This is a genomic window from Acidimicrobiales bacterium (assembly GCA_035536915.1).
Classification (GTDB): Bacteria; Actinomycetota; Acidimicrobiia; order Acidimicrobiales; family JAHWLA01; genus JAHWLA01.
The window spans coordinates 113,230-160,107 of record DATLNE010000010.1 but is presented as its reverse complement, the minus strand read 5'-3'; the positions used below and the strand labels follow the sequence as shown (position 1 = coordinate 160,107).

The window sequence follows — 46,878 nt, the reverse complement described above, 5'->3', positions numbered from 1 at the left end:
CGTCCGGGTGCTCGACGAGGACGGGGAGCTCCTGCGCCACCTCACACTCGACCCCACACGGGACTACCAGCGGCAGGACTCGGGCTGAGTGTCTACGGTGTCTCGCGACATCTGTCTCCGATGTCCCGCGACATCACACGGTGGGCGTAACAGGACTCGAACCTGTGACCTCAGCCGTGTGAAGACCGCCGGACGGCGGCAGACGAACGCCGACGAACTGAAAGTGCTGGTCAGCGGGGCAGCGGCCTCAGCCGAATCCATACGGACGGCGGCGGCTGTGGGATGAATGTGGGATGCGTGCGCCTGCATCCGCCGACGTGCAGATCGCCGAATGCCCACTGAGCCAGCGGCAAGCCCCGACCTGTCGGGCTGGCTTGCGAGCGATCTTGGCCGGGCGACTCGGCAGGGTCAAGGGACGCCGGACAGGCGAGCGAGAACCGGAGCATGCGGAGGCTCGCAGCGACCCTTGACGCAGCCGAGGCGGTCGGCCATCAAGGTGCTGCGGATACCGGCCCTGGCCTGGCCTTGAACGTGACGAGCTTCCACACATCGCCGTCCCGTTCCAGCCAGACGTGCCAAGGCGCCTTGCCTTCGTCGGACCAGCCGTTCTTGCGCGGCGTCAGGTAACTCTCGAACCCGAGAAAGCCGGCGAACGCTTTGTTCCCGTCCACGATGACGCCGTACCACTCCTCGATGGTGAGGCGGTAGTCGCTAAATCCCTTGTAGTTGGGGTCGGCTTGCACCTGCCGCAACGTATTCTCCATCGACCTGACCGTTTCGGCTGCCACCGAATCGGTGAACACGTCCAGTAGTTCGGCCGTGCGGCGTGCTCGCTTGGCTCCGTCGTTCAATACCGAGGCCCGTTCCGCCGGAGTGGACGGCATGGCGAGGGCGAGATTGGCTCGTCGAATCAGGTCGGGCACCGCGGACCGGACGGCAGCAACCTGAGTGGCGTCACCTCTGTCTCCGAACCCCCAGAGCTGCGCGAGCGGCTTGGGGTCGTCGGTCGAGGGAGGGCTGTTCGGGTCGGGGAGCGTCGTAGAGGTGGTAGAGGTGGCTGCGACCGGCGCGGCGGTGTCCTCGCCGCCCGCGAGGCGGGCTACGCCCCAACCTGCAAGACCGATTAGGGCCACAGAGCCAATCGCCAACACGGTCGTCGTTTTGATCTTCATTTGCTCCTAGGCGATGAGGTTTGACGGGAGTTCCAACGACAGCGGCCAGGCTCCTGGGGGGAGGGAGCCTGGCCGCTTGCGGGTGGACTGGACTTACTACGGTGCCGCGTCGAGCTTTGTCTTGATATCGACCAGCTTCCACACGTCGCCGTCACGTTCCAGCCAAACGTGCCACTGGCCTTCCTGGGTGTTGGGTGGGCGCGCCGCCATATCGGGAACGACCACGCTCTCCTTTCCGTGGAACCCGGCGAAGGCTTTGTGACCGTCGACTGTCACTCCGTACCACTTGTCGATTGTCACCTGATGGTCGGTGAAAGGCCGGAAGGTGGGGTCATCGACCGCCTGAGCTATCGCGTCCTCAATTGCCTTGATCTTTGTGTCCGCAACGGAGGCTGCAAATACGCTTCGGAACTCCCCGGCACGTTTCTCCTTCTTGGCCAGCGACCGGATCTCGCTCGCACGCTCATCGGCCGCGCCTGGCAGCATGAGCTGCACCTTGTAGCGGTGGATGAGGTCGGGAACCGCTGCTTTCACCGCGGTCACGTCGACCGGGTTTCCTGTGTCACCGAAGTCGTTGAGTACCGGAAGGCGCGGCGGGTCTTTGGGGTTGACGATCTTTGTCGCGTTGTCGATGGCCCGTTGCTTCTCGGTGTCGTTATCGGAAGCGGTGACGCTGGCGATGCTCAACCCGCCAACCGCCACTGCTACGACCAAGGAAACAACCGCCGCCTTCTTGCCCTTGTTGGTGAATGTCATTCTCATCCCCCTCAGATCCCGACGATCCGGGCGCGCATGTTGGCCTTGATGAATGTGTCCCATTGGTTCAGGTAACCCCAGTTCCAAGGAGCGTGCTGACGGTCCCTGGTGTGTTGGTTCATGTAGTCGCCTGTGAATGTTCCACGCGGCCCGATCTGTGGATAGTCGTAGGAACTGGTCCAACCGATCGCGACAGAGAGATGGCTCCAGCCGTCGCCAGTCCCGTGGTCGTATTCGTACAGCTCACCGGGAAGGGCCGGGGTGTACTGCTGTGTCATGTTCATGGCCGTGAAGTCCGCGCCCCAACCACCGACTTGGGAGGTGACGAAGGCGGTGTTCTCGCGCCACGACAGACTCGACTGCCCGCTGTGGGTGAGGAAGTAGAGCGAGTCGCCGTTGTAGTACCACCACTCGTAGGCAGCCTGACTGGCGTTGAAACGCATCGCTACGCCAGCGGCAAGCCAAACCTGGCTGGCATAATTCGTGCAGTCGTTGCTGTAGCTCTTGAAGTCGGGATTGCGGACCTTACCGTCCAAGGTAGGATCGTATTGCGAGTCGACCACCCATCGCTCCGCGTACTGCGCGGCCTTGTTTGTGTCGAACGCATGTGCGGGCGGCGCTGGCAGTATCACGCTAGCGGCGACCATCAGGAGGACAAGGCCGAATGCGGCTGGCCGTCCGGTTCGTATCGCGTTGCCGTTCACGATTGTGTGACGCTCCCTTCAGGGTTCGGTGGAGAAGGAAGCGCCCTGCGAGTGCCCCCCCCATTTCCCCTAGTCGCTGACGATGACTGTACGAGGTAACCCTCGTCGGCACAATGCTCCCCTGTGGATAGTCACCCCCTCCGGCGTCACCCTCCGAAACCCGCTGAGGGGCAACTTTAGAGGAGTACACTGTGGTGTTAGAGTTATAGCTGCTGTGGAGTCGGGGCGCAATGCCCGATCCCCGACGTCAACGAGTGGCGCAGACAGTTGGCGCCCGCGTGAGGCAACGCCGCCTGGAGCGGGGTTGGTCGCTCGAACAGTTGGGCGAGCAGGCTGACATGCACTTCACCTACGTCGGGGTCGTGGAACGGGGCGAGTCCAATATCACCGTGTACAGCGCCGTCAAGCTGGCAGCGGCCTTGAACGTCAACCCTTCCGAGCTGGTCGACGGCCTGACGCCGTAGCGAGACGGCGCGATCGCTCGTCCGATGGCGGCCCCGCAGCCCAACCGAGCCGCGCATCCCATCAGCCGGGCCGAGGACGGCCCCCCAGGGCCGCCCGCAGGCCCGGCGGCGGCGAAGCCGCCCTCTTGATCCCGTAGAGGAAGTCCTCACACTTTCTTCTCCCTCCCTCACCACGGGCTGACGAGAGAGCGCCCTCCAGCGGCCAAGCCGACGAGCTGGCGACGGCGCGAGCCGAGGGGAACCGGACGGCGGCGGGCCGGTGCGGAGCGCGTGCGACGGGCGGGCGAGCAGGCCGACGACGGCGAGGCGGGCGCGTCCGTCGAGAACGGGTGCGCGTTTCGGCGGTCGCGAGGGGCTTTATAGGGGTGTGAGGCGATACGTGTGTCCGAAACGGCCCCCAGAAGTGGCGCTATGCCGGTGTGGGACTGATGGGCCTTCCTGTTGTCCGCGATCCGGCCCCGGCCGCACATTTCCCTCCCGGCGGGGCGTGCAAGAGGCGGCGTCGACGCGCATTCCGTTCGGAACCGCGAATTGCCCCGTACCGAAACGGGGCCGAAAACGGGCTTCCGTCAGCAGAGGAGGGTGTCGCGAACCGGGCCGCGAAGGCGCATCCCCTGGACAGAGGAGGGATTCCCGTACCGATGGGCCGGAACGGCCGCTTCACCGAATGGAGGGGGATTTCTTCGGAAGGGCTGTCCCGAACGGGACGGCCGGAACGCATGGAAGGTGGCGACGGCCGTGTTCGAGCGCCGGTGACGGACGACGAGGAGGACCGCAGAGGAAACGAGCCGGCACGAGAAACCTTCGTGCAAAACCGGCCGGAAACGCTGCTTTCGGAAGTGAGGGATTGGCGATTCGAGGCAATCCGTTGGACGGATTCCGTACCGATCGGGGGTCCGCGAAGGGTTTCGACAACGAGAGGCAGTGCGAAGCGGCCCGGACGGAGCGGTCCCAAGAAGCGTGACGGGGCGCCCGGCCGGTTCGAGCGCCATTCATCGGACGAAGGGAGGAGGACGCATGACGACAGCGACGGGAGGTTCCGGCCCGAGAGGCCGCTACCGGATTCGAGTTGCGCTGCGGGGGCCGCCGACGCGCATTCCAAGAGAGACAGCGGATTTCCGGATCGGCCCCGTCCGGCGTCCGAACAACAGGCACGGAGGAACAGCGATGCACACGCAGGACACCCGGCGCAGGCCGGGAGCAGTCGAGGAGCAGGCAAACGACGGGCCGAGAGGCCCCCACGAAAGGAGCAGGACCGAATGATGAAGCTGAGGATCGACACCGCCGGCATGGAGTTCATGGCCGCAGGGCCGCCCGAGCCGGTGGTCGACTTCGACACCAAGCAGCCCAAGACCGACGAGTCCGGGGCGGCGCTGCACTCGTTGCAGCTCGTCGTGCTGGGCGAGGACGGGGCCGACGTGATCAACGTCAAGTTCCCCGGTTCGCCCAAGGGCGTCGGCAAGGGCAGCCCGGTCAGGGTCACGGGACTGGTGGCCGTGCCCTGGTCGATGAACGACCGCTCCGGCGTCGCCTTCCGGGCCGCGTCGGTGGAGGCCCTGCCCGCGGCGGCGAGCGGCCGGGCGGCGTCGTGACGGCGACAACGGCGACCCACAACAACCACCCGGCGGGAACGGGCGCGCACGGCGGCGCGCCCACCCGCCCCATTCGAGAGGACGAATCGTGAGCTACACGAAGGAGCAGATGGAGAAGTACCGCAAGCAGGACGACGCGGTGATGGCGGTCCTCGACGGCATCCTGCGCTTCCTGTGGGCCGGACGCGTCGAGCTGGCCCTGCTGGCACCCTCGGCGGCGTTCTTCGCCTGGGCGACGCTCTACGTCGGGGTGCCGCCCGGCCTGGCCGCGGCGGAGACGGCGGTGACATGGCTGCCGTGGCTCCTGTGGGGCCGTGCCCGGCGGTGGCTGTTCCGCACGCTGCGGCGGGCGAGCGTCCGGCGCAACCTGCTCGCGGCCATCCGCACGGCCGAGACGTTCAAGGGGTTCCAGCCCCGCGTCGTGAAGGTGCGGGAGCTGGCCGGCGGCGACGAGGCGACGTTGGAGCTGCCCCGCGGGGGCACGGCTGCCGACCTGGAGAAAGCGGCCGAGTCCGTCGCCTCGTCGTTGCAGGTCCGCGAGGTCCGGGTCGCACGCGAGGTGTCCAACGCCCGGCGGGTGCGCGTCGTGATCGTGCGCCGGGACTTCCTGAGCGCACGAGTCCTGCCCTGGCCCTGGGCCGAGGCCCGGCAGACGACGCTCTGGCAGCCGTTCCCGGTGGGCGTGGACGACGAGGGCCGAGAGGTGCTGATGACCCTGGTGGAGCGCAACCTGCTCGTCGGCGGCGAGCCGGGCGGCGGGAAGTCCGGTGCGGTGAACCTGATCTGCGCCGCGGCGAGCCTCGACCCCGAGGTCGACCTGTACCTGCTCGACGGCAAGCTGGTCGAGCTGGCCGCGTGGCGGGACTGCGCCAAGGCCCATGCGGGCGTGTCGGTGGTCGAGGCCAACGCGCTGCTGCGCGAGCTGCGGACCGAGATGGAGGCCCGCTACGCCTGGCTGCTGGAGATCGGCAAGCGCAAGGTGGAGCGGGGTGACGGTCCCGGCCTGGCCGTGGTGGTGGTGGACGAGCTGGCCCACTACCTCACCAACGGCACCAAGGAGGAACGGGCCGAGTTCGCGGACCTGCTGCGGGATCTCGTCTCCCGCGGACGGGCGGCGGGCGTCGTCGTCGTGGCCGCCACGCAGAAGCCCTCCAGCGACACGATCCCCACGGCGCTGAGGGACCTGTTCGGCTACCGCTGGGCCTTCCGCTGCACGACCCCGCAGGCGTCCGACACCATCCTCGGTGCCGGGTGGGCGTCGTTGGGCTTCTCGGCCACCGAGGTCGACCCCGGTGCCCGAGGCGTCGGCTTCCTGCTCCACGAGGGCGGCATGCCGGTCCGGCTGCGGTCCTACTGGCTGGACGACGACACCATCGCCGCCATCGCACGGCGGGCGGCCGAACTGCGTGGGAAGGGAGGGAACGTCGCGTGACGGCTGAGCCGACAGCCCCGGCCCTGTCCCCTTCGGTGCGCGACGTGCTGCGGCGGGCGTCCGATGCCGAGGGCTACGAACGGTGGCAGGCGCAGTGAGGGCCGCCCGCTTCTGCTCGTCGCCCGTACGGCTCACCGGGCGCACGGAGCGCGTCGACACCGAAACGGGCGAGCTGTCCGTCCGGTTCTCCACCGAGGGCGAACCGGACGGCATCCTGCTCAAAGCCTGCGGGTGTCGGCGCGAGTCGGTGTGTCCGAGCTGCGCCGCGGTCTACCGGGCCGACGCCTACCAGCTCGTCGTCGCCGGCCTGCGGGGCGGCAAGGGCGCCCCCGAGTCGGTGAGCGGGCATCCGGCCGTGTTCGTGACGCTCACCGCGCCGGGCTTCGGTCCGGTCCACTCCCGGCGCGAGCGAGACGGCCGGGCGCTGGTGTGCCGTCGCCCTCGACGGGGCGAGTCCTGCCCGCACGGTCGGCGGCTGTCGTGTTCGGTACGTCACGCCGAGGACGACGAACGCCTGGGTGAGCCGATCTGCGTGGCCTGCTACGACTACGAGGCCGCGGTGCTGTGGAACGCGTCGGCCCCGGAGCTGTGGCGGCGCACAACGATCTACCTGCGCCGGTCCCTGGCCCGGGGGGCGGGACTGAGCGCCGCCGAACTCGCGGAGCGGGCCCGGCCCAGCTACACCAAGGTCGTCGAGTACCAGCGCCGGGGCGTCGTCCACGTCCATGCCGTCATCCGCCTCGACGCGCCGGGGGCCGTGGTCGAGCCACCGGGCGACGGCCTGGGCCTGGACGCGCTGGTATCCGCGATGTCGGCTGCGGTGCCGCTTGTGACCGTGCGCCTGCCCTTCGAGCGCGACGGCGAGGCCATGGTCGCCCGGTGGGGCGAGCAGGTCGACGTGCGGCCCATCCTCGTGCGTCCCGGTGCGATCCCGGCCGGGGCGGTGGCGGCGTATGTCGCCAAGTACGCCACCAAGTCCACCGAGGGGGACGGCAACCTCGACCATCGCCTCGACGCCGAGGAGTTGCCGTACCTGCGGCTGCGGCCCCACCTGCGGAAGCTGGTCGACACGGCCTGGACACTCGGCGGGCGACCGGACCTGGAACACCTGCGCCTGCGGGCCTGGGCGCACACGCTTGGATTCCGCGGCCACTGGCTGACCAAGAGCAGGCACTACTCGACCACCTTCACCGCGCTGCGCCGTGCACGCGCCGAATGGCACGACGACGAGAACCCCGAAACGGTCGAGCACAAGTCGTGGCGCTACGTGGGCCGCGGGTACACGACGCCGGGCGACGCGTGGCTGGTGGAGTCGGCGGCCAGGGAGCGCGACGAGCTGCGGCGCATCGCACGCGCCGAGGCACGCGCCGTCGCCCGGCTCGAGGAGGCGGTGTAGATGGACAGGCTGCTCCTCAAGCCGGAAGAGGCGGCGCTGCTGTTGGGCATCGGGCGCACGAAGCTCTACGAGCTGCTCGCCATCGGTGTGATCCGATCCGTCCAGATCGGCGCGTGCCGTCGCGTGTCGAGGCAGGCATTGGAGGAGTACGTCAACCGACTGCAAGCGGAGGCGGACGAGGATGCAGTCTCCTAGCATTCTCTTGTCATCAGACAATAGAACTAGTACGATGGGCAGATGCCACCCGAGGTCGTAGGGGTCGCGGAGATTGCCGAGATGCTCGGCGGGGTGAGTCGGCAGCGCGTCGACCAGCTCGCCCGCGACTACGCCGATTTCCCCGCTCCCATCGGCAACCTCGCCAGAGGTCGCGTGTGGGACCGCGCCGACGTTGCTGCGTGGATGGCACGCCATCCCGACCGCCGAGGCGGCAGACCGAAGAATGCCACCCGAGGAACAAGAAAGGAGGGCAAGTGAGCATCCACAAACGGCAGACGGCCAAGGGCGTTCGGTACGACGTGAAGCTGCGCGATCCGAACGGCCGCATGTACCAGCAGACGTTCCGGACCAAGAAGGAAGCGGAGACGTACCAGGCCAAGGAACTGTCCGACCGTGCAAGCGGACGGTGGGTCGATCCCCGCGGGGGCGACACGCTGTTCGGTGCGTTCGCTACGGATTGGTTGGCATCCGATCCCGGCAAGCGACCGAGTTCGCTGGCGCGCGACGAAACCATCGTCCGAGTCCACCTGAAGCCGAAGTTCGGCAAGCGTCCCCTCGGCTCCATCACGCCCAAGGACGTGCAGAGCATGATCAACGAGTGGTGCAAGACGCAGAAGCCGCACACGGTCCACCGCCAGCACAGCGCGCTCTCCGCGATCTTCAACGCGGCCGTCGAAGCCGACTTGATCGGCCGTTCGCCTTGCCGAGGCATCAAGCTTCCCGCCATCCCGAAGAAGAAGGCGCACATCGTTGATGCCGACGAGCTGGTGACGTTGGCACACGCCAGTCGGGAAGGCACGCGCCCCATGCCCTACGTCGGCGCGGTGCTCGGTCCTCGTTGGGGCGAGTGCGCCGGCTTGAAGGTGGGTCGTCTCGACTTCCTGCGAGGACTCATGACGATCGACTGGCAACGCACCCGCGGGCCTGGCGGCGTGATGGTCGAAGGACCGCCGAAGTCGGCGGCAGGCGAACGCACGATCGCGGTTCCCAAGCTGCTCATGGACATGCTGGCCGAGCATCTGGCCCGGCGTGGACTGACGGCGGCGGACGCGGACGCCTATGTGTTCGTCGGCCCTGACGGCGGGCCGCTCGACTACAGCGATTGGTACCACCGGGATTGGGTGCCGGCTTGCAAGGCGGCAGGTGTTCCCGGCTTGAAGTTCCACAACCTGCGGGACGCCAACATCACCGGCATGGTGGCCGAGGGTGTCGACATGAAGACCGCACAGACCAGGGCCGGGCACGCCGACGTTCGGGTGCTGCTCGGCATCTACGCACAGGCAACCACCGAAGCCGACCGCCAAGCCGCCGAACGGCTGGCCGACCGCTTCATGCGGCCCATCTCCACGGAGTCTGACAAGGACGTGGGATAGCACCGACGCACCTGGAACCTCGCCCTCGGCCGGGCACTCGGCGTGACTTGTCGTCAAGCCGGGATTGAGTGATCCGCGATTTCGCAATTCTCGACGGCGATACTGGAATATGGCCGACAGCACGGTCGTTCTCGGTGTCACCGGCATCGTCGTATCCGGCGTTGTGGGTCCGACTGTCGCGGCCTGGATGGCTCGACGGACGCGGTCGCGAGAATTTCACCGTGAGCAAGCTGCGCAACGCCGCGACGAGTTGCGGGGACTTCTCAACGAGGCGGCGGGTCTGCTGGCTAGCGGCCCGACGAACCTGCGGATATTGCAGGCGTCCCAGCCCGATGCGGAGGACGTGGAACGGGCGCGGAGTTGGCTGTCGCAGGTGTTCCCGATCGGGCAACGACTACAGCTTTGGCTACCAGGTGACCATCAGGTGGTCCGCGCCTATGAGCGCGTACGCGAACAGCTTGTGAACACGGCCGAGGCGGGAGCCGCGGCGTCGCGCGAGACATTGCTGGAGCGTTTCGAGCAGGACCGACGTGGGTTCCTCGATGTGTCCCGCCAGACGCTACTGAGCCCGATTCCTGAAACCGGTGACGCTCTATGAACTTGGACTCCTACTCCGTCGATGCCGTGATGGTACATGACGTGCCACGGGGCAACGATGATGACGAAGAACTCATTCTCACTGATGCACCGATAGAACTTGACAGCGACCTGCGCCGGTATTTCCGAAGAAAGATTCTGACCAGTCTCAAGGAGCGTGGCGTCGAGGTTGTTGCAGACGAGAACGAGGACGACAGTGTTCGCACGGCGGTCGCTCAGCTCATCAAGCAACCTTCCGATCTGGTGATGGCATCGCGCACCATCGCGGAACGTCTCGATGCCGTGCAGACCGGCCGCAACCCCGCGGGGTTGCTAGCAGTGATCACGGGCACCGTCGACGGCGGCCCATGCGCATCGGTGCTGAAATTGGAGCGTGAGCAGGGCCTGCGTTTCCGCATCACAACCGTCGACGGCCGCCGGATCGTTGACCTCCAGTACCTTCGCGACCTCACCCTCACCGATAAGACGAAGGTATTCAAGACCTCGCTTCTCGTCGCCGACGGAAAGGGCAAGGCGAGCGCTGCTGGAATCGTGGGCCGGGTTTCGGACGACCAGCGTGGGAGCGAGACCAGCGCGGGTGTCGCCAGCTTCTTCCTGAGCACCTTTCTCGGCTGTCGTCTCCGAGACAGCCCCGAGAAGTCGACCTTGGAGTTCGTCCAGGCGGTCGACGGCTTCATCAATGAGCAAGTCGAAAGCGCTGAGCGCAGAGGTCGGTACCAGGTCGCGTTGCTCGCGACGATGCAGGATCAGACCGGCGAGGTAAAGCCCCGTTCCTTTGCCAACACACACTTCGACCCGGTCGACCGTCCGACGTTCTTGGATCGGGTACGCGAGGCGGGTCTCGATCCAGACACGCCGTTTGCCAAGGACACCAGCCTCGTCAAGGTCAGCGGCTTCAGGATGACCTTTCGCTCGGGAATGGTGTTGGTTGGCAGCCAGGACGACTTGCAACAGCGTGTCGAGATTCGTCCCGATGATGCGCCTACACCTGGGGTGGACGTCAACGATGCGATCAAGAAACTGCGGGGACGATGAACCGCGCCTCGGTTTCGTCAGCGGGGTCCACGTCGGCCCATGTGGGATGGATGTGGGATGACTCCCCGGTCCACCTGACCGGAGTCTGGTAGCGCAACCGGTTGACCAGCACTTTTCCGCAGTGGGCGTAACAGGACTCGAACCTGTGACCTCAGCCGTGTGAAGGCTGCGCTCTAACCAACTGAGCCATACGCCCGGGGTCGTTCACTGTAGCGCCTCCGCCGCGGCCTCTGGCCGGTACGAGAGCCGCGGCTCGGGTGCCTGGAGGGGCGCTCGAAACGACGAGAGCATGCCGGAGGGGTGCCGAGCCGGGCGGAGCAGCATCCTGGCCGACGACAGCACCGCCCCTCGGTGCTCCCCCGCCAGCCACGCCCACCCGGCGGCGCTTGCACTCGCCTCGGTCACCGACACCGACACCGGGCCGAAGCGCATCAGTGCCGCCAGCCGGCGCGGCACCAGTACCGGCCCGTCGCCTCGCGCCTGCACCGCTCGCATGGGCAGCACGGCGGGCACGGCAACCCGTCCGCACGCCGCCCGCACCTCGACACCGCCGTCGACCCACCGCAGCACCCGCACGTCCCCGTCCGCCGACCACTCCAACGACCCGAGCGTCGCGGGCAGCCCCCAGTTCAACAGGCTCCCCACTTTGGCGGCCGCTTCCGACACCACCATCGACGTCACGCACAGCCCGGGCCGCAGCCCCAACCGGGCAGGCTCGGCCACCGACAGCTCCACGTACGGCCCCACCGGCGACTCCGTGTACCGGCACCCGACCAACACCGCAGGGCCCGGCAACGCCCGCACGCCGGCAGGCAACCGACGACCCCGGCCACCACCACGACCACCACCGCCGGCCCCCGACCGCACCAACGCCACGATCACCTCGCCACGCAATGCCCATGGAGCATGCGGCGCCTCGGCCATGCCGATCACCGTAACCCGCCGACCCGCACCCGACCCGCGGTGGTTGACTTACACCCATGCGGATCGCACTCATCGCACCGCCGTGGACGCCCGTCCCACCCACCCTCTACGGCGGCACCGAGCTCGTCGTCGACCACCTCGCCACCGGCTTCCAAGCCGCGGGCCACGAGGTCCTCCTCTTCACCACCGGCGACTCCACCTGCCCCGTCCCCAAAGCCCACGTCCTGGCCAAGAGCGAGGGCCACCGCATCGGCAACGCCACGCCCGAGCTCATCCACGTCCATGCCGCCTACGACGCCGTCCAGGGCTACGACATCGTCCACGACCACACCGTGCTCGGCCCGCAACTCCTCCACCGCCACGGCGACCTCAACGTCGTCACCACCGTGCACGGCGCCCTCGACGGCGAGCTCGGCCCGGTCTACGAACGCATCGCCCCCACGGTCCCCCTCATCGCCATCTCCCACGCCCAGCGCCGCCCCGCGCCCCACCTGCCCGTCGCCAAGGTCATCCACCACGGCGTCGACCCCGCCGACTTCCCGATGGGCAACGGCGACGGCGGCTACTTCGTCTTCCTCGGCCGCATGTCGCCCGACAAGGGCGCCCACCGCGCCATGGAGGCTGCCTACAAAGCAGGCGCCAAGCTCGTCATGGCCGCCAAGATGCGCGAGCCCGCCGAGCGGGAGTACTTCGAGCGCTTCGTCCAGCCCTACCTCAACGACGACCTCGTCTACCTCGGCGAGATCCCCCACGAGGACAAACTCGCCCTCCTGGCGGGCGCCACCGCCCTCCTCTTCCCCATCCGCTGGAACGAGCCCTTCGGCATGGTGATGATCGAAGCCATGGCCTGCGGCACGCCCGTGCTCGCCTTCCCCGAGGGCGCCGCCCCCGAAGTCGTCGAACACGGCAAGACCGGCTTCCTCTGCCACGGCGAAACCGACATGGCCGAAGCCATCACCCGCGCCCACACCCTCGACCGCCAGGCCTGTCGAGCCGCCGTGGAGGGCTACTTCTCCACCGAGCGCATGGTGGCCGAGCACCTCGCCCTCTTCGAACAGCTCCTCGGCTGACGCGACCGCGAGCCGCTACGACAACGGGAACGCCGCAGGCACAGGATCGAGCCCCAGCGCCGTCTCCAGTGCCGCCATGGTCCGCAGTACCACCAAGTCGCCGTGCTGGGGACCGACCAACTGCAGCCCCACCGGCATGCCGTCGGCCGTGTACCCGGCGCACACCGTCCCCGCCGGCGACCGCGTCAGGTTGAACGGATAGGTGAACCGCACCCAGTTCGCCTCGTCCGCCCCGTTGACCCTGCCGAACCCGCCGCTCACCGGCGTCTGCCCCGCCACCACCGGCGTCACCAGCACCCGCACCTCGTGGAACAGCCGCACCAACCGCACGTTCAACTCGTGGCACACGTCCTCGGCCCGCACGAGGTCGACGGCCGACAACCCCGTCGCCAACTCCAACGTCCGCACCAGCCCGGGGTCGATGCGCTCCCACGCGTCGGTGCCCTCGTACGCCGCCAACGTGCGCAGGTTGTAGGTCGACGTGAGTTGCAGCCACGGCCACACCGGGTCGTCGGGGAACACCGAGCCCACCTCGACGACATCGGCGCCCAGCGACGACAGCACCCCCACCGCCGACTCGCAGACCCGCCGCACCTCGTCGTCGACGGTGGCGTAACCCAGCGTCGGCGACCACGCCACCTTCATGGGGACGTGGGCCGCCTCCAGCGCGGCCGACCACGCGGGCTCCGGCATGGGCAGCGAACGCAGGTCGCACGGGTCGGGCCCGATCACCGCGTCGAGGGCCAGGACGGTGTCGGACAGCCGCCGCGCCATCACGCCCCGCGTCGACAGGTGGTGCCAGTCGGGCGCCCGCTCGCCGCCCGTCGGCACCCGGCCCAACGACGGCTTGTAGCCGGGCATGCCGCACAGCGCGGCGGGGATGCGGATGCTGCCGCCGCCGTCGGACCCCGTCGCCAACGGCACCATGCCCGCGGCCAACGCCGCCGCACTGCCGCCCGACGATCCACCGGGCGAACGCGACAACGAGAACGGGTTGCGGGTGGCGCCGAACACGCTGTTGGTGGTGTCGGCCTTCCAGCCCAACTCGGGCGTGTTCGTCTTGCCCACCACGACACAGCCCGCCGCCTTCAAGCGCGCCACCAACACGGAGTCGGCAACCGCCGCCGGACCGTCGGCAAAAGCAGCCGAACCCTTCGACGTCACGAACCCCGCGGCGTCCTCCAAGTCCTTCACCGCCAACGGGATGCCCGCCAGCTCGCCCACGTCTTCGCCCCGCGCCACCCGCTCGTCGATCGCACCGGCCGCGGCCATGGCGGCATCGGCATCGACGGCGGTGAAGGCGTTGACCTGTTCGTCGAGCGCCTCGATGCGGTCGAGCGCGTGCTGCACCAGCTCCCGCGACGACACCCGTCCGCTGCGCACGTCGTCGGCCCACGCGGCCACGCTCTGGCGGCGGAAGTCCGTCATTCGACCCCGTAGTGCCGCAGCTCCACGACGTTGCCGTCGGGGTCGAGCACGTAGAGCGACGTGGCCACCCCGCGGGCGCCCCACCGGGGGGCAGGCCCGTCGACCACGGTGAAGCGGCCCGACGCCTTCAACGCCTCCATGTCGGTGGGCGCCACCACCAGGCACAGGTGGTCCATGTTGCGCCCGTCGCGCTCCCCCGCCAGCAAGTCGACGACCGTCGTGTCGTCGATGCGCACCGAGGGGAACGGCACCTCGCCGCGCCGCCATTCGTCGACCCGCTCCGGCGCCAACCCCAACTCGTCGCAGTACCACGCAAGCGAACGCTCGACGTCGGCGACCCGCAGCACCAGGTGGTCGAAACCCGAAATTTGCAGCACACACGCAACCTTAGGCAAGCATCGTCGCATGATCACCGGCGCCACACTCGACCACGTAGCCGTCGCCGCCGAGCGCTGGGAGGACGCCTGGCCCCGCTACGCCCACGAGCTCGGGGGGCGGTGGGTCTCCGGCGGGGAGGCGCCCGGCTTTGCCGCCCACCAGTTGCGATTCGCCAACGGCGGCAAGCTCGAGATCATCCGCCCGCACGCCGTCGAGCAGAACGACTTCCTGCGCCGGTTCATCGACCGCAACGGCCTCGGCCCCCACCACCTCACCTTCAAGGTGCCCGACATCGCCGCCGCCCTCGACGAGGCCGAGCGGTCGGGCTACCGGCCGGTCAACGTGAACCTCGACGACCCCGACTGGAAGGAGGCGTTCCTGCACCCCAAGGAAGCGCCCGGCGTCGTCGTGCAACTGGCGGAGTCGGCGGGCGACTGGTCGAGCGCGCCGCCGCTCGGCTTCCCGCCGGCCGCCCACGACGCCGCGGCCACCCTGGACCGTGTCGTGCACGCAGTGGCCGACCTCGACGACGGGCTGGCGTTGTTCGCCACCCTGCTCGGCGGCGAGGAGGTCGACCGCGGCGACGGGTGGGTCGAACTGCGGTGGGCGACGCCCATCCGCGTCCGTCTCGTCACCAGCGAGACGGCGTGGGTCGGCGAGCGCCACGGACGGGTCCACCACGTCGCCTTCACCTGCCCGTGGCTCGAGGGGGAGGCCCGCACGGTGGAGCCCGACGACAACCTGGGCACCCGCTTGGTGATGTTTCCGAGTTGACCTCCCGGGTACGAACGCGGCATGGGAATCGACGACATGAAGGGCCGAGTCAAGGAAGCCGCAGGCGACCTGACTGACAACAAAGACCTCGAGCGCGAAGGCAAGGTCGACCAAGCCACCGGGACCGTCAAGGACAAGGTGGGCGACGTGGCCGACAAGGTGAAGGACACCATCAACCGCGACTGAGAACTGACGCCGCTCTCCCCCCAGCGGCGTCGATTGAAAGGCGACCCGGTCCCCCGGGTCGCCTTTCACGCGTCCGGGGGCTGTTTCGCCACGGCGCTGTAAGCGAACGCCGCCGTGGCCGCGGCGATCAGGCCGAGGCCCACCATGCCTGCGCCCTGGGTGGGCGACACAGTGCTGTCGGGCAGGAACGACAAGGCGTAGCCGATCAGCTCGGCCACCGCGAACGCCGCACCCAATGCCGTTGCGCCCCACAGGATGCCGGTTGCCCAGCGGCGTTCCCGGGCCGCTTCCGGGAGCCCGAGCAGGCGCGGCACCCCGACGAGCACGGGACAGAGCACGAGCCAAGCCACCGAGCCGGAGACGAAGCGGCCGAACCACACCACTCGTCCGGGCGCCGACAGCCCGCCATCGGTGAAACGGCCGAGCTCGGCGAACGCAGAGACGACGCCGAGCGCGGAGGCCGCCAACAGGCTTCCCGCCAGGACCACCAGCCCCTGATGGAGCCGGACGAGCTCGTTTGCCCTCACCGGCTCCATGGCCGCGAATAGTCCCATGACCTGGGGGTCCGCGTCACTGTCACACCCTCTGGTTACCCTCCGGTCGTGTGAAGTTGCTGCACACCTCCGACTGGCACCTGGGGCGCACGTTCCACAGCGCGCCCCTGCTCGAGCACCAGGTGGCAGCCGTCGACGCCCTCGTCGAGGTGGTGCGGGCCGAGGCCGTCGACGTCGTCGTGGTGGCGGGCGACATCTACGACCGACAGCTACCGGCGGGCGAGGCGGTGGAGGCGCTGTCGTACGCGTTGTGCGAGCTGCGGGGGGCAGGCGCACGAGTGGTGGGCATCGCCGGCAACCACGACTCCTCGGTGCGGGTGGGCTTCGCCGAGCCGGTGCTGGCCGCGGGCGGCGTCAGCATCCGAGGCGACCTGTCGACCATCGGCACGCCGGTGCTCGTCGAGGCGAGCGACGACGGCCCGCCGCTCGCCGTCTACCCCATCCCGTACCTCGAACCGGAAGTAGCCCGGCACCGGTTGGGGGCCACCGACGTGCGCACGCACGACGGCTTGCTGCGCACCGCCCTCGACCGCGCCCGCCTCGACTTGGCGGGCCGAGGCCACGTTCGTTCTGTCGCCGTCGTGCACGCCTTCGTGGCGGGCGGGCGCGAGTGCGACAGCGAGCGGCCCTTGTCGGTGGGGGGCACGGCCGAAGTGGGCCTCGACTGCTTCACCGGCTTCGACTACGCCGCCCTCGGCCACTTGCACGGGCGCCAGGTGCTGGGCGACGGACGAGTGCGTTACTCCGGCTCCCCGTTGGCCTATTCGTTCTCGGAACGGACGCACGTCAAGGGCGCCTGGCTGGTGTCGCTCGACGTCGACGGGCGCGCCGAGGTCGAGGGCGTCGACCTCCCCGTCCCTCGACGCCTGGCCGTAGTGGAAGGCCGCCTCGACGACCTGCTCGCGTCGGCCGCGTACACCGACGCCGAGCCGTGCTGGGTGCATGCCGTGCTCACCGACGCCGTCCTCCCACCCGAGGCCATGGCTCGGCTTCGTGCCCGCTTCCCCCATGCGTTGACGCTCGTCCATCGACCACCCACGCAGGTGGGCGCCACCACGGGCTACACCGAACGCATCCAGGGCAAGTCCGACTTCGACCTCACCGTCGACTTCGTCGAACACGTCACCGGCGAGCCCCCCGGCGCCGAGGAACGCGCCGACTTGGTGGCCGCCCTCGACGCCACCCGACCGGAGGTCGGGCCATGAGGCCGCGGCGGCTGCAGGCCACGGCGTTCGGGCCCTTCGCCACCCGGGTGGAGGTCGACTTCGACCGGCTGGCCGAGGCGGGGCTGTTCCTCATCCACGGCGAGACGGGGGCAGGCAAGACCTCGCTGCTCGACGCCATGTGCTTCGCCCTCTACGGCTCGGTGCCGGGCGTGCGCACCACCGACGACCTGCGCAGCGACCACGCGGCACGAGCGCCGACGGAGACGAGCGTCAGCCTGGAGTTCTCATTGCGGGGTGACGACTGGCGGGTGACCCGCACGCCACCGCACGAACGTCCCAAGCGCCGGGGCACGGGCACCACGCTGCAGAAGCCCAAGGCCACCGCGTCGCGGCGCCGAGGCGACGAATGGGTGCCGGTGGCCGACGGCGTCGAAGAGGTCGGCCTGCTCGTCAACGACCTCTTGGGGCTGACTGCGGCCCAGTTCCAGCAAGTCGTGGTGCTGCCCCAGGGCGAGTTCCAGCGGGCGTTGCGGGCCAATCCCAAGGAACGGGGCGAGCTGCTGTCCACCCTGTTCCGCACCGGGCGCTTCGGCGACGTGACTATCGCCCTGGTCGAGCGGGCCAAGCGCCTGGAAGGCGACGTGGCCGCTCGGCGCGACCAAGTGGGCGCGTTACGCCGCCAGGCCTCGGAACGGTGGGCCGAGGTGGCACCCGACGACGACGTAGCCGACGCCGACCTCGAGGCGCTCATCGTGCGAGCGTCGGTGACCGAAGCCGACGCCGCCGTGCGGCGGGCGGCAGCCGCCGACGCCGCCGACCGGGCGCATGCCGTGCACCGACGCGCCGAGCAGGTGGCGGAGCGACGAGCGCGCCGGGCCCGAGCCGAAGCAGAGCTGGCCGCGTGCGTGGCCGCAGCCGACGAGATGGAGGCGTTGTCGTCGCGGCTGGCCGGCGCCGAGCGGGCCGAACCCATGCGCCACCTGTTCACCATGCTGCGCGGTGCCGAGTCCGCCTACGAAGACGCGCTCGACCGCCGCCTCCTGCTCCAACACCCGCTGGCCGAACTGGCTGCTGCCGTGCCCGCGCCGTTGGCCGACATCGGCGCCGAGGTTTGCTCGTGGCCGTTGGGGCCGGGCCTGCTCTCGGGCGACGTGGCCGAGGTGACCGATCGGTTGCATGCAGCAGTGCCCGCGCTTCAGGGGCTGGCCGAACGACGCAGCGCGGCGGCCAAGGCACGCGAGTCGGCAGCACGAGAACGGGCCGCCGCCGACCTCGCGGCCCGGCAGGCCAGCCGCGCCGACGCCGAGGCCGCCGCCTTGGCGGCCCAAGCCGACGCGTCGCGACGCCAGGTCGACGATGCCGCAGTGGCCCGCAAGTCGCTCGACGCCTTGCGCACCGAGGCGGCACGACGGGCGACCGAAGCCGAGGCGGCCCGACTGTTGCCCGAGGTGGAGCGGGAGCTCGCGCACGTCGCCCCGCTGGCGCTGGAAGCCAACAGCACCGCGGTCGAATGGACGCAGAAGCACCTGCGGCTCTTGGAGCAACGCCTGACCGACATGGCGGGCGAGCTGGCCAGTCGCCTCGTGCCCGGCGAGCCGTGTGCGGTGTGCGGCTCGGCGGAGCATCCCCGCCCCGCCGCCGCTCCCTCCGCACTGGTCACCGAAGCTGGCCTCGAACGCATCGCAGAAGAGACCGGCTTCGCCAAGGAACAGGCCGACACACTGGCCGAACGCCTCGACCAGTTGAAGGAGCGCGCCGCCGAACTGCGAGCACGGGCCGGCGCCGCTGCGGGCGACCCTGCGGGAGCGGCCGAGATCGCCGCCCAACTGGCGGCCCGGGTGGCCGAGGCCGAGGCGCTGGCCGAGGCCCACGCAGGCGCCGAGTCTCGCCTGGCCACGCTCACCGAGGAGTTGCACTCGGCGAAGGACGCCGCCGAGCGGAGCCGCCTCCAAGCCGCCACGCGAGCGGCCACCGCCGAGGCCCTCACCGCCGAGGCCGACGTGGCCGAGGGGGAGGTGGCGGCCGAGCTCGGCCCCGACCTCGACCCCGACCTCGTGGTGCGCATGGCCGAGTTGTTGCTGCAGAGCCTCGACGAGCTCACCGTGGCCGTGGCCGAGGAAGCCACGTCACTGGTCAAGCAGGAGACCGCGGCGCTGCACCTGTCGGGCCAGGCACAAGCGCTCGGGTTCGCCTCCGTGTCGGCGGCGGAGGCCGCCATGCTCCCGGCCGACGAACGCCAGGCGATGGCCGCCGAGGTGACGGCGTGGAAGCAGGCTCGGGTGGCGGCCGAAGCGGTGCTGGCCGAAGCCGACGCCGACATCGACGCCGGGCACAGCGACCACGACGAGCCGGAGCTCGACCTGGGCGAGGCGGCGGCTCGGGTGGCTGCGGCGGCCGAGGCGCTCGACGTCGCCGTGGCTCGGCACACCCAGGTGGCGGCCGCCGCCGCCGAGCTTCGTCGCCTGGTCGACCGCCATCGCCAGGCGGCGGCAGCACTGGCGCCGCTGGAGGCCGAAGCGCGTCGGGTGCGGCGACTGGCCGATGTGTGCAACGGCACCGGCAACGAGCGCAAGATGTCGCTCGAGCGCTACGTGCTGGCCGCTCGCATGGAGGAGATCACGGCGGCGGCGAGCATCCGCTTCCAGTCGATGAGCGAGGGCCGCTACACGCTTCGCCACAGCGACGAGCGGGTGAAGGGCGGCGGTGCGTCCGGCCTGTCGATCGTGGTGGCCGACGCCTGGACGGGCATGGAGCGCGACGTGCGCACCCTGTCGGGCGGCGAGACGTTCCAGGCGTCGCTGGCCTTGGCGCTGGCCGTGGTCGACGTGGTGCAGCAGCACAGCGGCGGCGTGCACATCGACGCCCTGTTCGTCGACGAGGGGTTCGGCACCCTCGACGCCGACGCCCTCGACCAGGCCATCGCCGAGTTGGAGCGCCTGCGGGCGGGTGGTCGGTTGGTCGGCATCATCAGCCACGTGGCCGCCCTGCACGGCCGCATCCCCGCGGGCATCGAGGTCATCAAAGCGGCCGACGGCTCGACGGTGCGCCTGGGTTCGATCGCCGCTGCCTGAACCCTGCGCGAGAATGGCTTCGACGGTGAGTCGGCCGGGTGGTCGCGGCACCGAGGCGCTTTCGGGCGTCGACGGTGTCGAGGAAGGTCGGGGCTCCACAGGGCAGGGTGCCGGTTAGCGGCCGGTCGGGGCGACCCGCAGGACAGTGCCACAGAGAACAGACCGCCGATGGCCGGGCAACCGGCACAGGCAAGGGTGAAACGGTGCGGTAAGAGCGCACCAGCGTCCCGGGTAACCGGGGCGGCTCGGTAAACCCCACCCGGAGCAAGGCCGAACGTGGGACGGGTGGTCCGCCCGATGTCCCCAGGTAGGCCGCACAGATGGATGGCCACCCCTCCCGGTCCGTCAGGGCCGAGAGGACAGAACCCCGCCTACAGGCCGACTCACCGTCACCAGCACCACACCGCTCAGCCCTTGTCGTGCGGGGGTGGCGTCTGCGCCGACGCCTGGAAGAGAAACGGCACGATGTCCATGGCCAGCCCCACGGGGTCGCGCTCCCACGGCGGCGGGAGGTTGCCGTCGCGCCACAGGATGGCGATGCCGTGCACATACGCCCATGCCGCGATGCCGGCCCGGAGCTGGTCGCCATCCGCCGCATCGAGCACCTGCTGGGCCGACTCGAACAGCACCCGCCCGGCGCCCGCCTTGGCCTCGACCAACGCAGGGTCGTCGACGTGGTGCAGCTCGGGCCGGAACATCACCTCGAAATGGGCCGGCCAGCGGGTGGCGAAGCGCACGTAGGCGATCCCCACCTTCTCGAACCGCCCGGATGTGCTCCACGCCAGTTCGAGCTCCCCTCGCAGCAGGTCGAACCCGCCCGCCGCCAGCGCCGTGAACAGGCCGGTCTTGTCGCCGAAGTGGTGGGAGACGGCACCGTGGGTCACCCCCACGCGGCGGGCCAGGTCGCGAAAGCTCACCCCGGTCGCCCCCCGTTCGGTGATGGCTTCGACGGCGGCGGTGAGCACCTTGGATCGCACGTTCCCGTGGTGGTACGGCACGCCTCGCAGCGTAGTAGTGACATTTGACCACTGGTCAAATAGCCTGGACCACGGTATCTATCCAGTGGTCAGATACAACTGGAGGTGGAAGAACGATGATCCCGCTGTACGTGCTCGCCACTGTCACCGGCATCGGGCTGCTGGCAGGCGCCGAGTGGCCGACGGCCGTCCGCTACGGGCTCGCCGCCATGCTGGCCCTCACCGCCAGTGCCCACTTCGGCAGTCGGCGCCGCGACCTCATCGCCATGGTGCCGCCGCGCCTTCCTCGCCCCGACCTGTTGGTCACCATCACCGGCGTGGCCGAACTGGCCATTGCCGCCGGGCTGCTGTTCGAGCGCAGCGCACCCGTCGCCGCCGCCGCTCTCGTGGTACTGCTGGTGGCCATGTTCCCGGCCAACGTGCACGCGGTCCGCGCCAACGTGGGCATCGGTGGCCGCCCGCCCACCCCGCTGCGCACCCGCAGCGTCATCCAAGCGGCGTTCGTCGCCGCGGCGATCGGAGCGCTGTGACGGCAAGCCCCTTCCTGCTCGACAACTTCGCTCCCGTCCCCGACGAGGCCGGCGTCTCGGCGCTGCCCGTCGAGGGCGTGCTGCCGGCCGCCCTCGACGGGCTCTACGTCCGCACCGGCCCCAACCCGCTGGGCGCGCCGCCCGAGCCCTACCACTGGTTCACAGGCACCGGCATGGTGCACGGCGTGCGCCTGCGCGGCGGACGGGCCGAGTGGTACCGCAATCGCTGGGTACGCACCGACCCGGTGGCCGACACCCTCGGCGAACCGCGCCGCCCGGGACCGGCACAGCCGCTCTACGACATCTCCAACACCAACGTCGTGCCCTTCGCCGGTCGTCTGCTGTCGCTCACCGAGGGCTGCTACCCCTACGTGCTCACCGACGACCTCGACACCACGGCCCGGTGGGCCGTCGACGGCACCCTGCCTCACGGCCTCACCGCCCACCCCAAGGTCGACCCGGTGACCGGCGACCTGCACGGGTTCGCCTACTGGTGGGACCAGCCGTACCTGCTCTACCACATGATCGACCCCGCGGGCCGGGTGACGGTGAGCGAGCCGATCGAGCTGCCGGCGCCCGTGTCGATGCACGACTTCGCCATCACCGAACGCTTCGTCGTGTTCTTCGACCAGCCCGCGGTGTTCGACCTCGAAGCGCTGGCCATCACCGGCTTCCCCTTCGCCTGGAAGCCCGACAACGGCGCCCGCATCGGCCTCCTCCCTCGCGACGGCAGCGGGCCGATCGAGTGGTACGACACCGACCTCTGTTACTGCTTCCACCCGCTCAACGCCTACGACGAGGCCGACGGATCGGTGGTGGTCGACGTGCCCCGCATGCCGAGCGTGTTCACCACGCCCTCGCCGCTCGGCGCTGACCTGCGGTTGGAGCGCTGGGTGGTCGACCGCACCGCAGGCAAGGTCGGCTCCGACGTCGTCGACGACACGCCCCAGGAGTTCTGCCGGGTCGACGCCCGCGTGCTGGGGCGCCGCCACCGCTTCGGCTACACCATCGGCTCGGCGGGCGAACGGCCCTACGACGACACCCGGGTCGTCAAGCACGACTTCGTCGCCGGAGCGCGCCACGTCCACGATTTCGGGACGGGCCGCCATCCAGGCGAGTTCCTCTTCGTGCCCGATCCCGACCGAGCGGCAGACGAAGACGGCGGCTGGCTACTGGGCTTCGTACACGACGGCGCCACCACGCTCAGTGTTCTCGACGCCCAAGACGTCGAGGGACCGCCGGTGGCCGAGGTGCGCATCCCCCGCCGCGTGCCCTACGGCTTCCACGGCGCCTGGTCAGGCAGCTAACAGGTCGGTGTACTCGGGATGGTTCTCGACGAACTCGGCCACGTACCAACAGCGGGGCACCACCCGGCGACCCTCTGTGCGCACGTCGTCGAGAGCGGCCTGCACCAGTTGCGCACCGAAGCCACGACCCTGCATGTCGTGCCGCACCTCGGTGTGCGGGAAGACGACCAGGTCGCCGTCGATGCGGTAGTCGGCGATGCCCACGAGGTCGTCGTCGACGTAGAGCTCGTACCGGCTGCGCTCGACGTTGTTGCGGACGGCCATCAGCCCTGCACGTCGCGGGCGTTGGCGTTCGGCGTCACATGGAGAACGTGTCGCATGCCCTGAGGGGTACCCATCGAGCAGCGCCCGCATGCCGCAGCGAAAGCGGGCAGACTCGGTCCATGTCCCTCTACGACATCCCGCTCAAGACCCTGCACGGCGAGCCCACCTCGCTGGCCGAGCACAAGGGCAAGGCCCTCCTCCTCGTCAACGTGGCCTCCAAGTGCGGGCTCACCCCGCAGTACACCGGCCTCGAACGGCTGCACGAGACCTACGCCGACAAAGGCTTCAGCGTCCTCGGCTTCCCCTGCAACCAGTTCGGCGAACAGGAGCCCGGCAGCCCCGAGGAGATCGAGACGTTCTGCTCGACGACCTACGGCGTGACGTTCCCCATGTTCGAGAAGGTCGAGGTCAACGGCGAGAACCGGCACCCGCTCTACGACGAGCTGACAACCGTGCCCGACGCCGAGGGCAAGGCCGACGACGTCACCTGGAACTTCGAGAAGTTCCTCCTCTCCCCCGACGGCGAGGTCGTCGCCCGCTTCCGCCCCCTGACCGAGCCCGAGGCCCCCGAGGTCGTCAGCGCCGTCGAGGCCAACCTGCCCAACGCCTAGTTACTGGGCAGGTGGGTGGTGTCGTTGTAGGTGCGCAGCACGGGCCCGCCGGCGCCGATGCCCACCCGTGACACCGAGGCCACGTCGAGGAACAACCGCCACGCCACTTCGTCGCCCACGCCGAGGGCCCACGCCACCGCCGCCTTGATGGGCGACACGTGGCTCACCACCACAACCGTGCGCTCGGCCGCCTCGGCGGCCAGTGCCTCGCACGCCTCGCGCACGCGCACGCCCACGGCGGCCAGCGACTCACCGTTGGGCGGCGTGAACGAGGCGTCGGTGCGCCATCGGTGCCACAACTCGGCGGGCACGTCGGCCAGCGGCCGGCCGTCGTAGTCGCCGTAGTCGATCTCCACCCAACGTTCGTCGACCTCGACGGCAGCACCGAACACCGCGGCGGTCTCCCGCGCTCGTCCCAGCGGGCTGCTGATCACCCGGTCGACGGGCCCCACGGCAGCGGCCAACGTGGCCGCCTGGCGCCGCCCCAGCTCGGTGAGCGGCGGGTCGGCCCGGCCCAGCAAGCGGCCTTCGGCGTTGTTCAGCGTCTGGCCATGGCGCACGAGGATCAGCACGGCGTCAACCGTCCCGTGCGCAGGAACTCCCGTCGCCGCTCGGGCTCGTAGAGCTCCCACCGACCGACGCACCACCACAGCACCACGAGGCCGACCACCTCTTGCACGACCACCAGCGCCACTCCCCGGTCGGCCGACGGCAGCCCCGCCCCCTCGAACGACGAGCCGAGGAACGGCCACCAGAAGACCGTGGTGCGCGCCCACATGCCGTCGAGCACCAGGTGCAGGAAGGTGCCGATGGGCACGGCCAACAACCGACGCCGCGCCGCCCGCCGTCCCCGGGTGGCCAGCATGACCACCACCAACAACGCCGCGCTGAACGTCAGCGAGTGCAGCACCCGTGCGCCGCCGAACCACACGTCGACCACGTCAGGCAGCACCGCTCCCAGCATCACCAGCCGGTAGTCGATGGCATGGTCTCGGAACACCTGCCACACCAGGGCGAACGACAGCCCGGCGAACCAGAGCAGCATCAGGCCTGCGAAGTTGCGTACGGAACGGCGCGGAAAACGGCGCGATTCCTACGCAACTTCAGTGGACGAGGATGCGGCCGCACTGGTCGCAGAAGACAACGGTGTCGGCGGGGGCCCGGCGGATGCGGTCGAGCTCGGTCGCCGGCAGGGTCAGGTGGCAACCTGTGCACGACGGGCCGACCAGGCGCGCCGCGCCGACGCCGCCGAGCTTGCCCCGCAGCTTCTCGTAGGTGGACAACAGGTCGTCGGGCACGCCCGACGCCAACTCCGCACGAGTGGCCCGCTCCCCCTCCAACTCGACGTCGATGGCGACTTCGGCCTCGGCGATGAGGACCGACAGCCGTTCTGCCTCGGCGTCGAAGCCGGAGCGCTCGGCCAACAGCGACGCCACCTCCTCGTCGACGGGCTCGGCCTCTTCCATGGCGGCCAACACGTCGTCCTCCAACGACGAGCGCCGGGCCTTGAGCGAGTCGACCTCGGCCGACATGGCCTGCAACTCCCGAGACGCGCTCACCGAGCCCGAGTACATGCGCTTTTCGATGTCGGTGATGCGCGCCTCGACCGAGGCGATCTCCTGCTCCAGCCGGGCCTGGCGGGCGGCCACGTCGTCGCGTCGCGCCTGGGCGGCGGCCCGTCGTTGCTCGACCGCGGCGATCTGCCCCTCCACGGTCGCCAGTTCGGCCCGCTCGGCCATGTGGGCGCGCCGGTGCACGAGCTGGTCGATCACCGTGTCGTGCTCCTGGACGGCCAGCAGCGTCTCCAGGGCGCCCACTAGCCGCCGCCCCCTTCGGGGGGCGCGGTCGTCGGCGGCGGCGGCTCCGTCGTGGTCGTGGGCTTGGGCGGCTTCGTCGTCGGCGGCGAGGTGGTCGTCGTGGGCTCCGGCTCCGGTTCGGGGCCCGGCTCCGGCACCGTCGGCCCCACCGGCGGCACGGTCCTGGCCGTCGGGCGCGTGGTCGAGGTGGAGCCGCTCCGCGAGGAGAAACGATCCCGGATCGTCCTGCTGCGGGGGATCTGGCGGGGATCAGGCGGCGCGAAAGGCACGGAGGGCTGGCCCTCGAGCACGGCGCTCATATAGGCGTTCCAGATCATCGAAGGAATGCAGCCGCCCGTCACGCTGCCGCAGGGCGAGACGCCGTTCATGGCGACGTTGCCGTCGGGGTTGCCCATCCACACCGCCGTGGACAGCTGCGGCGTGAAGCCGACGAACCAGGCGTTCTCGTGGTTCTGCGAGGTGCCGGTCTTGCCCGCCGCCTGGCGGCCGGGCAGCCGCGCCCTGGTGCCGGTGCCCCGCTCGACCACCGCCCGCATGCTCTGGGCCGCCATGCGCGCCACCTGCACGGAGAAGGCCCGCCTGCCCTTGTCGGGCCCCTCGAACACGACCTTGCCCGTGCGGTCGGTCAGCTTCTCCACGAACCGGGGCGTGTGGTAGACGCCGTCGTTGGCGATGGCGGCGAAGGCGGCGGCCATCTCCAGCGGCGTGGCTTCCTCGGAGCCGAGGGTCATCGACGGCAGCGCCTCGATGCGCCCCTTGGGGATGCCGAGCTTCTCGGTCATGTCGACCACCTTCTGCAGCCCGATGTGGGCCCCGAGGCGGGCGTACGCGCAGTTGAGCGACTTGGCCGTCGCCTCGGTGAGCGACGACACCGAGCCCGCCGAGCCTTCGTAGTTGCCCGGTGTGTACGGCGCGAAGCCGGGCAGCTTGATCGTGCACGGGCCGGTGCCGTCGATGATGTCGTTGGGGCCGTAGCCCGCTTCGAAGGCGGCCAGCAGCACGAAGATCTTGAACGACGACCCGGGCTGGCGCTTGCCCTGGGTGGCCAGGTTGTAGCTCTCCTTGTTGAAGTCGTCGCCCGCCACGATGCCGCGCACCGCGCCGGTGCCCGGCTCCACCGACGCCAGCGCGGCGGTGAACCGGCCCCTGGTGTTGGGCAGGCGTCGCTTCACCGCCTCCTGGGCGGCCTCCTGCTTGGCCGGGTCGAAGGTGGTGTGGATGTGCAGGCCGCCTCGGAAGACGGCGTTGTTGCGCTCCTGGGCCGTCTCGCCCAGGCGGGGGTCGTCGAGCAGCCGCTGCTTGACCTCCTCGACGAAGTAGTCGTTGGGCGGGGGCGGCGGCACCTGGAGCTTGGCGGGCAGCGGCGCCTCCCGCAGCTCGGCTGCCTCTGTGGCATCGAGGTGCCCGTTGGCCACCATGCGATCGAGGGCCAGCGACCGGCGGGCCTTGGCCTGCTCGGGGTAGCGCACCGGGTCGTAGCCCACCGGGTTGCGGATGGTGCCGGCCAACAGCGCAGCATCGGCGGGCGTCAGCTGCTCCACGTCCTTGGCCCAGTACTTCTCGGCCGCCGCCTGCACCCCGTAGGCGCCGTTGCCGAAGTAGACGGTGTTGAGGTAGCGCTCGAGGATCTCCTCTTTCGACAGCTCGTCCTCCAGCCGCACCGCCAGCACCGCCTCGCGCACCTTGCGGTCGACGCTCTTCTCCGGCGTCAGCAAGGCGTTCTTGACCAGCTGCTGGGTGATGGTGGAGCCGCCTTGGCGCACCTCCCCCGACTGCACGTTGGTGACCAGCGCCCGCATGGTGGAGCGCAGGTCGACGCCGCCGTGGGCCCAGAAGCGGTCGTCCTCCACGTCGAGGATGGCGTTCACGACGTGGTCGGGCACCCGGTCGAGCGGCACGGGCGAGCGGTTCTCCTCGGCGTGGAACACCGACATGACGTTGCCGTGCACGTCGTAGACGACCGAACGCTCGGACAGCTCGGAGAGTTGCAACAGGCCTTCGCCCCGGCCTACGTCGGCGGCCGCGGCGATGCCCCGGATCTCGGGCACGAGGAGGAGGAGCCCCAAAGCGAGGCCCGCACCGGCGACGAAACAAACGACGAAAAAGCGAAGCAAGGCCCGCACTGCATTCCACGATATCCGGGTGGCAGGGAATGCCTGGCTCATCACTCGGGTAGGTCAGCTTCGATGCCGAAGACCATCGAGGAACGAATGGACGACCGCCAAGCCCGCCGCGACGGCACTTCCGGCGAACCTGGAGGCGAGACGCAGCGCGTCCCGGTCAACGTCTACGAGACCGACAGTGCCGTGGTGATCGTGGCGCCGCTGCCCGGCGTGATGCCTGACGACGTGTCGGTCACCGTCGAGCCGGGCCAGGTCACCATCGCCGCCTCCATGCGGTCGGCGGCGCCCAAGGACTACCTGGTGCACGAGTGGCACTACGGGCCGTTCGAGCGGGTGGTCGAGGTGCCCGACGGCTACGGCGCCGACGCCAAGGCCAGCTTCGGCAACGGCCAGTTGGCCGTCAGCATCGGCCGGGGCAAGACGGCGGGCGACGGGCCGCTGGTGCTGACACCGGCCTCACACTGACCCTGACGCTCAGGAGACGCCGACCGTGCCGGTCATCGACGGGTGGACGGTGCACTTGTAGGTGAAGGTGCCCGCCGTAGCAAAGGTGTGCTCGTAGGTGGCGTCGGCCGACTTTCGCCCGCTGTCGAAGGAGCCGTCGTCGGCCGTGGCGGTGTGTGAAAACGAGTCGCGGAACGTCCAGGTGACCTTCTGGCCCACCTTGACCGACACCGACGGCGGGGCGAACGAGCTGTTCTGCACGCTCACCACACCGATGGGCGACGTGGTGGTCGGAGCGTCGGCTGCGTCGTCGTCGCCGCCTCCGCAGGCGCCGACCAGCAGGGCAAGCAGCAAGAGGGCACGTCGGGTCATGGCGGTGTCTTAGCAGAGGTCGCCGGCAGGTACAGCGCAGAGCCCACCTCCTGAGCACCGCGCGGTTTACCGTGGGGCCATGGACGAGTGGGGGCGGCTGGTAGCGCTGTTGGAATCGCTGGGCGCCACCTCCGACGAGGTGGAGGCCGCCCGCGACGCAGGCACGCTCGGCCCCCTCGCCCTCGACCTCGCCTTGCGCGGCGACGGCCCCACCCTTCCAATGGCGGAGTCGACGGCGCGCCACGGCGTGCCGCTGGAACTGGCCACGCGGTACTGGCGGGCGTTGGGCTTCGCCGACGTGGACGGCACCACGCCCGTCCCCGCTGACGCGGGCGAGGCGTTGGCGTTGGTGGGCACCGTCGGCCGCGAGCTGTTGGGCGAAGACGGCACCCTCGCCTTGGCCCGGGTGCTGGGCTCGTCGACGGCACGGCTGGCCCAGGCCATGGTCGACTCCTTCCGCGCTCGCTTCGAGGCGCCGCAACTGGCGGCCGGCGCCGCCTACCCCGACGTGGTGGCCGACTACGTGCGCTTGGCACGCGACGTCCTGCCGCCGTTCCTCGACGCCATGGGCGCCGTCCTGCGCCGCCACCTAGTGGTGGTGGCGGCAGGCAACTGGTCGTCGGACCGGGAGAGCACCGCCACCCGCCGCCACGTGGCTGTCGGGTTCATTGACTTGGTGGGCTACACGGCGCTCGCCCGCACCTTGGGGCCGAGCGCGCTGGGCCGGCTCATCAGCACCTTCGAAGATGTGGTCACCGAGGCAAGTGCCGGGCACCGGGGCCGGGTGGTGAAGCTGCTGGGCGACGCCGCCATGTTCGCCGCCGACAACGCGGCCGACGCGTGCGGCATCGCCTTGGACGTGGTGGAGGCGGCGGCGGGCGCCGGCCTTCCACCGCTGCGGGGCGGGCTGGCGATGGGCGAGGCGGTGGCGTTGCAGGGCGACCTGTTCGGCGACGTCGTCAACCTCGCCGCCCGGTTGGTAGCCGTCGCCCCCGAGGGCCTGGTGCTGGCCGATGAAGCGCTCAAGGCCGTAGGTGCGGAAGGCATCACCTTCGAGCCGTTGGCGCCCCAGCCCCTCAAAGGCTTCGACGCCCCCGCCGTGGCCTATGCGGTGCGCCGACGGTAAAGGCCGGCGCACCGCATCGACAAACGTCGCTACATCTCCTCGTCGTGGTGCTCGTCGTGGAGGCCGCCGCCGCCGCCCTCGGTGCCGGAACCGCCGGTGGCGCCCGACGGCCGCGGCTTGAAGTTGCCCTTGCCTTCCTTGCCGTTCACCGACGAGGTGTTCTGGGCGAAGGTGATGACGGCGTGGGCCACGGCGTCGGACATCTGGTGGAGCCCGGTGTCGCTGTTGTTGGCGAAGGTGTCGCACGCGGCGTGGTAGCAGGGGTCGAAGGCGACGCCTGCCGTGCCGCCGTAGACCGCAGCCTGCGCCGCCGTCTTGATGCCCTCGGCTCCGGTGAAGAGGCCGCCCGCGGGGACGCCCCGGGCGATGAACGGCCCGTAGTCGGAGCGCCCGTTGAACGGCGTCGGGTCGGACGCCAGGCCTTGCGAGGCGAAGTACTCGACGAAGGCCTGCTCGATGGCAGCCGAGCCCGCAGGCCCGACGGCGCCGTCGGCGAAGCCTCCCGAGTTGTCGCCGTCGTAGACGAAGCGCACGAAGTTGGGCGAGCCGATCATGTCGAAGTTGAGGTAGAGGGCGATCTTCGACAGCTCCGACTCCGCCAGGCTGGTGACGTACCGGGTGGCGCCGACGAGCCCGGATTCCTCAGCCGACCACCAGGCGAAGCGCACCTTGTTGTGTGTCTCGGCCTTGGCCATCTGGATGGCCGTCTCGAGGATGGCCGCCGATCCCGAGCCGTTGTCGTTGATGCCGGGCCCGGCGCTCACCGAGTCGAGGTGGGCACCGACCATGACGACGTTGTCGGGATCGCCGAGCGCCGTCTCGGCCAGCACGTTCATGGTGTCGAGCGGCTGCGACCGGGTGTTGGACACAACGTGCATGACAACCGAACCCGTCGACATCTGGGCTCGCAGCGACTGGCCCAGCGCCTGCGTCAGCCCCAACGAGGGGATGGCCGACAGGCCGGTGGCGCCCAGGGTCCCGTTCAACACGCCCGGGATGTTGTTGGCGATCAGCACGGCGGTAGCACCGGCGGCGATGGCGTTGTCGGTCTTTGTGCGGAAGGTGCATGTGCCCCGCGAGACCAAGGCGATCGACCCGGCCGGGAAGCCCGCGAAGTCGGCCGACGCGCACGCCGTCGGGCTGCCGCTGGGCGCAGCCAGCGGCGCGGTGACGTCGCCGGAGCCGGAGTACGACATGATGCGGAAGTCGTTGCCGTTCACGTAGGTGCTCGGCGTCGGGCTGACTTGGGTGAGCCGCGTGGGCGTCACCTCGAAGAAGGCGTCGTATGTGAACGTATGGAGCTGCGGCTGGTAGCCCGCGGCTCGCAACTGCTCCACCACGTAGTCGACCGACCGCTGGTGGCCCTCGAGGCCGGCGAAGCGGTTGCCGCCCGCCAGGTCGGCCGCCGTTTGCATCGCAGCCTGGTGGCGCCGCACCCCTTCCAGGGTCACGGCGGCGCGCAGCTTCTCCGAGTTGTTGTTGCTGGGTGCCGCCTCCGCCGGCACGCCGATCGACGTGGCGACCAATGCCGCGGTTGCCACCAGCGACATGGCCACCGGGCCACGATGTCGAGTGCGAACGCGCATCTCGTCCCTCCCCTTTTCGCAATCCCCAGCCCTCGCTTCAACGGGGGCAAACAAACGGTAGCCCCAGTTGCCCGGTAACGCTCGGGTCGTTGCGAACATGATGCGAGCAGTGAAGGCCGAAGCCCGCTTCCGCGCGTTGTTCGTCGAGGCGTACCCGGCGTTGCAGCGATACGCCCGCCACCGCGGGCTCACAGGGGCCGACGCCGACGACTTGGTGGCCGAGGTGCTGACGATCGCCTGGCGCCGGCTCGACCACGTGCCGCTCGACGATCCGTTGCCGTGGCTGTTCGTCGTGGCCCGCAACGTGTGGCGCAACGGTTTGCGCTCGGGACGGCGGCGCCTTGCCCTGCTCCAGCGCCTGGCGCCGCCCCCCGCCGCAGCGCCGCCGCCCGAGCCGCCCGGCCGCGTGCGCGCTGCCCTGGAGACGTTGGGCGACGACGACCAGGAGTTGCTGCGCCTGGTGGCGTGGGACGACCTCACGCCCACCCAGATCGCCGCCGTGCTCGGGTGTAGCCCGGGCGCGGCACGGGTGCGCATCCACCGCGCCCGCACCCGGCTGGCTGCCGCGCTCGGCGAGGTAACGGAACCGCCGGAGGCAACAGAGAGTCGTCGACCGATCCTGTTCGAGGAGGAGACCGATGTTCCCCACCGTTGACGAAGACGACATGCTCCAGGCGCTGCGGTCCGAACGCCCGGCTGTCTCAGCCGAGCGCTGTGCCCCCGACCCCGCCGTGCTCGACGCCATCGTGGCCACGCCGCGATACCGGCGGCGCAGGCCCCTCGCCGTCGCCGCCGCAGCCGCCGTGCTGGCAGGTGCCGTGCTGGCGGGCCAGCTCGACGTGGGCAAGGACGGCGTGAAGGTGTCGGGGCCGCCGCCGGTGGCCGCCGACATCGCCCGCATCGCGTCGACGTCGAGCGCGGCGCTCACCTCGTCGGGACGGGCGCTCGTCGACTTCCACATGGCGCAGGGCACCATGGCCGAACAACGGCTGACAGGAACGGTGTCGTTCGCAGGCGACGACGTGGAGATGGTGCTGACATTCGCACCTGACGGCCGCGGCCCGGGCTTCGAAGCCCGCAACCGCACCGTCGACGGCCAGTTCTACCTGTACGACGCGGGCCGCTGGGTGCGCGACACCAACGCCACCGGCACGCAGGGCCGCGACCTGTTCAGCGCCGATCCCCGCACCTTGCTCGGCGCCCTGCACGCAGGCGCAGGCTTCGAGGTGGTCGGCACGGAGACGGTCGACGGCGTCGAGCTTCGCCACCTGCGGGCCACCCGCGTCGACCAGTTGCCGACGCTGAACCTGAGCATGGGCCCGATGGACCCCAAAGAGGTGCGTTCGTTGGAGGTGTGGGTGGGTGCCGACGACGTGGTGCGCAGGCTCGACATCGGCACCGTGCAACTGTCGACAACCAGCACCGAGCCCCCGCCCACCGTCGTCGTGCGCGACGCCGACGGCAAGTCGAGGGTGAAGATGGGCCCGGTCCCCGCCGACTGGCCGGGCGCGGTCACCAAAGAGGTGCGGTCGACCTACTCCCTGCGTTTCACCGACATCGGTGCCGCCATCACCATCACGGCGCCCAAGGGTGCGGTCGACGTGGCCGGGCAGGGCTGAGCCTCGCAGCGAGGGAAGCCGCATCAGCAACGGGTCGTGCACCAGGCCAACGTGTTGTACGGGAGGGCGAAACGGTCAGGGAACTCGCGCACGAGCTCGAGCACTTGGGCCACGAGCGCCTCACGTTCGACTTCCTCCATGGCCGCGACGTAGCTCACCGACCGCACCCGTTCGGCCAGGCCGTCGCGGTCGATCTCGTGCTCCCACGCGAACGAGCGGTGTTCGACCTCGCCGAAGGCGCCGAATGCATCGAGCACGGCTCGCCAGTCGACCCGGTCGTATTCGGAGATCTGATGCGCCCGCCAACCGATGACCTCCGACATGCGGTCGACCCACGGCTCGCTCTCGTCTCGACGGTTCCACACCAGGGCCAGGCCGCCGCCGGGCCGCAGCACCCGGGCGATCTCGGCCAGGGCCTCGTCGCGCCGGAACCAGTGGAAGGCCTGGGCCACGGTCACAGCGTCGACCGATGCGTCGTCGAGCGGGATGGCTTCGGCCGTGCCGTCGAGCACTCGGGCTCCTCCGATCTTGGCCCGCATCGACGCCACCGGTTCCACGGCGACGACATCCGCGCCCGTCGCCGTGAGCAGGTCGGTGAAGATGCCGGTCCCGGCGGCCAGGTCGAGCACGGTGCGACCGGGGCCGATCCCACAGCACGAGGCGATCCATGCGACGGCCTCGGCCGGGTACGACGGGCGCCCTCGGGCGTAGGCATCGGCGCCCGCACCGAAGCCCACTCGGGCGGGCTCGGGGATGGCCTCCATGGCGGCCACCGTAGGCCGGCGTCGTTCAGCCGGAACGGCGCGCCATTCGCTCCCGGATGCGGATGGCCAGCAGTTGGGCGTGCATGCGCCCTCGCCTGCCTTCGGCCCGCCGCAGCAGATCACGGGGCAACGGGTTGCGGTCACCGCGTACGAGGTCGCGCGTGCGCCAGGCGTCGAGCACGCCACGCCCCCACGACCCCACGGCGCCCCTGTGCACGACGTTGAAAAGGTCGAAGGCGGCATAGGCAACCATGCGCCGCACGGCCAAGCCGGTCGGGAAGTGGCGCCAGAAATACCAGAGCTGGTTGCGCACCCGCAGTGCCAGCACGTCGTGCACCGGCTTGCGTCCAGTGCCCACCTTCATGTGGTCGAACGGCGCAGTGGGCAGGTACCGAACGTCCCAGCCGCGAGCCAGCAGGCGGGTGGTGAGGTCGACTTCGACCGAGGCAAAGAAGAACGGCTCGTAAAAGCCGCCGACCTCGAGGAAGGCGGCGCGGCGCACCATGCAGGCACCCTCGGGAAAGAAGAAGGCGGGAAAGCCCTCCGGCGGCGGATCCCCCTTGGCACCGCCCCGCAGCCACCAGTCGAAGGTGCCGACCTGGGTGTCGAGCACGACGCGCTTGTCGGGGTCGACGTCGCGCACCAGCCCGCCCGCCACCGCCAAGCGGGGCACGCGGTCGAACAAGGCCGTGAGCGTCTCCACCGCACCGGGCAGCGGGTAGGAGTCGTCATCGAGGAACACGACGAGGTCGCCGGTGGCCTCTCGCCCACCGAGGTTGCGCCCGGCGATGCCGGAGTTGCCCCCCGCGTCGACCAGCCGCACCTTGCCGCCCCACGACGACACCAGCGCGGCGGTGTCGTCCTCTGACCCGTTGTCGACCACGAGCACCTCGTCGACCGCGGGGAGCTTGTCGAGGTGGCCCAGCACTTCGGCCACCGCGTCACGGCGGTTGTAGGCGAGCACGACGGCGCTGACGCGATGCTGCGTCGATTCGGGGGCCGCCATCGGGCGAGCGTAACAACGCCTTGGAAGGTGCGGTACCGTTCGAACCAACGCCTACGACACGAAAGGGAGGGCCATGACGCCGACGACTGCCGGCGCCGCCCGTTCCCTGTCGCAAGGCGCTCCCACCGGCTGAGCCGACCGGGAGCGCCCCTGTCCGAGGAGACTCCCGTTTGTCAGACCTTCTGCAGCACCCGCTTGCGCCCGTCGGATGGTCCGACCGCGTGCAAGCGCTCTTCGCCGCTGCCGAGCACCCCCGTGCCGCGCCTGGCCGTGTCGTCGCCGTGGAGCGGGGTTGGTGTCGCCTCGCCACCCTCGACGGCGAGCAGTTCCTGCCCTTCCCCGGCACCGCAGTTGGCGACTGGGTGGTGCTCGACGGCGATGCCGTCGTGGAGGTCTTGCCTCGTTGGTCGTCGCTCGGTCGCCTCGACCCCGACGGCGGACGCCAAGTGCTGGCCGCCAACGTCGACCTCGTGCTGATCACCGCACCGGGCGACCGCCTGTCGTCCACGCGCGTCGAACGCGAACTGGTCATCGCCTGGGACAGCGGCGCCCAGCCCGTCGTGGTGCTGACCAAGCTCGACGTGGCTCCGCCTGACACCGTGGCCGACATGGCGGGCCGCCTGGGCCCCGTCGACCTCGTGGCCACCAGTGCCGTCGCCGGACAAGGGCTCGACGAGTTGCGAGCGCTGCTGCGCCACCCGGTGACGGCGGTGTTCCTCGGCCCGTCCGGCGCGGGCAAGTCGACGTTGGTCAACGCCCTGCTGGGCGAGGAACGCCTGGCCGTGGGCGCCGTGCGCGAGGACGACCACCGCGGCCGTCACACCACCACGTCACGCCAGTTGGTGCCGCTGCCCAGCGGGGGCTCGCTCATCGACATGCCCGGCCTGCGCAGCCTGGGCACCGACGCGAGCGACGATGCCGTGGCGGCCACGTTCCCCGACATCGAAGCCCTCGCGGGCCAATGCCGGTTCTCCGACTGCACCCACGAGGTCGAACCCGACTGCGCGGTGGCTGCCGCTGTGGCGAGCGGCGACCTCCATCCGGCCCGGCTGGCCAGCTACCGCAAGCTCGTGCGAGAGACGACGGCCGAGCGCCTGCGGGCCGACCCGGTGGCTCGCAAGGAAGTCACCAAGGTGTGGAAGGTGCACACCAAGGCCCAGCGCCGCCTGTACCGCGACCGGGAGGAGTAGTCAGCGAACGGCCAGGGGCAGGCGGTCGAGCCCGCGCAGGTTGATGCGCCCGCTCCACACCGGGTCCCCCGCCAGCTCGATGTCGTCGAACCGGCGCAACAACGTGCCGATGGCCACGCGTCCTTCGAGGCGGGCCAGCGCGGCGCCGAGGCAGTAGTGCACGCCGCCGCCGAAGGCCAAGTGGTTGTTGGCACCCTCGCGGGTGATGTCGAGCGTCTCGGCGTCGGCGCCCCACTGCTCGGCGTCGCGGTTGGCCGAGGCGATCACGCACACCACGAAGGTCCCTGCCGCGATGGCCTTGCCGCCGACCTCCACGTCGCCGAGGGTGATGCGCCGGGTCATCTGCACGGGTGGGTCGTAACGCAGCAGCTCTTCCACTGCGTTGGCTTCCAGGCTGGCATCGTTGCGCAGGAGGTCGAGCTGGTCGCGGTTGCGCAGCAAGGCGAGCATGCCGTTGCCGATGAGGTTCACGGTCGTCTCGTGGCCCGCGATGTAGAGCAGCATCACCTGCTCGACCAGCTCCTCGTCGGACAGCACGTCGCCGTCGTGCTCGGTGGCGATGAGCGCGGTCAGCAGGTCGTCGCCCGGGTTGTCGCGCTTCCAGGCGATGACCTCCGCGGTGAAGTTGCGCATGTGCTCGCCCGCGCTGGCGATGGCCCGGATGAGGTCGGGGTTGGCCAACGGTTCGAGCGTGCGCACGAGCGTGCCCGACCATTCCCGCAACTGATCGGCGTCGGTCTCGGGCATGCCGAGCATGTCGCTGATGACGGCGAACGGCAGCGGGAAGGCGAGGTCGCCGATGAGTTCGAGCTCGCCCGCTCCGGCCGCCTGGTCGAGGGCGTCGTCGACGAGTTGCTGGATGCGGGGGCGCAGCTGCTCGACGACCCGGGGCGTGAACGCCTTGCTGACGAGGCGGCGCAGGCGGGTGTGGTCGGGCGGGTCGAGGTTGAGCATGGCGTGGGTGCCGCGCTGCTGCATCTCGTCGTAGCGGTCGCCGAGCGCCTCCCGGGCCACGGCGTCGAGCATGCCGGGCGTGGCGTGGCGGTCCTCGACGCTGAGGGCGGGGTCGCGCACAAAGCGGTGCACGTCTTCGTAGCGCAAGAGCGTCCAGATGCCGAAGGGCGTCTCGTGTACCGGGTCGTGCTCGCGCAGGAGGCGCCACTGCGGGTACGGGTCCTGGGCGAACTCCGGGTCGAACGGGTTGAATGTCGCCTCGACCGTGCTCATTGCTCCCCCAAACTGATCGCGCCTGTTCCTCTCTAGGTCGGGCGGGTGCGCCGGTCAAGGCGGTGTGACGGATTTCATTCGCCTGGACGACATTCGTTGTGCGCGCCAGGTGACAGACGGGGACGGCGGTTGTCCGCAGACTGGGGTCAAGCGTCCGAACCGTTCCGAAAGGGATTCCCATGAAGAAGAAGATCGCTGCTGCCGTCGTCGTCGCCGCCACCGCCGTTGCCCTGCATGCGCCCGCCGCCATGGCCGCTCTGCAGGAGAGCAGCCGAGCCAACGGCTTCTGAGCAATGTTGTTGTCGACTCCGGCCCGCCCTGGGGTGCGCACAGCGGCCAACGTCGTCGTATCGGTGGCGTTGGCCGCCGTCGGCATCCGCACGGCCCCCGAACTGCTCGTGGGCCTGGCGGTGGCCGCCGCCTTGGGTATGTCGTGCGAGGTGCTGGCCCCGCTCCACGAGGGCGCACGCTCACGCCGGGCCTATGCCGTCGACCTCACGCACGCCCTGGCCGACCGCAGCATGATCGTGCCGCTGGTGGCCGTGGCCTTGGGCGTGGTCGGCCCGGCGGTGGAAGCGGCGGTGCCCGGCTCCGCTCGCGATGCCCTCGCCGCCCTGCCGTGGCTGGCGCTGGTGGGCGTGACGCTGGTCGTCACCGACTTCACCAACTACCTGGCCCATCGGGCCCTGCACCGGGTGCAGTTCCTGTGGGCGTTCCATGCCGTGCACCACTCCAGCGAGCGCCTCGACTGGCTGGCCACGTCACGGGCGCACCCGATCGACCTGGCCGTGAACATCGTGGCCGTCACGCTGCCCACCTATGCCCTGGGCCAAGTGGAACTGGCGCCCTGGCTCGTCACCTTCTTTTTCGTGCACCCGTTCGTGATGCACGCCAACGCCCGGCTCCGCATGCGCTCGGTGGGCGCCGTGCTCGTCACGCCCGCCTTCCACCACTGGCACCACGCGGCCGCGGGCGAGGCCCACGATCGCAACTTCGGCACGTTCCTGTCGCTCTGGGACCACCTGTTCGGCACCGCACTCGACCACGACGAGTTCCCCGAGGAGTACGGCATCGGCACCCGCGACCTGGAGGCCACCGACTACCTCGGCCACCTCGCCCTCCCCTTCCGAACCGCCCGCCTGGGCTGAGCAACTTCAGGCAGCGATCGGCAGACTGCCGGGTGGTCGGGTGGTTCTCGTGCGGCCCCTTGGGTCGGTGACCACCAAGGTGCCATCCGGTTCGAGCTTCTCGGACCACCCCGGTTGGTGGCCCATGTGGTGGTGCCTGCTGCACTTGAGCACCAGGTTGTCGAGGCTCGTCGTACCGCCGTCGTGCCAGGGCACCACGTGGTGCGCCTCGCACCACTGCGACGGGCGGTCGCAGCCCTCGAACCGGCAGTGCCGATCCCGCAGCACCAACGCCGACCACAGCGGGGCCGGGATGGTCCTGGTGGACGTGCCGTAGTCGAGGATCGTGCTGCGGCCGTCCGTCACCACTCGGTGGATCGCTGCGTCGCACGCCAGCGCCTGGACCGACGCACCGTCGAGCAGGCCACCGCCGACGAAGCTGCCGCCCTTGCCGGCGAGCAGGGCGTCGTAGTCGACGACCGCGTTCAGGTGCGGGCGGTGCCTGCCACCCCGCCGACCGCTCTGGTGGTCGAGGAAGAACCGGCACACGTCGACCAGCGCGTCAGCCCGGCGCTGCGACGGCAGCACGTCGGGGTCGTCGACCATCGCCAACCGCAATGCGGTGGCCACCGTCTCGCCGCCGAGCGAGTCGAGTGATCCCGTCAGTTCCCATTGGCCGTCCAACGTCTGTGACAGGTGCACGCCGTGGTCGAACGTCGGCTCGATGTCGAGCATCGCTTTCCACTGCTGCATGGCCAGCGTGGTGTCGGCCACCGACAGATCCACCAACACCGGGACGACCGCCGCCTCGTGCTCGGCGAACTCCGGCGTGGCGTTGCGCACTATGGCCTGCACCTGTCCGCCGGACAGGCTGCCCGACAACCAGCATTCCGCGGTCAGCGGCAACGACCGGAGCTTCTTTGCCGTCGAAGCCGTCGACTTAGCAGTACTCGCCGTCATGCCTGCGTGGTGCCGCAGCCAGGCCGTCATCGAGGTGGCGCCGTCGAGCTCCCACAGGGCCTCGGCGTCGAACTCGCCGATCACCCGCGACACCTTGGCGTTCAGCAGGTCGACCAGCTTCAACACCTCGGCCAAGGCGTCGCCGTCGAGGGGAACATCCGGTGCTTCGACCGCTTCCCGTAGTGCGCCGATCACGCCTTAATCGGACACATGTTCGATCCACCTTATCAAGTAATTTCCCTTTGTTTACAAGGGTTTTTGCCGCCCGTTGTCGATCAGCACCCGCACCGCCTGCAACGTTGCGTAGCCCCGCCAGTCCAACGCCGCCCGCGGCGAGAACGAGGCGAAATCGACGGTCCAACCGCCGTCGGGCTGCTGCCCTGTCTCCACCCGCAGCAAGTCGGCATCCACCACGTCCGCGGGCACCGCCGAGCGCAGCGCCGAGCCGGGCGCAGGCGCGTAGTCGAGCGGGTGGATGTGCTCGCCCTCCAGGCCACCCTCGACGGCGATGGCCCCTGACGCCGGCAGCCCGCCAGCGAGCCGAGCCAGCAGCGCGGCCCCCGCCTCCCCCACCGCCTCGAGGAAGCGGAGGGCGAACAACGTCTCGTAGGCCGACAACCGCGCGGCCGCCCCGATGGCGTCGAGGCAGTACGCCGTGGCCCCGCGGAACCACGGGTGCGCGGCGACCGCCGCATCCTGGTGCGCCACCCGCGTTGCCTCGCTCAGCACCGCCGCCGTCCCCTGCAACGACGAGGTTGTGGGGTCGGCGCCTCCGAACCACGGCGCGCACCCTGCGGGGTCGCCGATCGGCAGGGTGAACGGCAAGCCGCCGTCGTCGAGGGCCACCGTCGCCAACCAGTCGCACAACTCGACAGCCCGACCGGTGACCACCCCGCACTCGGCCATCACCTCGAAGGCGTGCAGGGCCTGGATGGGCTGGCTCTCGGGCGACCGCAGGTCAGGTTCGAGCCCCCAGCCGTAGCCGCCGTCGGCATTGCGGTAGGCGTCGAGCGCAGCCAGCACCGCCTCTGTGTCGCCCTCGCCCACCAACAACTCGAAACGGCGACGGTCGACCAGGCGGCCCGAGGTAGCCAGGAAGCGAGCGGCGGCGGGTACGTCGATAGGCATGGCCACTCGTTTACCACGGGTGACAGGACGCCACCCCGGGTAGGACGGCGCGCACGACGTGCGGTGGCCGCGGTCACGGTGCAGTCGAGGCCCGGCGGTTGAGATTGCAGCCGCCGGGCCGTTCAACCGAAACCGCTGGACTGTCTGCGCCGTTGCGTTACTCGACGGGCTTGCCCGCCTCGCGCCATGCGGCCATGCCACCGTCGAGGTGGGCAACTCGCTCGTAGCCCATGTCGGCCAAGGCCGCGGCGGCAAGGGCCGAACGCCCGCCCGCTGCGCAATGGACGATGACGCGGGCCGAGGGGTCGAGAGGCGCCAGGTGGTACGAGCTGGTGGGGTCGGCCCGGAACTCGAGCATGCCGCGAGGGACATGCACCGCACCGGGGATGCGGCCGTTGGCCTCCAGCTCCTCGGGTTCCCGCAGGTCGACGACGACAGCCCCGGCCGCCATCTCCTGCTCGACCTGGTCGGGGTTCAAGTTCTCGATGCGCTGCTTGGCCTCTGCGACGAGTTCTGCGGCGGACTTGGGCATGGTGCCTCCCTCGATCGATGGTCGTCGCCATCTTGTCGCGAAGTCCGGCGGCGTGACGCTCGCACGTCGGTGACATGCGAGCGTTGCGCTGACTACGGTGCCCGCCATGCGGTTCCCCCTCGTCCCGACGGACGACCGATTCGTCGGCCTGTTCGCCGTGCTGTCGCTGCTCGACCGGTGGAGCCGCGGCCGCCGGTAGCGGCCGTCCCGCGCATGCCCGAGGAGGAGCTGCGCCGCTACATCGTGTCGTTCCGGTCTCTCAACACCGGTACCGACAAGTGGACCCGCTATCGGGTGGTCACCTGGTACGGCGAACGCAAGGCCATCGCCTTGGCCGCCATGGCCCACGCCACGGCCGCACCCCGCACCGGCATCTTGGACGTCGACGTGGAGCTCGGCCCGCCTCCTGCGGCCGACGAGGACGGGTACGCGCAGTTCGAACCGACCGACTTGGTCGATCGCATGGAGTGGTGACGCCCGCGTTCAGCCGACGACGTTGACGACGACGGCAGCCATGTCGTCGCTCAACTGCCCGTCGGTGTGGGCCAGGACCGCCTCCTGCAGCGCGACGCCGACGGTGTGGGCGTCGCCGAGCTCGTCGCTCAGCACCCGCACCACGCCGTCGGTGTCGAACAACACGCCGTCTCGGCGGGCCTCCAGCACCCCGTCGGTCAGGAGCACGGCGGTGTCGCCGGGCACCAGCGAGACGCGGGCCGTGTCGACCTCGGGCTCGGCAAAGGCGCCCAACAGTGCGCCGCCGACGGGCACGATCTCAACGGCGCCCCCGGCCCGGCGGACGAACAAGGGCGGGTGCCCACCGCCGGCGAGCACCAGCTCGACGCCCTCGTTGGTGTCGAGCACGCCGAACATCGCCGTGCAGAACCGTTCCTCGTCGGGCTCGGAGGCAGCCACCAACACGCTGTTGAGCCTGCGCACGATGGCGCCTGGTTCGGACTCCGTCATCGTCAGCGTGCGCAAGGTGTTGCGCACCAAGGCCGTGAGGGCGGCGGCCTCAGGGCCCGTGCCGGTGGCGTCGCCTATGGCGAGGGCCCAGCGCCCCGCCCCGATGGGCCACACGTCGTAGAAGTCGCCGCCCACTTCCATGCCGTCGCCGAACGGGTGGTAGATGGCGGCCAGGCCGACGCCCGGGATGTCGGGCAAGGTGCGAGGCAGCAGGCTGCGCTGGAGCCGGCGACTGGCGTCGAACCGGGCGTTCTGGAGCTGGGTGCGGTCCAGTGCCTGCGCCGCCTGGGCCGCCAACGTGAGCACGAAGCGCCGCTCGTCCTCGCCGAACAAGCGGGGCTTGTTGAAGCTGAAGCGGATGGCGCCGAGGCGGCGGCCCTGCACTTCGAGGGGCACTGCGCACAGCGACACCGTGCGCGCTTCCAGGTCGGCCAGTTCCGGGAAGCGGCTGTCGCGTTCGGCGCGGGACTCCAGCCACACCGCCGCGCCCGTGCGCAGGGCGACGGCGGCGGGGAGCTCGGCGTCACGGGATTCGTTGCGCAGTCGTTCCAACACCTTCTCGTCGTACCCGACGGCACCGGGCACCGCGAGCTTGTCGGCGTCGGTGGCCAGCAGGATGCCGCCACCCGCCGCGCCGAGCGCAGCAACGCCCTCGCCGAGCACGGCGGCGGCTACCGCTTCAGGCGTGTCGGCCGTGGCCAGCGCGGCGGCTACCGAGTAGAGGCGCGCCGCCCGGTCGGAGGCGCGGTGGGCGGTCACCAACCGGTCGAGCTCGGTGAGGATGCGACGCTCGAACGGCTGCGGGGGCGGCGGCTCTTGTCCGGCGGCTGCAGCCCGCAGCTGCGTGACCAGTTCGCTCACGTACCAATGACGGAACAGGCGGTGCTGCGGAGGCGTCTCCAGGGTGAGCATGCGCATGGCCCGGCAATAGACATCGACCTCGTCGAGGGCCGAGAGGTACTCCTCGGCCGCGTCGGCCGCCGAGGCAGGGAGGTCGAGGGCGAGGCGCGTCATCTGTTCGCCTCGATGCACGGCGTCGAGCGCATGGTGCTTCACGGCGAGGCGGGTTTCGGCGAAACGATCGACAGCATCGAGAAGGGTGCTCAGGTGCTGCGGCAGCTCGGCGGTGACGCCGGAGTCGGCACCGCCCGACGCCAGGGCGAACTCCCGCACGATGTTGTCGACGTGCGACTTGGCCGCCAGCAGGAGGTCGGTAGGCACGTCGCCCAACTCGACGTGGAAGCGGCGGGGCTGGTCCACGTCCCACTCGTCGTCGCCCCACATGGCCAACAACGCCTGTTCGTCGACGCCGGTGCCGTCGTGCACCTCCCCCGTCACCTCGGCCCAGACCACCTTGCCGCCCGGTTCGAGGTCGACGCCCCAGCGGGCCGACAGGCCGGCCACGAGGCGTACGCCGCGTCCCGTCAGTGACGTTTCCGACGCATGGCCGAACACGGGAGGCGCCGTCGTGTGGTCGCGCACCTCGATGCGCACGCCGTCGGCCACGGCGGCGAACTCGATGCCCCGGCAGCCACCGCCGTGGAACAGGGCGTTGGTCACCAGCTCGCTGGCCACGAGGGCGAGGTCGTCGGCCACGTCGGCCCGCCCCGCTTCGACGGCGCGTTGCACGGCGAGCGCTCGTGCGTGCGTGACAACGCTGCGCCCTTCGAGCACGGGGTCGCCGGTCTCGGCTCCGTGGACACCCATCTGCAAGGCCAGGGTAGCGAACCCGCCCCGACCGCCTGCTCTATGCCCGTCGTGCTGCCGCCGCCGACCTTGATTTTTCCGCGCACGGGCGGCAGCGCACACGAGCCCGGCCAACGGGCTCGGGCATGCTGTGCGCCATGCGAATCGCCATGGTCGCCGCCGCCGGAGCGTTGGGCACCGTCGTGCGGTATGCCGTCGGGGTGCGGGTGGGCGTCCAGTCGTTCCCGTGGGCGACCTTGGCCGTCAACACCGTGGGTTCCTTCGCCCTCGGCGTGGTGCTGGTGGCCGGGCCGTCGCGATGGCCACGTGACCTCGTGGTCGCCGTCAGCGTGGGGTTCCTGGGCGGGTTCACCACGTTCTCGACCTTCGGCTACGAGTCGCAGACGCTGCTGCGCGAGGGGCGGGCGGCAGCGTCGGCCGCCTACGTGGTGGGCTCGGTGTGCGCCGGGGTGGCCGCCGCCGCGCTGGGCTACACGGCGGGGGGCAGCTTGCGCCGTTGACCGGCCGGCGGCGGAGCTACTGCTTCTTGCGCTTGCCCGCCGCCTTGGCCTCGTTGTGGGCGACGGCCGCGCGGACGAGCGCTTTGAACGCATCGGCGTCGACCTCGTCGTCCTTACCGATGTCGATGGCACGCCTGGTGTTGCCACCGAAGCCGGCGTTGAACAACCCGGCCGGGTCGTCGAGCGCGGCGCCGGAGGCGAACGTGAGCTTCACCGTCGACTTGTAGACCTCACCGGTGCAAATGAGCCCGTCGAGTGACCACGTCGGCACGCCGTTCGGGTTCGTGGGCTTCACCCACTTGACCTCTTCCACGATGCGCTCGTCGGCCTCCTTGACGAGGTTGCGCATCCTGCTCAGTGCCTGCCCGCGCCAGTCACCGATCCCCTCGATGATCCGGTCGACCTTGTCGCTCGGCGCCTCGCCGTCCGCTTGTGCCATGGGGCCCTCCGATTGGTGTCGCTGCCGCAGTGTCGCCCGAGCAGGAGTCAGTCGGGCAAGACGCCGTCGACGTCAAGGACGGACATAGTGCCGTCGATCACGCCCCGGGCGACATCGGCCAGGCGGAGGTTGTGGTTGCGGGCGTAGGTGCGCAAGGCGGAGAACGCCGCTTCCATGTCGAGGTTCCTCCGTTCGGCCACCACTCCCTTGGCCTGTTCGATGACGATGCGGCTGTTGAGCGCATGGTTGAGCTGGTCGTTGAGGACCTGGGCTTCGAGTGCGGCACGGTGCTGGAGGACGGCGATGGTGGCCACGTCGGCCAGTGCCTGGGCGGCATCGATGTCGGCTTTGCGCATCTCCCCCCGCTCGACGTGGAACAGGTTGAGGGCGCCGATGACAGAGCCTCGCAAGCGCATGGGAAGTGCCTGCACCGATTGGAACCCGGCGGCCAGCGCCTCGGGCGCGAAGTGAGGCCACAGGTCGTTGGCGGCAGCCAAGTCCGGGCTCATCACCGCCTGGCCGGTGTGAAAGGCATCGAGGCACGGGCCTTCTTGGGATTGAAGCTCGAAGAGCTCGAGCACTCGCATGGTCTCGCTCGACGAGGCCATGACCCGCAGCCCGCTTCCTGGCGCGGCCAGCATGAGCCCGGCGGCGCCCACGTCGAGCACTTCGACGCAGCGGTCCGTGAGCAGCGAGAGCAGTTCCACCACGTCGAAGTCGGCCACGAGGGTGTCGGCCAACTCGACGAAGGTCCTGGCGAGCATTATTTCTCTGGACATGGAATCTCCTGTCACGACGACTCGGTACTGCTTCGGCCTTCGGTCCGGCGCGTGACCTCTGGCGTCATGGTACGGACGAAGGCGGCGACACGTTGGCGTTGCCCGGTCACGGCCCCGGGTCCTTCTCGCCGCTGTCGGCGTCGAAACGCAGCTTCCGCGACACCACGTCGACGGCCACGTCGGCCAGCTTGCGGTCGTTGCCGAAGGCATAGGCCCGTAGCCGGATGAGCGCGTGGCCGACGCTGGCGTCTAACTGGGCGGCCACCATGCCTGCGGCCTGGTGCACCACGTAGTGGAAATCGGCGCCCACCTCGAGCTCGCCCGCCAGCGTCCCCTCCGGCGCGTCGGCTTGCAGCACGAGCACGACTTGAGCGGCGATGTCGGCCATGACCACCGCGTCGGCATACTGGTCGTCGGTGAGCGGGCCCGGTTGCTCGCGGTGCAGGTTGAGGGCGCCGAGGCGCACCGCACCTACTTGCAACGGGAAGCCGAAGACGGCTCGCACCCCGGCGTCGACCGCCGGGCCGGAGAACGCCGGCCATCGAGGTGTGTAGGGGCGAGCCAGGTCGGGTTCCAACACCGGACGGTCGCTGTGGTAGGCGTCCACGCACGGCCCCTCCCCGAGGTCGTACTGGAGCTGTTCGATGAGGTCGCTCACATCGCCGGTGGTGCACACCGAGCCCCGCGACACGTCACCGGACATCAGCATGATGCCCGCGCCGGTCATCCCCGTGGCCTCGGCACACACCTCACACAGCCGTTTGGTCTCCGACCCGGAGGCGGCGCCGAAGCCGAGCAGATCGAGGATCCGTAGTCGCCGTTCGCCCGCCACCGCTTCACGGCCCCTCGTCCGCGGCGGCGCTCAACTCGAAGAGGTCGGCGACTCCGCAAAGATCGAGAACGCGCTGTGCGCACGCCGGTGGCGAACGCAACACGATCGTCCGTGCCTGCCGTTGAAGGACCAGTTGGGCGTGGAGCAACACACGGACGGTGGCCACCGACATGAACTCCACGTCGCCCAGGTCGACGACCAGGTCGCCGTCCCCGACGGCTGTCGCCTGAGCGATGGCGTCCGTCAAGGCATCGACGGTGAACATGTCGTGCTCGCCAGAAAGGCGGACGACCGTGGGCCCCGCTGACACGACGCCGTCTTGCACAGAGGTTGGCCCGCAAAAACCCACGGTTCGTTTCATTGAGACCCCCTCGGCCACAAGCGCCATCACGATGACGCGTTACCGGGGTCCGGGGTATCGCTCCCGAGCCGGCGGGAGCCGGCTCGACACGTCAGGGTTTTTGTCGTGTCACTCCTCAAGATACACAGGTTGGGGCCGAACGAATCGGATAATCGTCACTTTCTTTCTGTGCGCCGTCCGGTCAAGACCCGGTCCTCGATGGCCTGCGGAGGCCCCGGGACGGCGAAAAGGAAGCCTTGGGCTCGGTCGCACCCCAGCGTCATCAGCTGCTCCACCTGGGCCTGGGTCTCCACCCCTTC

General features: G+C 70.0%; 51 protein-coding genes, 1 tRNA gene and 1 other RNA gene (1 of these 53 only partly in view). 25 read left to right on the top strand and 28 right to left on the bottom strand.

Annotated features, from left to right (window positions below; all coding sequences use genetic code 11):
* Nucleotides 1-491: 491 nt before the first annotated feature.
* The 3 genes from VM938_03495 to VM938_03485 all read right to left on the bottom strand — a co-directional run bounded on the left by VM938_03495 (nucleotide 492) and on the right by VM938_03485 (nucleotide 2,632).
* The gene (locus VM938_03495; GenBank protein HVF74088.1) at nucleotides 492-1,172 is read right to left on the bottom strand and encodes a hypothetical protein; all 681 of its coding nucleotides are present in this window, start codon (nucleotides 1,170-1,172) and stop codon (nucleotides 492-494) included.
* Between the two features lie 96 nt (nucleotides 1,173-1,268).
* On the bottom strand, nucleotides 1,269-1,934 hold the full coding sequence (locus VM938_03490) for a hypothetical protein (protein HVF74087.1): 666 nt from the start codon (nucleotides 1,932-1,934) through the stop codon (nucleotides 1,269-1,271).
* A gap of 5 nt (nucleotides 1,935-1,939) precedes the next feature.
* Nucleotides 1,940-2,632 carry an amidase domain-containing protein gene (locus VM938_03485; protein HVF74086.1) on the bottom strand — a complete coding sequence of 231 codons (693 nt, stop codon included), beginning with the start codon at nucleotides 2,630-2,632 and terminating at the stop codon, nucleotides 1,940-1,942.
* 278 nt (nucleotides 2,633-2,910) lie between these two features.
* On the opposite strand from VM938_03485, the gene VM938_03480 reads away from it, so the two are divergent.
* The 8 genes from VM938_03480 to VM938_03445 all read left to right on the top strand — a co-directional run bounded on the left by VM938_03480 (nucleotide 2,911) and on the right by VM938_03445 (nucleotide 10,737).
* The gene (locus tag VM938_03480) at nucleotides 2,911-3,096 is read left to right on the top strand and encodes a helix-turn-helix transcriptional regulator (GenBank protein HVF74085.1); all 186 of its coding nucleotides are present in this window, start codon (nucleotides 2,911-2,913) and stop codon (nucleotides 3,094-3,096) included.
* Between the two features lie 1,262 nt (nucleotides 3,097-4,358).
* A complete protein-coding gene (locus tag VM938_03475; GenBank protein ID HVF74084.1) occupies nucleotides 4,359-4,688 on the top strand; it encodes a hypothetical protein in 330 nt (109 codons plus the stop codon).
* Nucleotides 4,689-4,776: 88 nt separating this feature from the next.
* A complete protein-coding gene (locus VM938_03470) occupies nucleotides 4,777-6,120 on the top strand; it encodes an FtsK/SpoIIIE domain-containing protein (GenBank protein ID HVF74083.1) in 1,344 nt (447 codons plus the stop codon).
* A gap of 94 nt (nucleotides 6,121-6,214) precedes the next feature.
* Nucleotides 6,215-7,516, top strand: coding sequence for a replication initiator (locus tag VM938_03465; protein ID HVF74082.1), 1,302 nt, complete (start codon nucleotides 6,215-6,217; stop codon nucleotides 7,514-7,516).
* Entirely contained in the window at nucleotides 7,517-7,711 is a 195-nt protein-coding gene (locus VM938_03460) for a helix-turn-helix domain-containing protein (GenBank protein ID HVF74081.1), read from the top strand.
* 200 nt (nucleotides 7,712-7,911) lie between these two features.
* Nucleotides 7,912-9,105: a tyrosine-type recombinase/integrase gene (locus tag VM938_03455; GenBank protein HVF74080.1), complete on the top strand. Its 1,194-nt coding sequence runs from the start codon at nucleotides 7,912-7,914 to the stop codon at nucleotides 9,103-9,105.
* 109 nt (nucleotides 9,106-9,214) lie between these two features.
* On the top strand, nucleotides 9,215-9,703 hold the full coding sequence (locus tag VM938_03450; protein ID HVF74079.1) for a hypothetical protein: 489 nt from the start codon (nucleotides 9,215-9,217) through the stop codon (nucleotides 9,701-9,703).
* 2 nt (nucleotides 9,704-9,705) lie between these two features.
* The gene (locus VM938_03445) at nucleotides 9,706-10,737 is read left to right on the top strand and encodes a nucleoid-associated protein (protein HVF74078.1); all 1,032 of its coding nucleotides are present in this window, start codon (nucleotides 9,706-9,708) and stop codon (nucleotides 10,735-10,737) included.
* 122 nt (nucleotides 10,738-10,859) lie between these two features.
* Here the strand turns inward: VM938_03445 and VM938_03440 are convergent.
* Nucleotides 10,860-10,933 (bottom strand) — tRNA-Val (locus tag VM938_03440).
* An 8-nt stretch (nucleotides 10,934-10,941) separates the two neighbouring features.
* Complete coding sequence (locus tag VM938_03435; protein ID HVF74077.1) at nucleotides 10,942-11,661, bottom strand: hypothetical protein; 720 nt, start codon at nucleotides 11,659-11,661, stop codon at nucleotides 10,942-10,944.
* Nucleotides 11,662-11,717: 56 nt separating this feature from the next.
* On the opposite strand from VM938_03435, the gene VM938_03430 reads away from it, so the two are divergent.
* On the top strand, nucleotides 11,718-12,731 hold the full coding sequence (locus VM938_03430; protein ID HVF74076.1) for a glycosyltransferase family 4 protein: 1,014 nt from the start codon (nucleotides 11,718-11,720) through the stop codon (nucleotides 12,729-12,731).
* Nucleotides 12,732-12,746: 15 nt separating this feature from the next.
* Here the strand turns inward: VM938_03430 and VM938_03425 are convergent, their stop codons facing one another.
* Nucleotides 12,747-14,159 carry an amidase gene (locus VM938_03425; GenBank protein ID HVF74075.1) on the bottom strand — a complete coding sequence of 471 codons (1,413 nt, stop codon included), beginning with the start codon at nucleotides 14,157-14,159 and terminating at the stop codon, nucleotides 12,747-12,749.
* Nucleotides 14,156-14,536: a VOC family protein gene (locus tag VM938_03420; GenBank protein HVF74074.1), complete on the bottom strand. Its 381-nt coding sequence runs from the start codon at nucleotides 14,534-14,536 to the stop codon at nucleotides 14,156-14,158. The genes VM938_03425 and VM938_03420 overlap by 4 nt, the downstream gene beginning before the upstream one ends.
* Before the next feature lie 28 nt (nucleotides 14,537-14,564).
* Between VM938_03420 and VM938_03415 the strand changes: the two genes are divergently transcribed.
* A complete protein-coding gene (locus VM938_03415; protein HVF74073.1) occupies nucleotides 14,565-15,311 on the top strand; it encodes a VOC family protein in 747 nt (248 codons plus the stop codon).
* Nucleotides 15,312-15,332: 21 nt separating this feature from the next.
* Complete coding sequence (locus VM938_03410; protein HVF74072.1) at nucleotides 15,333-15,497, top strand: CsbD family protein; 165 nt, start codon at nucleotides 15,333-15,335, stop codon at nucleotides 15,495-15,497.
* A 65-nt stretch (nucleotides 15,498-15,562) separates the two neighbouring features.
* On the opposite strand, the gene VM938_03405 is transcribed toward VM938_03410, so the two are convergent.
* Nucleotides 15,563-16,024: a hypothetical protein gene (locus VM938_03405; protein HVF74071.1), complete on the bottom strand. Its 462-nt coding sequence runs from the start codon at nucleotides 16,022-16,024 to the stop codon at nucleotides 15,563-15,565.
* A gap of 77 nt (nucleotides 16,025-16,101) precedes the next feature.
* On the opposite strand from VM938_03405, the gene VM938_03400 reads away from it, so the two are divergent.
* From VM938_03400 to rnpB, 3 genes are all read left to right on the top strand, one after another.
* Nucleotides 16,102-17,256: an exonuclease SbcCD subunit D gene (locus VM938_03400; GenBank protein ID HVF74070.1), complete on the top strand. Its 1,155-nt coding sequence runs from the start codon at nucleotides 16,102-16,104 to the stop codon at nucleotides 17,254-17,256.
* Nucleotides 17,253-20,288: an AAA family ATPase gene (locus VM938_03395; GenBank protein HVF74069.1), complete on the top strand. Its 3,036-nt coding sequence runs from the start codon at nucleotides 17,253-17,255 to the stop codon at nucleotides 20,286-20,288. Before VM938_03400 ends, VM938_03395 begins: the two co-directional genes overlap by 4 nt.
* A gap of 26 nt (nucleotides 20,289-20,314) precedes the next feature.
* Nucleotides 20,315-20,678: RNase P RNA component class A (gene rnpB / locus VM938_03390), an RNA gene on the top strand.
* A gap of 17 nt (nucleotides 20,679-20,695) precedes the next feature.
* Here the strand turns inward: rnpB and VM938_03385 are convergent.
* Complete coding sequence (locus VM938_03385) at nucleotides 20,696-21,286, bottom strand: TetR/AcrR family transcriptional regulator (protein ID HVF74068.1); 591 nt, start codon at nucleotides 21,284-21,286, stop codon at nucleotides 20,696-20,698.
* Nucleotides 21,287-21,381: 95 nt separating this feature from the next.
* On the opposite strand from VM938_03385, the gene VM938_03380 reads away from it, so the two are divergent.
* Together VM938_03380 and VM938_03375 are read left to right on the top strand one after the other, a co-directional pair.
* Nucleotides 21,382-21,795: a hypothetical protein gene (locus VM938_03380; GenBank protein HVF74067.1), complete on the top strand. Its 414-nt coding sequence runs from the start codon at nucleotides 21,382-21,384 to the stop codon at nucleotides 21,793-21,795.
* Nucleotides 21,792-23,102, top strand: coding sequence for a carotenoid oxygenase family protein (locus tag VM938_03375; GenBank protein ID HVF74066.1), 1,311 nt, complete (start codon nucleotides 21,792-21,794; stop codon nucleotides 23,100-23,102). The genes VM938_03380 and VM938_03375 overlap by 4 nt, the downstream gene beginning before the upstream one ends.
* On the opposite strand, the gene VM938_03370 is transcribed toward VM938_03375, so the two are convergent.
* Nucleotides 23,091-23,366 (bottom strand): GNAT family N-acetyltransferase, encoded by a 276-nt coding sequence (locus VM938_03370; GenBank protein HVF74065.1) that lies wholly within the window; start codon nucleotides 23,364-23,366, stop codon nucleotides 23,091-23,093. The genes VM938_03375 and VM938_03370 overlap by 12 nt on opposite strands.
* 119 nt (nucleotides 23,367-23,485) lie before the next feature.
* Between VM938_03370 and VM938_03365 the strand changes: the two genes are divergently transcribed.
* Entirely contained in the window at nucleotides 23,486-23,977 is a 492-nt protein-coding gene (locus VM938_03365) for a glutathione peroxidase (GenBank protein ID HVF74064.1), read from the top strand.
* Here the strand turns inward: VM938_03365 and VM938_03360 are convergent.
* Genes VM938_03360 through VM938_03345 form a run of 4 tightly spaced genes read right to left on the bottom strand, consistent with a single transcriptional unit; the run spans nucleotide 23,974 to nucleotide 27,917 of the window.
* Nucleotides 23,974-24,549: a histidine phosphatase family protein gene (locus tag VM938_03360; protein ID HVF74063.1), complete on the bottom strand. Its 576-nt coding sequence runs from the start codon at nucleotides 24,547-24,549 to the stop codon at nucleotides 23,974-23,976. The genes VM938_03365 and VM938_03360 overlap by 4 nt on opposite strands.
* Nucleotides 24,543-25,022 carry a metal-dependent hydrolase gene (locus VM938_03355; GenBank protein HVF74062.1) on the bottom strand — a complete coding sequence of 160 codons (480 nt, stop codon included), beginning with the start codon at nucleotides 25,020-25,022 and terminating at the stop codon, nucleotides 24,543-24,545. Before VM938_03355 ends, VM938_03360 begins: the two co-directional genes overlap by 7 nt.
* A 58-nt stretch (nucleotides 25,023-25,080) precedes the next feature.
* Nucleotides 25,081-25,794 carry a C4-type zinc ribbon domain-containing protein gene (locus VM938_03350; GenBank protein HVF74061.1) on the bottom strand — a complete coding sequence of 238 codons (714 nt, stop codon included), beginning with the start codon at nucleotides 25,792-25,794 and terminating at the stop codon, nucleotides 25,081-25,083.
* The gene (locus VM938_03345) at nucleotides 25,794-27,917 is read right to left on the bottom strand and encodes a PBP1A family penicillin-binding protein (protein HVF74060.1); all 2,124 of its coding nucleotides are present in this window, start codon (nucleotides 27,915-27,917) and stop codon (nucleotides 25,794-25,796) included. Before VM938_03345 ends, VM938_03350 begins: the two co-directional genes overlap by 1 nt.
* Before the next feature lie 63 nt (nucleotides 27,918-27,980).
* Here VM938_03345 and VM938_03340 point away from each other — a divergent pair, with 63 nt between their 5' ends.
* The gene (locus tag VM938_03340) at nucleotides 27,981-28,382 is read left to right on the top strand and encodes an Hsp20/alpha crystallin family protein (protein HVF74059.1); all 402 of its coding nucleotides are present in this window, start codon (nucleotides 27,981-27,983) and stop codon (nucleotides 28,380-28,382) included.
* Nucleotides 28,383-28,391: 9 nt separating this feature from the next.
* On the opposite strand, the gene VM938_03335 is transcribed toward VM938_03340, so the two are convergent.
* Nucleotides 28,392-28,733, bottom strand: a complete 342-nt coding sequence (locus tag VM938_03335; GenBank protein ID HVF74058.1) for a plastocyanin/azurin family copper-binding protein — start codon at nucleotides 28,731-28,733, stop codon at nucleotides 28,392-28,394.
* 79 nt (nucleotides 28,734-28,812) lie between these two features.
* Between VM938_03335 and VM938_03330 the strand changes: the two genes are divergently transcribed.
* Nucleotides 28,813-29,859 (top strand): adenylate/guanylate cyclase domain-containing protein, encoded by a 1,047-nt coding sequence (locus tag VM938_03330; GenBank protein HVF74057.1) that lies wholly within the window; start codon nucleotides 28,813-28,815, stop codon nucleotides 29,857-29,859.
* Between the two features lie 29 nt (nucleotides 29,860-29,888).
* Here the strand turns inward: VM938_03330 and VM938_03325 are convergent, their stop codons facing one another.
* Nucleotides 29,889-31,409: a M28 family metallopeptidase gene (locus tag VM938_03325; protein HVF74056.1), complete on the bottom strand. Its 1,521-nt coding sequence runs from the start codon at nucleotides 31,407-31,409 to the stop codon at nucleotides 29,889-29,891.
* A 133-nt stretch (nucleotides 31,410-31,542) separates the two neighbouring features.
* Here VM938_03325 and VM938_03320 point away from each other — a divergent pair, with 133 nt between their 5' ends.
* Both VM938_03320 and VM938_03315 read left to right on the top strand, forming a co-directional pair.
* The gene (locus tag VM938_03320) at nucleotides 31,543-32,100 is read left to right on the top strand and encodes a sigma-70 family RNA polymerase sigma factor (protein HVF74055.1); all 558 of its coding nucleotides are present in this window, start codon (nucleotides 31,543-31,545) and stop codon (nucleotides 32,098-32,100) included.
* On the top strand, nucleotides 32,084-33,064 hold the full coding sequence (locus VM938_03315) for a hypothetical protein (protein ID HVF74054.1): 981 nt from the start codon (nucleotides 32,084-32,086) through the stop codon (nucleotides 33,062-33,064). The genes VM938_03320 and VM938_03315 overlap by 17 nt, the downstream gene beginning before the upstream one ends.
* A gap of 23 nt (nucleotides 33,065-33,087) precedes the next feature.
* Here the strand turns inward: VM938_03315 and VM938_03310 are convergent, their stop codons facing one another.
* Nucleotides 33,088-33,828 (bottom strand): class I SAM-dependent methyltransferase, encoded by a 741-nt coding sequence (locus VM938_03310; GenBank protein ID HVF74053.1) that lies wholly within the window; start codon nucleotides 33,826-33,828, stop codon nucleotides 33,088-33,090.
* 25 nt (nucleotides 33,829-33,853) lie between these two features.
* A complete protein-coding gene (locus VM938_03305; GenBank protein ID HVF74052.1) occupies nucleotides 33,854-34,834 on the bottom strand; it encodes a glycosyltransferase family 2 protein in 981 nt (326 codons plus the stop codon).
* Nucleotides 34,835-35,055: 221 nt separating this feature from the next.
* On the opposite strand from VM938_03305, the gene rsgA reads away from it, so the two are divergent.
* Nucleotides 35,056-36,024, top strand: coding sequence for a ribosome small subunit-dependent GTPase A (gene rsgA, locus VM938_03300; GenBank protein HVF74051.1), 969 nt, complete (start codon nucleotides 35,056-35,058; stop codon nucleotides 36,022-36,024).
* Here rsgA and VM938_03295 read toward each other — a convergent pair whose 3' ends face one another.
* Complete coding sequence (locus tag VM938_03295) at nucleotides 36,025-37,251, bottom strand: cytochrome P450 (GenBank protein HVF74050.1); 1,227 nt, start codon at nucleotides 37,249-37,251, stop codon at nucleotides 36,025-36,027.
* Between the two features lie 296 nt (nucleotides 37,252-37,547).
* Here VM938_03295 and VM938_03290 point away from each other — a divergent pair, with 296 nt between their 5' ends.
* On the top strand, nucleotides 37,548-38,399 hold the full coding sequence (locus VM938_03290) for a sterol desaturase family protein (protein ID HVF74049.1): 852 nt from the start codon (nucleotides 37,548-37,550) through the stop codon (nucleotides 38,397-38,399).
* 6 nt (nucleotides 38,400-38,405) lie between these two features.
* Here VM938_03290 and VM938_03285 read toward each other — a convergent pair whose 3' ends face one another.
* The 3 genes from VM938_03285 to VM938_03275 form a co-directional block, all read right to left on the bottom strand.
* Complete coding sequence (locus VM938_03285) at nucleotides 38,406-39,533, bottom strand: DUF222 domain-containing protein (protein HVF74048.1); 1,128 nt, start codon at nucleotides 39,531-39,533, stop codon at nucleotides 38,406-38,408.
* Nucleotides 39,534-39,584: 51 nt separating this feature from the next.
* Complete coding sequence (locus VM938_03280) at nucleotides 39,585-40,466, bottom strand: hypothetical protein (GenBank protein HVF74047.1); 882 nt, start codon at nucleotides 40,464-40,466, stop codon at nucleotides 39,585-39,587.
* Between the two features lie 157 nt (nucleotides 40,467-40,623).
* On the bottom strand, nucleotides 40,624-40,998 hold the full coding sequence (locus tag VM938_03275; GenBank protein ID HVF74046.1) for a rhodanese-like domain-containing protein: 375 nt from the start codon (nucleotides 40,996-40,998) through the stop codon (nucleotides 40,624-40,626).
* Between the two features lie 213 nt (nucleotides 40,999-41,211).
* On the opposite strand from VM938_03275, the gene VM938_03270 reads away from it, so the two are divergent.
* Nucleotides 41,212-41,472 (top strand): hypothetical protein, encoded by a 261-nt coding sequence (locus VM938_03270; protein HVF74045.1) that lies wholly within the window; start codon nucleotides 41,212-41,214, stop codon nucleotides 41,470-41,472.
* 9 nt (nucleotides 41,473-41,481) lie between these two features.
* Here VM938_03270 and VM938_03265 read toward each other — a convergent pair whose 3' ends face one another.
* A complete protein-coding gene (locus tag VM938_03265) occupies nucleotides 41,482-43,668 on the bottom strand; it encodes an ATP-binding SpoIIE family protein phosphatase (protein ID HVF74044.1) in 2,187 nt (728 codons plus the stop codon).
* Nucleotides 43,669-43,805: 137 nt separating this feature from the next.
* Between VM938_03265 and crcB the strand changes: the two genes are divergently transcribed.
* On the top strand, nucleotides 43,806-44,168 hold the full coding sequence (crcB, locus tag VM938_03260) for a fluoride efflux transporter CrcB (protein HVF74043.1): 363 nt from the start codon (nucleotides 43,806-43,808) through the stop codon (nucleotides 44,166-44,168).
* Nucleotides 44,169-44,184: 16 nt separating this feature from the next.
* On the opposite strand, the gene VM938_03255 is transcribed toward crcB, so the two are convergent.
* The 5 genes from VM938_03255 to VM938_03235 form a co-directional block, all read right to left on the bottom strand.
* Nucleotides 44,185-44,607, bottom strand: a complete 423-nt coding sequence (locus VM938_03255) for a DUF1801 domain-containing protein (protein HVF74042.1) — start codon at nucleotides 44,605-44,607, stop codon at nucleotides 44,185-44,187.
* A 47-nt stretch (nucleotides 44,608-44,654) separates the two neighbouring features.
* Nucleotides 44,655-45,386: a GAF and ANTAR domain-containing protein gene (locus tag VM938_03250; protein HVF74041.1), complete on the bottom strand. Its 732-nt coding sequence runs from the start codon at nucleotides 45,384-45,386 to the stop codon at nucleotides 44,655-44,657.
* A 106-nt stretch (nucleotides 45,387-45,492) separates the two neighbouring features.
* Nucleotides 45,493-46,218 (bottom strand): GAF and ANTAR domain-containing protein, encoded by a 726-nt coding sequence (locus VM938_03245; protein HVF74040.1) that lies wholly within the window; start codon nucleotides 46,216-46,218, stop codon nucleotides 45,493-45,495.
* Nucleotides 46,219-46,222: 4 nt separating this feature from the next.
* Nucleotides 46,223-46,606 (bottom strand): STAS domain-containing protein, encoded by a 384-nt coding sequence (locus VM938_03240; GenBank protein ID HVF74039.1) that lies wholly within the window; start codon nucleotides 46,604-46,606, stop codon nucleotides 46,223-46,225.
* 128 nt (nucleotides 46,607-46,734) lie between these two features.
* A protein-coding gene (locus VM938_03235; protein HVF74038.1) for an EAL domain-containing protein crosses the window boundary here: on the bottom strand, nucleotides 46,735-46,878 show its 3' portion. 1,572 nt of this gene lie beyond the right edge of the window; only the last 144 of its 1,716 coding nucleotides appear in the window; its start codon lies off the right edge, out of view — the gene reads right to left on this strand; the stop codon is at nucleotides 46,735-46,737.

Coding starts and splice junctions, on each gene's coding strand:
- VM938_03330 (HVF74057.1), top strand. CDS start 28,813: ATGGACGAGTGGGGGCGGCTGGTAGCGCTGTTGGAATCGCTGGGCGCC.
- VM938_03325 (HVF74056.1), bottom strand. CDS start 31,409: ATGTCGCTGGTGGCAACCGCGGCATTGGTCGCCACGTCGATCGGCGTG.
- VM938_03265 (HVF74044.1), bottom strand. CDS start 43,668: ATGGGTGTCCACGGAGCCGAGACCGGCGACCCCGTGCTCGAAGGGCGC.
- VM938_03475 (HVF74084.1), top strand. CDS start 4,359: ATGAAGCTGAGGATCGACACCGCCGGCATGGAGTTCATGGCCGCAGGG.
- VM938_03365 (HVF74064.1), top strand. CDS start 23,486: ATGTCCCTCTACGACATCCCGCTCAAGACCCTGCACGGCGAGCCCACC.
- VM938_03490 (HVF74087.1), bottom strand. CDS start 1,934: ATGAGAATGACATTCACCAACAAGGGCAAGAAGGCGGCGGTTGTTTCC.
- VM938_03425 (HVF74075.1), bottom strand. CDS start 14,159: ATGACGGACTTCCGCCGCCAGAGCGTGGCCGCGTGGGCCGACGACGTG.
- VM938_03460 (HVF74081.1), top strand. CDS start 7,517: ATGGACAGGCTGCTCCTCAAGCCGGAAGAGGCGGCGCTGCTGTTGGGC.
- VM938_03280 (HVF74047.1), bottom strand. CDS start 40,466: ATGCCTATCGACGTACCCGCCGCCGCTCGCTTCCTGGCTACCTCGGGC.
- VM938_03310 (HVF74053.1), bottom strand. CDS start 33,828: ATGGAGGCCATCCCCGAGCCCGCCCGAGTGGGCTTCGGTGCGGGCGCC.
- VM938_03495 (HVF74088.1), bottom strand. CDS start 1,172: ATGAAGATCAAAACGACGACCGTGTTGGCGATTGGCTCTGTGGCCCTA.
- VM938_03355 (HVF74062.1), bottom strand. CDS start 25,022: ATGCTGCTCTGGTTCGCCGGGCTGTCGTTCGCCCTGGTGTGGCAGGTG.
- VM938_03430 (HVF74076.1), top strand. CDS start 11,718: ATGCGGATCGCACTCATCGCACCGCCGTGGACGCCCGTCCCACCCACC.
- VM938_03340 (HVF74059.1), top strand. CDS start 27,981: ATGCCGAAGACCATCGAGGAACGAATGGACGACCGCCAAGCCCGCCGC.
- VM938_03320 (HVF74055.1), top strand. CDS start 31,543: ATGATGCGAGCAGTGAAGGCCGAAGCCCGCTTCCGCGCGTTGTTCGTC.
- VM938_03410 (HVF74072.1), top strand. CDS start 15,333: ATGGGAATCGACGACATGAAGGGCCGAGTCAAGGAAGCCGCAGGCGAC.
- VM938_03370 (HVF74065.1), bottom strand. CDS start 23,366: ATGGCCGTCCGCAACAACGTCGAGCGCAGCCGGTACGAGCTCTACGTC.
- VM938_03380 (HVF74067.1), top strand. CDS start 21,382: ATGATCCCGCTGTACGTGCTCGCCACTGTCACCGGCATCGGGCTGCTG.
- VM938_03270 (HVF74045.1), top strand. CDS start 41,212: ATGCCCGAGGAGGAGCTGCGCCGCTACATCGTGTCGTTCCGGTCTCTC.
- VM938_03250 (HVF74041.1), bottom strand. CDS start 45,386: ATGTCCAGAGAAATAATGCTCGCCAGGACCTTCGTCGAGTTGGCCGAC.
- VM938_03435 (HVF74077.1), bottom strand. CDS start 11,661: ATGGCCGAGGCGCCGCATGCTCCATGGGCATTGCGTGGCGAGGTGATC.
- crcB (HVF74043.1), top strand. CDS start 43,806: ATGCGAATCGCCATGGTCGCCGCCGCCGGAGCGTTGGGCACCGTCGTG.
- VM938_03315 (HVF74054.1), top strand. CDS start 32,084: ATGTTCCCCACCGTTGACGAAGACGACATGCTCCAGGCGCTGCGGTCC.
- VM938_03415 (HVF74073.1), top strand. CDS start 14,565: ATGATCACCGGCGCCACACTCGACCACGTAGCCGTCGCCGCCGAGCGC.
- VM938_03305 (HVF74052.1), bottom strand. CDS start 34,834: ATGGCGGCCCCCGAATCGACGCAGCATCGCGTCAGCGCCGTCGTGCTC.
- VM938_03255 (HVF74042.1), bottom strand. CDS start 44,607: ATGGCACAAGCGGACGGCGAGGCGCCGAGCGACAAGGTCGACCGGATC.
- VM938_03275 (HVF74046.1), bottom strand. CDS start 40,998: ATGCCCAAGTCCGCCGCAGAACTCGTCGCAGAGGCCAAGCAGCGCATC.
- VM938_03450 (HVF74079.1), top strand. CDS start 9,215: ATGGCCGACAGCACGGTCGTTCTCGGTGTCACCGGCATCGTCGTATCC.
- VM938_03240 (HVF74039.1), bottom strand. CDS start 46,606: ATGGCGCTTGTGGCCGAGGGGGTCTCAATGAAACGAACCGTGGGTTTT.
- VM938_03295 (HVF74050.1), bottom strand. CDS start 37,251: ATGAGCACGGTCGAGGCGACATTCAACCCGTTCGACCCGGAGTTCGCC.
- VM938_03335 (HVF74058.1), bottom strand. CDS start 28,733: ATGACCCGACGTGCCCTCTTGCTGCTTGCCCTGCTGGTCGGCGCCTGC.
- VM938_03395 (HVF74069.1), top strand. CDS start 17,253: ATGAGGCCGCGGCGGCTGCAGGCCACGGCGTTCGGGCCCTTCGCCACC.